This is a genomic window from Actinoplanes sp. NPDC049316 (assembly GCF_040677315.1).
Classification (GTDB): Bacteria; Actinomycetota; Actinomycetes; order Mycobacteriales; family Micromonosporaceae; genus Actinoplanes.
Window position 1 is genome coordinate 54,459 of sequence record NZ_JBFAQM010000028.1, and the last position, 57,201, is coordinate 111,659.

Here is a 57,201-nt window from a genome sequence, read left to right on the forward strand (position 1 = left end):
CCACGTCCAGAAGCTGCTCAGCGGCGCCATCGCGGACGCCGACCGGGCGATCGCCGAAGGAGCCGCGTGATGGCCGACGGATACTGGGACGGGCTGAACCTCCCCGCCATCTGGAACAAGGTCCAGCACGAGAACGCCTGCACCGGCGCCGACCGCGTCCTCAGCTGGGACTCACTCAGCCAGGAAGTACGCGACCAGCACACCCGCCTGCTCAAGGCGAAAGAGAACCTGGCAGCGGTCTGGCCCCCCGCCCACAACACGTCGGCCCAGGTCTTCCTGCGCTACATGGACGGCCTCGCCGCCTCGATGCAGCAAACCCTCACCCGAGCCGAAGATACCCGCGCCGGTCTGCGCGGCATCATCGAAGCGATCGGCGCGGCCCAGGCGAAGATCCAGCCCCTGGTCGAGGTCCGCGACAACGCGACCCACGACATCATCCCCCGCTGGGCGGACCACGCGGAGGACGAGTACGACGAAAAGGCCCGCCAGGCGATGCGCGAGGCCGAAGCAGCAATCGCCGACCACAGCACCCAGATCCAGCCACCGACGCTGTTTCGTATGGGCGGCATGATCGAAGAACCCTCCGAAGAGATCCCGATCGACGGCGGCGAGTCAACATACGCCGGCGGTGGGGGAGCGACCGGCGGGAACGGCGGGATTGTGAACGGCGGATCCGGACTGGGCGCCCTTCACGCGACACCGATCCCCGTCGAAGTGCCGCACGGCCCGCCGTCCGCCCCCGCGCCTGTCGTCATTCCCGCTGATACCGGGACCGGCGGACCGCCCGGCCGAGTGCAGGGCGGTGGCCCTGACCTGGCGGGCGTCATGCCGCTCACACCCGCACCCGGCACGCCGCCCGCGGCAGGACCGCTGTCTCCGGCGACAGGCGTGATGCCGGGCGGGGGTGCCGTGCCGGGTGGTGGAGCGCTTGGACTCGTGCCGGGAATGGCAGTGGGCGCGGGAGGCAGTGCCATGGGCGGGATGCCGGCCCCGTTCGGCGGGAGGGCGACGCCGGTATCGCGTCAGGCCGTGCCCGTGCGCACGGCGATGCCCTCCGGCGCGGTGATAGGCGGAGGCGGTGCGCCAGGACGAACCGGCCCCGCTGGGGCAACGCGCTCTGGGCGTGCCGCCGGGCCGTCCGTGGTCCAGCCGACCGCCGGAAACCGCGGACGGAATGGCGGCGCTGACGGGGAGACGGTCGATGGAACCGCGGACCAGTCTTGGGAAGTGCTGCAGGGTGTCGCACCGGTCATCGAGCCGGACACCCGGCCGGCGCGCCACGATCCTGGTCCGGGTGTCATCGGGTTGTCCCGGTGAGCCTGTGCTTGGCCCTGGGGCGCGGCGCGCTGGCAGTCGGCGTGACGCTGGCCCTCGTCGGGTCGACGGCGGCTCCGGCCGCCGCCGATTCCGTACGCGACCGTCAGTGGCATCTGTCGGCGCTCAAGGTCGATGAGGCCCACACGATCACGCGGGGAACGGGCGTGACTGTGGGACTCATCGACACCGGAGTCGACGCGAAGCATCGCGACCTCGCGGGAGCTGTCCTCAAGGGGAAGGACTTCGTCGACAGCGGGGGCGACGGGCGCAGGGACTTGGAGGGCCACGGAACGTCGATGGCAGGCCTCATAGTCGGCCGTGGGCATGACGGTGACGATGGCGTCCTGGGTATCGCACCCGGTGCCAAGGTTCTTCCTCTGAGCATCACCCTGGGCTTCTTCGGCAGCAGCGACGAGGCGGCGCAGGCAGTCGGCTATGCGGCGGATCACGGCGCCCGGGTCATCAACATGTCGATCAGTGTTGCCGACGACGCTCCGCTCCACGACGCGATCCGTGCAGCCCGGGCTCGCGACATCGTGGTGGTGGCGGGAGCGGGGAACGAGGGCGATCTTGGCGATGACTTCCCGGGAAAGTATCCGGAGGTTCTGACCGTCGGCGCGGTGGACCGCAAGGGCCGGATCGCAGACTTCTCGATTACCGGGCCGCAGGTCGACCTGACCGCTCCGGGCGTGGACATTGCCAGCCTGGACATCCGCGGCTCGGGCTACCACCTCGCGAGCGGGACCAGCGATGCGACCGCCATCGTGAGTGGGGCGGCCGCTCTGATCCGGGCGAAGTATCCCGAGCTTTCCGCCGCTGAGGTCGTGCATCGGTTGACTGCTACGGCGACCGATGCCGGGAAGCCCGGCCGGGACGACACCTACGGCTACGGGCGCCTCAACCTGCTCAAGGCGTTGACCGCCGATGTCCCCGCCGCCGCACCGAGCCCGTCGGCCGGTGGTGGTGCTCAGGCGGCGTCGCCGCGGGCGGCTGATGCGGATGCCGGGCCTCGGCGGGTCAGTCCTCTTCTGGTCGGTGGGGTGGCTGTTGCTGGGGTGCTGGTGCTCGGTGGGCTGGTCGTGGGGTTCATGGTGCTGCGGCGGCGCTCCTAGTCGATGGAGATGTTGTCGAAGGATGCTGCCGTGTTGAAGACGCGTACGCCGGTTGCTCCCGTGGTGAAGGTCGCGTCGGTCACGGTGAGCTTGAGGGTGCTGTCGGCGTACACCTTGATGGTTGTGCCTGTTGCTTCGATGCGCAGGTGATAGCGGGCGCCGCGGGTGACCGGGAAGGCGGCCGAGGCGAGTTGGCGCCAGTTCTTGTCCGCCTTGCCGAGGATGATGCGGCCCGTGGTGGTCAGGCCGGCGTAGTAGCCGCGGTAGGCGTCCGTGCCCACCGCCGGTTGGGTGGCGCGGAAGACCACGCCCGCGTCGCCCGTGCCTGCGGTGATGGTGACGTCTGCTTCGTACGTGAGGTCGGTCAAGGGTGGGCCGGCCGGGTGGCTGGGGTGACTACGGCGGGTGAAGCCGCTCGGAGGAGACGGCGGCGGTCACCTGCCGCCGGGGTCACCCTTGGCCGCGCGGGCGATGACCTCTTCCGTCGTCAGCGGGCTTTTCGGGTGGTGCGTCAGGCACAGCGGCGCCTGCATCTTCACGAACTCGGCGCCTTCGACGGCCGCGTAGAACTGGCCTCGGCCCAGGCGCCCCACGTCCGAGATCGGGCTGCCCTTGGCGCGGGCGATCTCCTGCGCGGCGTCGATCTGCGTCATGCTCGTCAGCAGGCCGAAGAACTGCGTGGCCGCGTTGCCCGGTATCTGGTTGTGCAGGCCCTTGGGCGCCTGCGTGGCGAAGACCAGGCCGAGGCCGTACTTGCGGGCCTGGGAAGCGAGGACCAGCGTGCTCTGCGTGCACGGCGTCATGGCGCCGGACGGGGCGAGCATCTGCGCCTCGTCCATCACGAACAGCCCGCCCAGCGGCCGATCCCCGGCGGGGTTGCGCTTGATCCAGGCGAACAGGGCCAGCTGGAGCTGGTTCACGAAGGTCTGTCGTTGCCGTTCGTCCGGCAGGCCGACAAAGCTGATCACCGACACGCGGGCCCGGCGGCCGGGCGGCGGGGTGAGCAGCTGACCGGGATCGACCGGTGCGCCGGTGCCGCCGAACAGCGGATCGTTGACCATGGCGGCGGTCAGGAGCTGCGCCATCTTGGCGCCCAGCTTGACGGCGTCCTCGAGCTGGCTGACGCCCTCGGGCAGGGCGTTGAGCATGCCGATGAAGCCTCGCAGATCGCTGGCGCCCGTCGCCGCGTACGCGGTCAGGGCCTCGCGCAGCACCGCCTGGCTGAGCCGGGCCTTCTCGGTCGGGCCGTCGGCGCGGGCGTGCGGCGCCAGCGCGGCCACCGCGGCATCGATGCCCGCGGCCAGCGCGTCGGGGTCGTCGGCGATCTCGGCGAACTCCGGCAGCGGTTGGAAGCTCAGCGGGCGGCCGCTCTGCCGGCGCGGCGTCCAGATGACGACGTCGGTCTCCGCCAGGTATTCCGCTGCGCGCGCGGCATCGCCGGGCAGCCAGGCGCCGGGTGGCTCGGGCCACGCGTCGCCCAGCCGCGCCAGGTCGTTGTTGGGGTCCAGCACGATGGCGGAGACCCCGCGCAGCGCGCACTCTTCCACCAGGCGGCGGATGAGCACCGTCTTGCCGGAGCCCGAGCCGGCGAAGACGGCGGTGTGCCGGCGCAGGGCCTCGAGGTCCACCGTGACGGGGGTGTCGGTGCCGATGATCGAGCCGATCGAGAGGTGGTCGGCCGCCGCGGGCCGCCGGGAGGAAGCGGTCTCTGCCGGCACCTCGGCGGGCGCCACGGGGGACACCGCCGCGGTCGATGTGCCGGCGGGCGGCGCAGGCGACCGGCCCGCGGCCGGCGCGGAGGTGGCCGCCTCGAGCGCCGAACGCAGCAACGAGATCTCCGTGGTGGGGCGGCGGGTCGCGAACCAACCGCGGAGGGCGTCCTCGCCGTACCCCGCGATGAGGTCGCGGAGGGCGGTCAGCCGCGCCACGTCCGCCGGGTCGAACGGCAGGGTGCGGCCGCCGGCCTTCGCGAAGGCGCCGACGACCTCCTTCGTGCGTGCGCCCGGCGACCACGCCGCCGTGCGGAGCAGGAAGAGGCGCCGGCCCGACACGCCCTCCGTGAGGCCGGCGGACGTGACCGCGTTGCGGATGCGGTTGAGCGCCGCGATGTGGTGTGAGGCGCACACGGCTCGGAACGACCAGTGTTCCTCGTTCTCGCCCGCGCTCTCGACGGCGCACCGCAACCGTGCGTGCAGCGCCGGCTTGCCGCCCGCCTGGGGGTCCACGCTGAAGGATTCCCCGGCCGCGCCCTGCTCCGCGATCCAGGCGGTGAGTCCCGCCTTGAGCAGACCGGGTACGACCTGGTCCTCGGTCTGCTGGTCGAGGGCCGGGCCGGGGTCGGCGGAGGCGCAGAGCTCGGCGTAGCGCGCGTCGAGCGCGGCGAAGTGGGACGGCTCGGGGGTGGGACCGGCCGGGGTGCTGTCGGCGGCCGGTTCGGTCACGGACTCCAGCAGGTGCGCCAACTCGTCGACCTGGTCACGGGCCAGGCAGCCGCGGACGTGGCGGTCCACGACCCGCAGCATCTCCCGCGGAGTGAACCGGATCGCCTCGTCGAACGCCGCCGGCAGCACGGGCCACGACGGGTACGGCGGCGTGAAGCCCACGTCGTCGAACTTGACCGCGAACCGGCGCTCGATGATCTGGCGGCCCAGCTCGGCCGACGGGATCTCCTTGAGCCGCATGGCTTCGCGGAACCGGTCCTGCACGGTGTCGGTGGCTTGCCGGCGGATCTCCTGCCAGGTCAGCGGAAGGCAGGCGACCACCGACAGCGATCTCCGGGTGCTCTCCCGCAGGGCCATGAGCCCGCCGGCTATCTGCTCCAGCAACAGGGAGACCTGCCAGTCGGACTGGTCGCGTGCCGACGTGGACTTCACCGACTGGGCGATGAGCACGTCGATCTGGTCCACCGCGATGACGGACGGGCCGGTGAGCGCGAGCAGCCGCGAGATGTCCCGCACGATCTCCTGGGCGGAGCGTTTGCCCCGGCGCATGCCCCACGCGGCTCGGTCACCCGCCTCCTCCTCGTCGTTGGAACACAGGAACGCGTAGCCGACGTCCTGGGCCCGGAGTGAGCTGCACGCCTGCAGGGCGAGGGCGCGGGCGGTGTCCTGGCATTCGATGCCGACCTGGCGGTTGTGCTTGCGGATCAGATCCGCGAAGGCGTCCAGATCGGGGCGGGTGAGCTCGTACTCGCCGATGATGGCGCGCTTCACCGGCCGGGGCGCCTCGATCACCTCGGCGAGCTGTCGCAGGAAGAAGTCGAGCTGAGTGCCACCGTCGGCGTGCGGGCGGGCGAAACCGTCCAGCATGGAGATGGCGGCGCTGTGCCAGAAGGCGCGTGCTTCCAGCAGCTCGATGAGGAAGAAGTAGCCGCCGGCGGTCTGGACGTGTTCCCGTACGGTGCCGAGCAGATGCGTCTTGCCGGTGCCGCGCTGGCCGAGCAGGGCCACGCCGATCGGGCTCTCGTCGGTCTTGCGAGCCTCCTCGACCCCGTCGATGACGAGGTCCAGGACGTGCCGGTGCAGACCCTCCACGTGGTACGGCGAGCGCTGCCAGACGTCGTCCGGGGTCGGAGCCCAGTTGAACCGCAGCGCGTTCAGGGCGCGGCGTTCCGTCTCCTCCATCATCGGCGATCCGTCATGCGCTGATGGCGATCAGATGCTTGGGTTGATTGCCGATGTCGATCGCGGCGGCGCGCTGGCGGTCGGTGAGCACTTTCTGGTTGGACTCCGGCACGAGGTGCACGTCCGGCGCGAGCTGGAGGCGCAGCAGCGCGGCGTCGACGTCCTGCCTGGTCGCTCCCGGCAACTCGGCGCGCAGCTCGTCGAGCATGATGTAGTCGCCGGACTGCGGAGCCAGCGTCGCGTACGCCTTGCGGATGCGGGTCTCGAGGTCGGTCGTCTCCACCCGCTCCGCCGTGCCGCCGGCATCCTCGCGGGCGACGGCGGTGGCGGTCGCGTCGAAGCGGAGCCGGAACACGTTCTGGGCGTCGGTCCCGGTGTGTGCCATCAGCCGTTGCACGTATTCGAGAAGCGATCGGACGACCACGCCCGCCGTGCCCGAGCGGGCCGGCGGCTCCGCGCCGAATTCCTTCTCGGCGCGGTCGTGGCCGGCCTGCGTCAGTTCCAGCGTGATCGGTTTCTCGGTGGTGACGATCAATCCCTTGTCGACCAGCTTCTTGCGCGCGTCCAGCTTGAGGCTTTTGAAGAGCGTCAAAGGCTGTGGACCGGTTCTGATCATCAGCGTCAGGAGGACATACCGCTGTACGGAGGTCAGATCATCCGGCATTCGGGTGCTCCTCTGGGCGCGGCGGCGCGCAAGTGATCATGGCTGTCGGAATGCCGGGGGTTCGGCGGCCACGATTCTTCCGAGGCGGGGGAGAACGCGCAAGATGCATCTCGGCGGCCTGCAGATTCCCGACAGTGGACCAATTGTTGATCTCCGGAACGCCTGATCGCCCGGCCGGTGAGAACCGATCTTGAAATGCATGGTTGCAATACGCCGGGACGCATTGCAGCATTGCGCTCGGCGTTTACCGCGGGTGGGCAGCGGTGCCGCCTGCGGCGAGACGAAGGGGGCGCCTGTGTCGTCCGAGGTCGTGCGATATCAGGTCGATGCGAAGACGGTCGCGCAGTTCGAGATCGAGCCGGTGCCCGGGTTCCAGCCGGCCGGCGCGGACGTCGCCGGGTGGGTCAGGGACGCGGCCGCGCCGGCGATCGAGGCGGCCCGGGAGCTCCTCGGCGCGGTCCGCGAGCTCGCTCCCGACGCCGTGCAGGTCAAGTTCGGCGTCAAGGTGACCGGCACCGCCAACTGGCTCGTGGCGAAGGCCGCGACCGAGGGCAACTTCGAGGTCACCCTGTCGTGGCAGCCCGAGATGCCGCCCGGAAGCGGCGCCGCCGTCGGCGGTTGACGCGGTGACCGCGGCGCCCGACGACCCGTGGACCGTGGCGATCCACGCCGGGGAGAAGGAGCACGGCACCCTCGGCACCGGGGTCGTCGTCGACACCAATCTCGTGCTGACCTGCGAGCACGTGGCCTGCGTCGACGGGCGGCTCCGGGACGAACTGTGGATCTCGTTCCCCCGGTCCGGGGTCCCGTACTGGGAGCGGCGCCGGGTGCGGCAGTGCCTGCACAACGGCCGGCCCGAGCAGAACATCGACCTGGTGCTGCTGGAGCTCGTCGACCCGGTGCCGGTCGCGGTCACCCCGGCTCGGCTGCGCTGCCTGCCGGAGCAGGCCATGGTCGGCCGTCCCTGGTGGACGTACGGCTTCCCGCAGCACACCGAGGGTGGCCGGTCGGCGCACGGCCGGGTGATCGAGAAAGGCGGCTGGGGACGGATCCGGCTGACTGCGGAGTCCGACCCCGGCATCGTGAAGGGCTTCAGCGGCGGGGCGCTGTGGTCGCCCGACTACCAGGCGGTCGTCGGGCTGGTCATCGAGCACGGTCAGGGCGGCGAGGCGCACGCGCTGGCGTTCGGCTACGCCAACGACAAGATGCCGGAGCTGAAGCTGGGCACGCTGGCCGGCTGGCGCCTGGAGGACGCGGACGACGATGCGCTTGCCGCGTGGGGATGGCAGCTGACCACCGACCCGGAGGCGGGGCGCCACTGGTTGCCGCGGGCCCGGGGCGTGGCCGCCGACTCGGAACGCGGTTACCGCTTCCGCGGGCGTGAGACCGCGCTGCGGCACCTCACGGCGTGGCTGGATCGGGACGCGGCCGCCGGGCATCCGCTGATCGTGACCGGGTCGCCGGGCGTCGGGAAGTCCGCGGTCCTCGGCCGGATCGTGACCACGGCCGACCCGGACGTCAACGCCGGGCTGCCGCCCGGCGACACAGCGGTACGGGCCACAGTGGGCTCGGTCTCGTGCGCCGTGCACGCCAAGGGCAAGAACGCGCTCGAGGTCGCCACCGAGATCGCCCGCGCCGTCGGGCTGGGCCTTCCGGCCGCGCCGGTCGACGTGGTCCCGGCGCTGCGTGACCACCTCGCCGGCCGGGGCGAGCGGTTCAACCTCGTGGTGGACGCGCTCGACGAGGCCGCGAGCCCGGAACAGGCGCGGGTGCTGATCCGGGACGTGCTCGTGCCGCTGGCCCGCGACGGCGTGCACGTCGGCGTCCAGGTCGTCGTCGGCACCCGGCGCAAGGACGACCTGGGCCTGCTGCCGGAGGCGTTCGGCGCCGGGGCCCGGATCATCGACCTGGACGCGCCGGAGTACTTCGCCGAGGCTGACCTGGCGGACTACGCCCAGGCGACGCTGCAGCTGCTGGGACAGGAGCGACCGGGCAACCCGTACACCGATCCCGCCGTCGCCGCGCCGGTCGCGCGCCGCATCGCAGCTCTCGCCGAGGGCAACTTCCTCGTCGCGGCGCTGGTGGCCCGGGCGCGGGCGCTGCGCGACGACCGTCCGGCCGATCCGGCCGACGTGGTGTTCGCCGGGACCGTCGGCCACGCGCTCGACACGTACCTGACCGGACTGCCGATGGCCGGCGGCGCGCCGGCCCGGCTGGTGCTGACGGCGCTGGCCTTCGCCGAGACGCCCGGTCTGCCGCTGTCGTTGTGGCGGGCGGCCACCGAGGCACTCGGCGGCCGGGTCACCGAGTCCGAGCTCAGCGCGTTCGCCCACACCTCCGCCGCCAACTTCCTGGTCGAGACAGCGGGTGCCGGGGAGCCCGCGTACCGGCTGTTCCACCAGGCGTTGAACGACGAACTGTGCGCGCAGCGCCCGCACCGGCGGGCCGACGAACAGCGTCTCGTGCGGGCCTGGATCGAGGTCGGCCACGCGACGGGATGGGCCGCGGCGCCCGAGTATCTGCTCCGGCTGCTGCCCGGGCACGCCGCCCGCTGCGGCCTGCTCGACGACCTGCTCGCCGAGGACGAGTACCTGCTGCACGTCCATCTGGACCGGCTGCTCCGGGTCGTCGACGCGGTGACCGGCGAGGCCGGGCGGGCGCGCGCGAACCTGTTGCGGCGTACGCCCATGGCGCTCGGGGCGCCGGCCGCGGAACGGGCGGCGCTCTTCTCGGTGGTGGACCGGCTCGACGGGCTGGGCAGCGGCTTCCTCGCCGTCGGGGCGCCGTACCGGGCCCGCTGGGCGCATACCCCACCGCGGCAGGAACGCACCGTTCTCGAGGCGCACTCGCAGGCCGTGTACGACGTCTGCGCGATCGAGGTCGAGGGTCGTAACCTGCTGGCCTCGGCGGGGGAGGACGGCACCGTACGGCTGTGGGATCCGCTGACGAATCAGTCCGAGCACCGCCTCGACTGCCACGACGACTCGGTCCGTGGGGTGTGCGCCGTACGGGCGGGCAGCGACACCCTGCTCGCCACCGCCAGCCACGACGGCACGATCTGTCTCTGGGACCCGATCAGCGGCAACCGGGTCCACCGGCTCGCCGGCCACGAGGATTGGGTCCGCAACATCTGCACTGTGCCGCTGCCGCACGGCGATCTGCTGGCCTCCGCGGGCGACGACTGGACCGTACGGATCTGGGATCCCGCGTCCGGCGAGGCGCGGCACGTCCTGAGCGGTCACACCGGCTGGGTGACCGCGGTGACGCACGTCCCGGCGGGCCCCGCCGGGATGCTCGCATCCACCGGGTTCGACGGCACGGTTCGCCTGTGGGATCCGCTGACCGGGCGGCTGCTGCACAAGCTCAGCGGTCACCGCGGCTGGGTGACCACGCTCTACGCGGCCCGCAGCGGCGGCCGGACCCTGCTCGCCTCGGCCGGCTACGACGGCACGGTCCGTTTGTGGGACCCCCTGACCGGCGAGGGCGTACGCCACTTCGAGACGGGAAGCGGCGCCCTGACGGACCTGTGCACCGTGGAGACCGGTAACGGTTGCCTGCTGGTGTCCACCGGGGAGGACGGCGTCATCCGGATGTGGGACCTGGCCTCCGGCGCCCAGCGTCCCCCGCTGCGGGGCCACTCCAGCTGGATCCGGGCCGTCTGCGAGCTGCCCCTGGCGGACCGCAACGTCCTGGCCACCGCCGGGGACGACGGGACCGTGCGGCTGTGGGATCCCGACGGCGGGTCGTCCGGCCCGGTCACGGGTGGACGCCCCCTGGGAGCCGTGACGGCGCTGTGTGAGGTGGTCAAGGACGACCACCGCCTGGTCGCGGCCGCCGGCAGCGACGGGACCATACGGCTCCTGGACCCTCGCGACGGCGAGGTGCGCGCTGAGCTGTCCGGCGAGTCGGGACCGGTCAACGGCCTGTGCCCGGTCGTGGACGAAGGAGTCGTGCACCTGGCAGCCGCGAACGGCGACGGAACGGTGCGGCTCTGGGAGGTCCGGTCCGGCGAACGCAGCCGCGACATGAGCGAACACTTCGACTCCGTCAACGCCGTCTGCGTCCTGGAGACGGACGACGGCGTCATCATGGCCTCGGCCGGGGACGACGCGACCGTACGCCTCTGGAAGCCGCACGACGCCAAGGTCCGGGAAGGGCTCACCGGGCACGGAGACTGGGTCACGAGCCTGACGGTGGTGGAGCGCAGCGGCCGCGAGGCGCTGGCCTCGGCGGCCAAGAACGGCACGGTGCGCCTCTGGGACAGCGACGGGGCGGCGCTCTGGGATCAGCACGGCCATCCGGACGCGGTGAATGCCCTCTGCGCCGTGACGGTGGCGGGCGAGCCGGTTCTCGTGTCGGCGGGCGCCGACGGGGTGCTCCGGCTGTGGGATCCGCGCGACGGGCGCCCGCTCGCGGAGCTGGCCGGGCACTCGGCCTCGGTGACCGGGGTCTGCACCCTGGCGTACGGGGGCCGGGACATCCTCGTCTCGACGAGCCTGGACCGGACCGTGCGGCTGTGGGATCCGGGCGGCCCCCGCCTGCTGCGCAGCATCCCGGTCTACCACCCGGCCCTCAGCTGCCGGTTCGTGGACGGAACCCTCGTGGTGGGGCTCGCGCAGGGACTGCTGGCCCTCGCCGTGTCAGGTGAAGCCGGCCGGATGTGAGGTGCTTTTCCGGTACGGATCGGGTAGGTGGTGATCACGTTGTTCCCCACCGAAGGGAGACCTGATGAGTGCCGCGGCAGAACCGGCCACCGTGCAGCAGTGCCTGCGGGCCGGAGCCGGCTTTTCGCTGGGTGACCGGAACTGGATCGCCGAGCAGTTCGCCACGCTCGACGCCCGGCTGGCCACGTTCCCGGCCGAGACCACCGAGCTGGAGGTCTCGGTGAAGGACCGGGAGGCGCGCGGGCAGAAGGTCACGCTCGAGTGCTGGATCGCGGGCCGGCAGAAGATCGTCACGACGTCCGGCGAGGAGGATCTGCACGCCGCCCTCAACGACGTCCGCGACGACCTGCGGCGGCGCCTCGACGACGCGAAGACCCGGCAGGAGCCGCGGCACAACCGCCACCTGCGGGCCGGGCTCGGCGACCTGCCGCAGGAGGAAGAACCGGTGATCTGACGCCCGCGCGGGCGGAGAAATTCTTCTCTTCTTGCCTTCGCGAGAAGATGTGGAGGCCGCCCCGCGGCGCACGTCTGGTGCCGCGCGGGCGTCCCTCCGCAGCATGGGGCGCATGAGCCTGATCCTCGCCCCCGGAACCGCCTGGACAGACATTCTCGACCGGGTCCGCACCGCCGTGCCCGAAGCCGTCGCCGGCAACCGGCTGCGCAACCTGTACGGCGGCACCTGGCACGACGGCGGGACGCCCGCTGAGCTGCGTACCCCCGTCGACGGGTCCGTGATCGCCGAGGTCTCCCGGATCGGCGCGGGCACCGCCGCCGAGGCCGTGCGGGCCGCCGCGCGGGAGCACCACGACTGGGCCGGAACGCCGCTCGGCGAGCGCAAGGCGCGGGTGGCCGTGGCGGTCGAGGCCCTGACCACGCACCGGGACCTGCTCGCCCTCGCCCTGGTCTGGGAGATCGGCAAGCCGTGGCGGCTGGCCTGCGCCGACGTGGACCGCGCCCTCGACGGCGTGCGGTGGTACCTGGAGGAGATCGACCGGCAGGCCGCCGGGCGCGAGCCCCTGCCGGGACCGGTCAGCAACATCGCCTCGTGGAACTATCCGATGAGCGTGCTGGTCCACGCCGAGCTGGTGCAGCTGCTGGCCGGCAACGCGGTGGTGGCGAAGACGCCGTCGCAGGGCGGCGCGGTCTGCCTGACGCTCGCGCACGCCCTCATGGTCCGCGCCGGGCTGCCGGTCACCCTGCTGTCCGGCAGCGGTGACGAGCTGTCCGAGGTGATCGTCCGGGCGCCGGAGATCGGGGCGGTGGCGTTCGTCGGCGGGCGGTCGAACGGCGGGAAGGTCGCCGCGGCCCTGCTCGACTCCGACAAGCGGCACTTCATCGAGCAGGAGGGCCTCAACGCGTGGGGGATCTGGGAGTTCTCCCAGTGGGACTCGCTCGCCGCCCACCTGCGCAAGGGCTTCGAGTACGGCAAGCAGCGCTGCACCGCGTACCCGAGGTTCGTCGTCCAGCGCGACCTGGTCGGCTCGTTCCTCGACGTCTACCTGCCCGTGGTGAAGTCCGTGCGCTTCGGTCACCCGCTGGCCGTGTCGGCGCCCGGCGAGCCGCTGCCGGAGCTGGACTTCGGGCCGCTCATCAGCGCCGCCAAGGCCGGCGAGCTGCGGCGCAAGGTGGACGAGGCGGTCCGCGGGGGCGCGGTGCCGCTGCATCGCGGCGCGGCCGCCGAGGGCCGGTTCCTGGAGGGTCAGAACATCGACGCGTACGTGGCCCCCACGGCGCTGCTGGCCCCGCCGGGACGCTCGCGGCTCATGCACGCCGAGCCGTTCGGACCCGTCGACACGATCATCGTGGTGGACACCGAGGACGAGCTGCTGTCGGCGATGAACGCGAGCAACGGCGCGCTCGTGGCCAGCCTCGCGGTCGACGACGAGGAGCTGGCGGCCAAGCTCGCGCAGGATGTGCACGCGTACAAGGTGGGGATCAACAAGCCGCGTTCGCGGGGCGACCGGGAGGAGACGTTCGGCGGCCGCGGGGCGTCCTGGAAGGGCGCGTTCGTCGGCGGCGACCTGCTCGTGCAGGCGGTCACGCTGGGCGAGCCGGGGGAGCGGCTGTACGGCAACTTCCCCGATTACACGAGCTACCCGTCCACGCCGTAACGTCGGACGGCGTGCCGAGGACCCTGCGAATCACCACGCGCAACGCCACCTTCCAGCAGTGGCAGGCGCTGCTCGACAACCGGACGAAACGGCACCGCGCCGGCGAGTTCCTCGTGCAGGGCGTACGCCCCATCTCGCTGGCGGTGGAGCACGGCTGGGAGATCCGCGCGCTGCTCACCGTGGACGGCCCCGCGCTGTCCCGGTGGGCGCGCGAGCTCGTCGAGACCGCCGGGGCGCCGCGGGCGGTGCTCTCCGCCGAGCTGATGCGCGAGCTGGGCGGCAAGGACGAGGAGTCGCCCGAGCTGCTGGCCGTGGTGGGCCTGCCGGCGGACGACCTCGCGCGGATCCCCGTCCGCCCGGACCTGCTCGTCGTGGTCTTCGACCGGCCCACGACCCCGGGCAACGTCGGCACGCTGGTGCGCTCGGCGGACGCGTTCGGGGCGGCCGGGGTGATCGTCACCGGGCACGCGGCTGATCCGTACGACCCGCGGGCCGTCCGCGCCAGCACCGGCTCGCTGTTCGCCCTGCCCGTCGTACGAGTGCCGAGCCATCGGGAGGTGCTCGAGTGGACGGGCGGGCTCGGCGTACCCGTGCAGATAGTCGGCACCGACGAGCGCGGGCCGGTCGACATCGCCGAGCACGACCTGACCGGGCCGACCGTCCTCGCGGTCGGCAACGAGACGCACGGCCTGAGCGCCGCCTGGCGTGACGCCTGCGACCGGATGGTCCGCATCCCGATCACCGGCGCGGCCAGCTCGCTGAACGCCGCGTCGGCGGCGACCGTGGCGCTGTACGAGGCGGCCCGTCAACGCCGGTCCCGATAATCCCTCACCCGCACGCCGCGCACGCCGAAGGTAAGGACGTGCGTGGAATCTCTCTCAGCGTCGGCAAGCGTCTCGGCCTATCCTACTTCCTGCTCACCCTCCTGATCGTCGTCGCCGCCGGCGCGGGCTGGTGGGGGCTGCGGCAGCAGAGCGACACTCAGCGCCGGCTGGCCGCCCTCGAGCAGGTACGCGACGACATCCAGCTCGCCAAGTACTACGCCGCCGACGTCACCGGATGGCAGGGGCTCGTGGTCGCGGACGCGGGAGCGTTCGGGTACGCGTACGCGACGGGCCCCGACGGCTACAACCGCCAGGGCGAACTGAAGAGCAAGCAGGCGATCTACGACAGCCTCGCGGCGGCGCACACGCAGGACATGACCGCCTCGGAGCGGGCCACGTTCGCGCAGCTCAAGCCCGCCTGGGACGACTTCTTCCGGTGGGACGACAAGATCATGCAGTGGCTGGCGAGCGACGACACCGCCGGCCGCGCCAAGGCCATGACCAGCATCAACGGCGGTGAGGCGGCCGACTCGTACGGCAAGGTCCTCGACATCACCGAGGCGCTGGACAAGTCCGTGAACGCGCGGGCCGAGCAGGTCCGCGCCGACGCCGCCCGGGTCCGCGACACCAGCGTGCAGGTGCTCGGCGGCGCCCTCCTGCTGGCGCTGGTCCTGGCCTTCGTCATGGGCACATGGGTCACCCGGTCGGTGGTCCGGCCGCTGACCGTGGTGGTCGCCGCGCTGGGCCGCCTGGCCCGCCGCGACCTCACCGCCCGCGCCGACCTGTCCCGCCGCGACGAGCTGGGCCGCCTCGGCGACGCGCTGAACACCACCGCCGAATCGTTGCGGGAGACCGTCGCCGTGATCGCGACGCACGCGGGCACGATCTCCTCCGCCTCGGAGGACCTGTCCCACGTGTCCGCCCGGGTCGCAGACTCCAGCGGGCACATCGAGACCCAGGCGACGGCGGTCGCCCGGGCGGCCCAGGACGTGTCCGGCAACGTGCGCACGCTCGAGGCGGGCAGCCACGAGATGGGCCTGGCGATCGACGAGATCAGCCGCAGCGCCGGGGAGGCCGCCCGGGTCGCCGTCGAGGCGGTGGGCGTGGTCGAGCAGACCAACGTCAGCGTGAGCAAGCTGGGCGACTCGTCCGCCGAGATCGGCGCGGTGGTCCGGATGATCACGTCGATCGCGGAGCAGACCAACCTGCTCGCGCTCAACGCCACCATCGAGGCCGCGCGGGCCGGCGAGATGGGCAAGGGGTTCGCTGTGGTGGCCGGCGAGGTGAAGGACCTGGCCCAGGAGACCGCCAAGGCGACCGACGACATCGCCCGGCTCGTGCAGGCCATTCAGGCCGACACCGGCGACGCGGTGGGCGCGATCGCCCGGATCGGGCAGGTGGTGAGCCGGATCAGCGACTACCAGACGATGATCGCGGCGGCGGTCGAGGAGCAGACCGCCACGACCGGCGAGATGGCCCGCAACGTCACCGAGGCGGCGGAGAGCAGCCGGGACATCGCGGCCAACATCGGCGGCGTCTCGACGGCGGTCGGCGAGACCACGGCCATCGTCCGGCAGGCCCGCGAGTCGGCGGAGGACCTCGCGCGAACGAGCAGCGAGCTGCAGAAGCTGGTGGCCGGCTTCGCCGTCTGACGCGATCCAGCTAACACTCCCTCAGCCCGGGCGGTGATCCGGCCGAGGAGATTGTCGTGCGTCTTTCCAATCTCAGCGTCGGCAAGCGGCTCGGCGCGTCCTTCCTGGTCCTGGTCGTCCTCATCGTGGTGGCGGCCGCCGCCGGCTGGTGGGGCATGCGCCAGCAGAGCGGGTCCCAGAGCCGGGTGGCGGTCCTGGAGCGGCTCCGCAGCCAGATCCAGGACGTCGAGTACTACGCGGCCGACGTCTCCGGATGGCAGTCGCTGTGGGTCAACGACGTCGCCGCGTACGGCTTCGCGTACCTCAGCGGGCCCGACGAGTTCAACCGCGAGGGCCTGCTCGACTCCAAGAAGTCGGTGTACGAGCTGCTCGCGAAGATCGACACCAAGGGCCTGACCCCCGCCGAGCGCACGACGTTCGCCAAGCTCAAGCCAGCCTGGGACGACTTCTTCGCCTGGGACGACAAGATGCTGTCCTGGCTGCAGGCGGACGACAGCCGGGCCACGCTGCGCCGGGTCATGGACAGCATCAACGACGGGCCGGCGTCCGACTCGTGGGCCGCCGTGCTGGATGTCACCAGCGAGCTCTACAAGTCGGTCCAGGCGCGCGCCGCGAAGCAGACCGAAGCGGCGGCTGACGTCCGCAGGACCAGCGAGCAGGTGCTCGGCGGCACGCTGGTGCTGGCCCTGGTCCTCGCGATGCTGCTGGCGCTCTGGGCGACCCGGTCGGTCGTGCGCCCGCTGAACGTCGTGGTCGCCGCGCTGGGCCGCCTGGCGCGGCGGGATCTGACCGCGCGTACCGACCTGCATCGCGGCGACGAGCTGGGCCGGCTCGGCGACGCCCTGAACACGACCGCGGAGTCGCTGCGGGAGACCGTCGCCGCGATCGCCGGGCACGCCGGCACGATCGCCACCGCCTCCGGCGACCTGTCGCGGATCTCCGCGCGCGTCGCGGACTCGAGCGAGGACGTGGACTCGCAGGCCGCCGCGGTCGCCCAGGCGGCCGGCGATGTCTCGGGCAACGTCCGCACGCTGGAGGCGGGCAGCCGGGAGATGGGCTCGGCCATCGACGAGATCAGCCGCAACGCCGGCGAGGCGGCCCGGGTCGCGGCCGAGGCGGTCACCGTCGTCGACCGGACCACCGTCAGCGTCGGCAGGCTGGGCGAGTCCTCCGCCGAGATCGGCGCGGTGGTCCGGATGATCACGTCGATCGCCGAGCAGACCAACCTGCTGGCCCTGAACGCGACCATCGAGGCGGCGCGGGCCGGCGAGATGGGCAAGGGCTTCGCGGTGGTGGCGGGCGAGGTCAAGGACCTGGCCCAGGAGACGGCGAAGGCGACCGAGACCATCGGCCGCCTGGTGCAGACGATCCAGTCGGACACCGGCGACGCGGTCGGCGCGATCGCGGAGATCGGCAGCGTGGTCAGCCGGATCAGCGACTTCCAGACGCTGATCGCCGCGGCGGTCGAGGAGCAGACCGCGACCACCGGCGAGATGGGCCGCAACGTGGCGGAGGCGGCGCAGAGCAGCCGGGACATCGCCGCCAACATCACCGGTGTCTCCACCGCGGTCGGCGGGACCACCACTGTCGTGCGTGAGGCGCAGGCCTCGGCCGAGGAACTCGCCCGCACGAGCAGCGAACTCGAGAAGCTGGTCGCCGGATTCACCGTCTGACCCGTACGGTCGCAGCATGGTGCCCACGCTGCGCTCGATCGTGGACCCGGCCTGGCTGGCGTCGACGGTGGCGCGGGAGTACGGGCTGGAGGTCTCCGGCTGCGTGCTCCTGCGCTCCCTCGTCAACGACGTCTACCGGGTCGACACCCCGGCGGGCCCGCGCGTCCTGAAGCTCTACCGCACCGGCTACAGCGCGGCCGGCCGGGAGGTCGCGCTCGCCGCGCACGTCGGTTCCGGCGTCGCGCAGGGCGTCCCGCTGGCCGACGGCAGCCCGGCGGGCACGATCGAGGCGCCCGAGGGCGCGCGCGCCTTCACGCTGTGGGAGTGGGTGCCCGGCGCGAAACCGGCGAAGCCGCGCACCGACGAGCTTTACCACCGCTTCGGCATCGCCACGGCGGCGTTCCACGAGGCGGCTTCCGGCTTCGAGGCTCCGTCCGCGGTGGACCCTGCAACGCTGCTGGACGACGTCCTGGCCAGCCTCCCGGACCCCGAGGACCGCCGGCTCACCGCCGCCCTGACCGCCGAGGCCGCGAGCCGGGTCGCCGGGGCCGGGCTCGAGCGCGGGATCTGCCACGGCGACGTCACCCTGGACAACGTCCACGCCGACGGCGACCGCCTGGTCTTCTTCGACCTCGACTGCGCCGCCGAGAACTGGCTCGCCGCGGATCTCAGCCCGGTCGCGGCCACCCCGCAGTGGCCGGCCTTCCTGGCCGGTTACCGTACGGTCCGGGAGCTGCCCGATACGGCGGTCGGGGCGCTGCCGTGGCTCGACGTCCTGCTCCGCATCGGCTACCTGCACTTCCACCTGTACGCCAAGCCGGCCATGCGGGGCACCGAGTCGCTCACCGAGGGCTGGGTCGACCAGAACCTGGGCCAGCTGCGGGCCGCGGCCGGGTGGCTGCTCCCCGAGTGGGAGACGTGAGCGCGGATGGGGCTGCTGGAACGCGACGACGCGCTGGCCGACCTGACGAGGCTGCAGGCGGAGAGCGCGGGCGGCGGCCGGATCGCGCTCGTCGCCGGTGAGGCCGGCGCCGGCAAGTCCAGCCTGGCCGCCGAGTTCGCGCGGTCGGTGCGGCAGCGGGCGCGGGTGCTCTGGGGCGCATGCGACCCCCTGCTGACCCCGCGGGCGCTCGGGCCGCTGCACGACATCGCGAAACAGGCGGGTGGCGCGCTGCGTGACCGCATCGGGGACGACGACCGCGGGGCCATCTTCGACGCGGTCCTGGACGCCCTCGACGGTCCCCGGCAGTCCCGGCGCCCGGTGGTCGTCATGGAGGACCTGCACTGGGCCGACGAGGCCACCCTGGACCTCGTCGCGTTCCTCGGCCGCCGGCTTCCGCTGTGCCGGGCGCTGCTGCTGCTCACGTACCGCGACGACGAGATCGGGCCGGACCACCCGCTGCGCGGCGTGCTCGCCGGGCTGCCCCGCGGACCGGTCCGCCGGCTGACCCTGCCGCCGCTGTCGGCCGGGGCCGTCGCGGAGCTCGCGCGCCGGGCCGGCCGGCCCTCCGCCCCGGTGTACGCACAGACCGGCGGAAACCCGCTGCTGGTCACCGAGGTGCTGGCGGCCGGCGGCTCCGAGGTGCCGGCGACCGTACGCGACCTCGTGCTGTCCCGCCTGCGCGCGCTGTCACCCGCCGCCCGCGACGCCGCCGCGCTGGTGTCCGTCGTGCCCGCGCACGCCGAACCGGCCCTGCTCGCCGGGCACGCCGCGGGTGTCGACGAGTGCCTGGCCGGCGGGGTGCTCACCGCCACGGCGGGCGGGGTGGCGTACCGGCACGAGCTGCTGCGCCGCGCGGTCGAGGAGTCGCTGTCACCCGTACGGCGGGCCGCCCTGCACGCCGGCATCGTGGCCCTGCTCGACGGCGACCCCGGCGTCGACCCGGCCCGGCTCGTGCACCACGCCCACCACGCCGGCCTCGCCGCGGCCGTGCTGCGCTGGGCTCCCGTGGCCGCCCGGCGCGCCGCCGCGGTGGGCGCCAACCGGCAGGCCGTCGCGCACTACGAGACCGCGCTGCGGCATGCCGCCGGGGTGCCGGACGAGCAGCGGGCCGGGCTGCTGGAGGCATACGCGACGGTGGCGTACCTGGCCGGGCTGAACGAGGAGGCCCTGCGCGCACGGCAGGAGGCGCTGGCGATCCGGGAGGCGGCCGGCGACACCGCGCTGATCGGCGAGAACCTGCGCTGGGTGTCGCGGCTGTCCTGGTGGACCGGGCGTACGGAGCAGGCCCGGGCGGCCGGGACGCGGGCGGTCGGCGTGCTGGAGCCGCTCGGCCCGGGGCCGCAGCTCGCGATGGCGTACAGCAACCTGTCCCAGCTGCGGATGCTCGCCAACGACGAGACCGCGGTCGCGTGGGGCGAGCGGGCGATCGCGCTGGCCCGGCGCTTCGGCGACCTGGACACCGAGGTCCACGCCCTGGTCAACGTCGGCTCCGCCCGGCTGCAGCTGGGTGACCCGGCGGGCGGGGAGGAGCTGGAACGGGCGCACCGGATCGCGGCCGCGGCCGGGCTCGACGACCACGCCGTCCGGGCCCTGGTGAACCGGGCCGGCATCGCCGTGGAGTGGTACGAGCTCGACATCGCCGAGCAGGTGCTGGACCGGGTGCTCGCGTTCGCCGAAGCCCGCGACCTCGGCGGGTACGCCCGGCACCTGCTCGGATACCGGGCCACGGCACGGCTGGCCCGCGGCGACTGGCCGGGCGCCGAGGCCGACGCGTCGCAGGGGCTCGCGGGGCCGCCGCAGCGCGGGCCGTTCCGCTGCCCGGCCCAGGTGACGCTCGGGCTGCTGCGGTCGCGCCGGGGTGCGCCGGGCGCGGACGAGATGCTGGGGGAGGCGGCGGTGTCCGCGTACGAGGCCGGCGAGCTGCAGTTCGTGGGTCCGGTCGCGGCCGCGCTCGCCGAGCACCACTGGACGGCCGGCGATCCGGGCCGGGCGCTGGAGGAGGTGCGCCGCGGTCTGCCGCTCGCCGTACGGGTCGGGCATCCGTGGCTGGCCGGGCGGCTCGCGTACTGGCAGTGGCGGTGCGGCGGGCCGGCCGTCGTCGACGGGATCGCGGAGCCGTACCGGCTGCTCATCCAGGGGGACGTGCCCGGTGCGGCCGCGGAGTGGGAGCGGCGCGGATGTGCGTACGCGGCGGCGGAAGCGCTGGCGTGCGGCGACGACGAGGAAGCCGGCCGGGCGCTGCAGGTGTTCGACCGGCTCGGCGCGACGGCCACGGCCCGGCGGGTCCGGGCGGAGCTGCGGCGTCGCGGCGCCCCGGTGCCCCGCGGCCCGCGCCCGGCGACCGCGGCGGATCCGGCCGGCCTGACCGCCCGGCAGCGTGAGGTGCTGGGGCTGCTCGCCGAGGGTCTCAGCGACGCCGAGATCGCCGGGCGGCTGTCGTTGTCGGCCAAGACCGTCGGGCATCACGTGTCGGCGGTGCTGGCGAAGCTCGGCGTACCGTCGCGGGGACAGGCCGCCGCGATCGCCCGGCGTCGATCGCCGAACATGGGGAATGCTCCCCACGCGTGAGCCCGCCGGCGGTTCCTACCGTCACCGCCATGACGACTTCTCCCACGCTGGACGGCATCAAGGCACGCCAGCAGAAGACCTGGGCCAGCGGCGACTACGGCGCGGTGGCGGCCCTCATCCAACCCATCTCCGAGCAGCTGGTGCAGGCCGCGGACATCTCCGCCGGCTCGCGGGTCATCGACGTCGCCACGGGTACGGGCAACGCCGCGATCGCCGCCGCCCGCTGCCTGTGCGAGGTGGTCGGCGTCGACTACGTACCCGGCCTGCTGGAGCGCGCCCGCGCCCGGGCCGCCGCCGAGCACCTGCCGGTCCGGTTCGTCGAGGCCGACGCCGAGGACCTGCCCTGCGACGACGGCGAGTGGGACGCGGTGCTGTCGGTCGTCGGCGTCATGTTCGCGCCGGACCAGGAGCGGGCGGCCGCCCAGCTGACCCGGGTGTGCCGGCCCGGCGGGACGATCGCGCTGGCCAACTGGACGCCGGACGGGTTCATCGGCGACCTGTTCCGCACGGTCGGCCGCCGGGTGCCGCCGCCGCCGGGCATCCGCGCTCCCGTCGAGTGGGGAACCGAGCCGCGGCTGCGCGAGCTGTTCGGCGACCGGGTGACGGACCTGCGGGTGAACCGGCGCGAGTTCGTGTTCCGCTTCGCCTCGCCCGAGGCGTTCGCCGACTACTTCCGGGCCTGCTACGGGCCGACGCTCAAGGCCTTCGAGGCGCTGGGTGAGGCCGACGGCAAGCTGCTGTACGCCGACCTCGTCGACCTCGTCCGGCGCCACGACGTCGCCCGCGACGGCACGACGAAGATCCCGTCCGCGTACGTGGAGGTGCTCGCCACCCGTACCGGATCCTGACTCACGCGGCCTGGGTCAGGCCGTTGAGGATGGTGGTCAGCCGGCCGGCGCTCGCGGTGCCGAGCTTCTCCAGCTCCATCCGCAGCACCGGCGCGGCGAGCTTCGCGAGCCCGTGCACCTCCAGGTCCACGCGGTAGGTGACCTCGCTGCCGGCCGGCGCGGGCCGTACGGTGACCGTCTCGGTGGAGCCCGCGCCCTCACTGTGCCCGGCGAAGACCAGCCGGTCGCTCCCGGCCTCCACCAGGGTGTACGTCAGCTCGGCGCGTACCCCGAGGATCCGTGACTCGCCGTGCCAGCTCGCGCCCACGGCGACCGGGCCCCCGCCGACCCGGGTGGCGCGCCGGCCCGCGGGATCCCAATCGGCGCTGTTGCCGAGATCGCGCAGGTACGCCAGCACGGCCGGAACCGCCGCCGCGACGGTGAAGGTGCGCGAGACCGTGATCATCGTCATCCCTCCGGCGCGGCCGACCGCCTCCACGATAAGGCCCGGCCGGGCCCGGCGATGTCGCCTTCCGGCGGAACCTTCCCGGTCACGGCACCCGGAAGGTCCGGACGTAGCGCCGCTGCCAGGGCGTCTCCACCGCGTGCCGGTCGTAACCCGCGCGGACGAAGGCGACCGCCTCGCCCGGCGGCACGCCGTCGAGGACCGCCAGGCAGGCCAGGGCCGTGCCGGTGCGCCCGCGGCCGCCGTGGCAGGCCACCTCCACGCGCTCGGTGCCGGCCCGTTCCCAGGCCTCGCGCAGCAGCGCCGCCGCGAGCGTCCGGTCGGTGGGCAGCCGGAAGTCGGGCCAGCGCAGCCAGCGGCTCTCCCAGGCGGTCGGCGGTGGCGGCGCACCCAGCAGGTAGACGCCGAAGCCGGGGCCGGGCCCCGGCGGCACCGGCCGGCGCAGGCCCCGGCCGCGGACCAGGCGGCCGGACGGCAGCGCGAGCACACCCGGATCTCCGTGGTCCCACCCCATGCGCGCCATTGTGCTCGCGGGGACGCCGGGCCGTCCGCTAGGCTCGCGCCGTGTTCAGCATCAGCCGCGAGCGACGCCGGATCATCACCCTCCGGTCGAGCTGACACGCGTCCTCCACCGGCGGGCCTCCGCCGGTGTCGCAGGAACCCCTCGTGGCCCCGGGCCGGCCCGCCCCGTCCCGTCGATGGGGTCCGACATGAATCTCGAAGCACTGCTCTCCGCGCGGCTCGGCGCCGCGCTGGCCGAGGTCGCGCAGGCGGCCGTCGATCCGGCCGTACGGCGCTCGCAGTTCGCCGACTTCCAGTCCGGGGCGGTGCTGCCGCTGGCCCGCAGCCTGGGCCGCCCGCCCCGGGACATCGCGGCGGACGTCGCCGGCCGCGCCGACCTGGCGGGCGTGGCCACGGCCGAGGTGTCCGGGCCCGGCTTCCTCAACCTCACCGTCGCCGACGAGGTGCTCGCCGCCGCGGCGGACCGGCTGGCGTCCGACGCCCGGCTCGGCGTGGCCCCGGTCGCGCGGCCGCAGACCGTCGTCGTCGACTACTCCGGGCCGAACGTCGCCAAGGAGCTCACCGTGGGGCATCTGCGCTCCACCGTGATCGGCGACGCGCTGGCCCGGACGCTCGAGTGGCTCGGGCACCGGGTGGTGCGGGTCAACCACCTCGGTGACTGGGGCACGTCGTTCGGCATGCTCATCGAGCACCTGCTGGACCGGGGCGTGACCGGGGCCGGGCAGGCCGGCGATCTCACGGCGTTCTACCAGGCGGCCCGGGCCAGGTTCGACACCGACGACGACTTCCGCACCCGGTCGCGGCTGCGGGTCGTGCGGCTGCAGGCAGGCGACGAGGAGACACTGCGGCTGTGGCGCGGGCTCGTCGCGAGGTCGCAGCGGTACCTGCTGGACACGTACGAGCGGCTCGGGGTGACCCTCACCGAGGGTGACTTCGCGGGGGAGAGCTTCTATCAGGACAAGCTCGCGTCGGTTGTGGACGAGCTGCAGGCCAAGGGCCTGCTGGTGGAGAGTGACGGCGCGCTGTGCGCGTTCCCGGCCGGCTTCACCGGCCGCGACGGCGGCCCGCTCCCGCTGATCGTGCGCAAGAGCGACGGCGGATTCGGGTACGCGGCCACGGACCTGGCCGCCCTGCGCCACCGGGTCCGCGACCTCGGCGCGACCCGGCTGCTCTACGTCGTCGGCGCACCCCAGCGGACCCACTTCCGGATGGTGTACGCGGTGGCCGCGGCGGCCGGCTGGCTGAGCGACGGGGCGAGCGCGGAACACGTCGGTTTCGGCTCGGTGCTGGGCGCCGACGGCAAGATGTTCCGCAGCCGGGCCGGCGACTCGGTGAAGCTCACCGACCTGCTCGACGAGGCCGTGGCGCGGGCTGCCACCCTCGCGCCGGGCCCGGAGGTCGCCGCGGCGGTGGGCATCGGCGCGATCAAGTACGCCGACCTGGCCAACGACCGCATGTCCGACTACGTCTTCGACTGGGACCGGATGCTGGCCCTGACCGGCAACACCGGCCCCTACCTGCAGTACGCGTACGCCCGGATCCGCTCGATCCTCGACCGGGCCGGCGAGTTCACCCCGGCGGTCACGATCGGCCACCGGCTGGAACGGGCGCTGACGCTGGAACTGCTGGCGTTCGAACCGGCCGTGCTGGCGGTGGGGGAGTCGCTGGAGCCGCACCGGCTGACCACGTACCTGTCCGGGCTGGCGGGGGTGTTCAGCGCCTTCTACGAGCAGTGCCCGGTGCTCTCCGCGCCGGACGGCGTACGCGAGAGCAGGTTGTCGCTCTGCCTGCTCACCGGGCGGACCCTGCGGCGCGGGCTGGACCTGCTCGGTATCGCCACCCCCGCACGGCTGTAGCGGGTCAGGAGGGCCGGCCCTCCTCCTTGACGACCCCGAGCAGGGGTGGGTTCGTGCCGGCCGGGTCCCACGTCGGCCCGGCCGCACGGGTCCACTCCAGCCGGCCGAAACCCGGCCAGATGCGCTGGGTGAGGGCCCGGCCGGCGTGCACCCGGTCGGCGGCCCGGCGGCGGCGCTCGGCCAGGACCGCGCTGAGGAACATCCACGGCGGCACGCCCGGCGGCACCGGCCGGGCGATCCGCTCGCTCACCTCGCCGGACAGGCTCTGCGCGAACCGGGCGTTCATCGGCTGCCGGATCTCCGCGGCCCGGGCCAGGTAGTGGCGTACCGCGAGGGCCAGGTCGTCGTCGAGGTTCGTCAGGTCCAGCGTCTGCGCCCAGCCCGCCAGCTGCGGTGGCATCGCCGGCACCCAGCCCCACGGCGCCGGGGACCGCTCGTGGATCACGAACGTGCCCGCGGCCAGGTCGCCGAGGCGCCGGCCCTGCGGCGAGAACAGCATCGTGGTCAGCGCGACCGCCCAGGTGAACGGCGGGAACAGCAGGCCGGGCCACTCCACGGCCAGCCCGATGAGGCTGCGCACCAGCGCGTGGCGTACCCGGATCGGGCCGCCGTCCTCGCGGACCACCCGCAGGCCCATCGCCCGCTTGCCGAGGCTGCGCCCGTTCGTGACGGTCTCCACGATCGTGGGGTAGCCGACGAACACGAGCAGCACCGACACGGTGGCGAGCGCGTCGATCAGCGCGTCGTCGGCGGCGGCGCCCAGCAGCGCCGACGACACCGCGCCGGTCAGCAGGAACAGCACGATGCCCAGCAGCACCTGCACGACCATGTCGAGCAGCAGCGCCAGCCCGCGCGAACCCACCCGGGCATTTCGGACGTCGACCTCCACGGCCTCGCCGTTGACGAGCTGCTCACCCCGCCCGCCGGCGATCGGCGCCACCACAGTCATCGGGTTAGTTAACCCGATCGCGGCCCGCTACGCTGCGCCGGTGGACCTGGACGCGTACGTCAGCGAGCGCCGCGGGGAGTGGAACCGCCTCGACGCGCTGACCCGCCGCCGCAAGCTCACCGCGGCCGAGGCCGACGAGCTGGTCCTGCTCTACCAGCGGGCGGCCACCCACCTGTCGGTCGTACGCAGCCACTCGCCGGACCCGATCCTGCTGGCGTCGCTGTCCCAGCTGGTCATCGCGGGCCGCTCGGCGGTCACCGGCGGCCGCCGCTACTCGTGGCGCCCGGTCGTGCGGTTCTTCACCACGAGCCTGCCCGGCGAGCTGTACCGGGCCCGCCGGTGGTGGCTCACGGTGATGGTCGTCAACGTCGTGCTGGCCGGGATCCTCATGGTCTACTTCGCGGCCAACCCGGACATCATCGAGTCGTTCGCCCCGTCGTCGACCATCGACCAGTACGCCGACCAGGACTTCGTCGGCTACTACAGCGAGTTCCAGGCGCAGAACTTCGCGGCGAGCGTGTGGACCCACAACGCGATGCTGGCCGGCCAGTGCCTCGCCTCCGGGGTGCTCATCGTCCCGGCCCTGTGGATCCTCGGCCAGAACACGTTCCAGCTCGGCCTCACCGGTGCTCTCATGTCGTACGCCGGCCACGGCGACACCTTCTTCCGCTACATCCTCCCGCACGGCTTCCTCGAGCTGACCTCGATCTTCGTGGCGGCCGGGGTGGGCCTGCGGATCGGCTGGGCCTGGATCGCACCGGGCCCGCACCGCACTCGCGGCCGCGCCCTCGCCGAACGCGCCCGCGCGGGCATGCTGGTGGCGCTCGGCCTGGTCGCGATGCTGCTGGTCTCGGGCATCCTGGAGGCGTACGTGACGCCGTCGGGCTGGCCGGACCCGGTCCGCATCGGCATCGGCTTCGTGGTCTGGCTCGCCTTCATGGCGTACGCCCTGGGCGTCGGAGCGGCGGCCCACCGCCGCGGCGAGACGGCCGACCTCGACCCCGACCACACCGAGGCGAACGTCCCCACGGCGTAGCGGGTCAGAGCCGGCCGGCCGCCTTGAGCACCAGGTAGACGTCGGAGACCTTCGAGGCGAACGTCTCCCGCGGCTCGTCCACCACGATCACGTTCTGCTGCTCCAGCAGCGCCTTCACCCGCTCCCGCTCGGCCAGGGCGAGCTCCGCGGCCGCCGCCAGGTGCACGTCCTCGGCCGTCGCGCCGGTCTCCGGCAGGTGGGCGAGGCGGGCCGTCTCCGGGTCGCGGACGCTGGCCAGCACCACGCGGTGCCGGGTGGTCAGGCGGCGCAGGATCGGCAGGAGGCCCTCCACGATGGGGGCCGCGTCCAGGGCCGAGAAGATCACGACGAGGGCGCGCTTGTGGTCGCGGCGCAGCAGCTCGCCGGCCGCCAGGCCGAAGTCGGTCTCCACGAGCGCCGGTTCCAGCGACGCGAGCGAACTGATCAGGCGGGGCAGCTTCGTGCGGTGGCCGCCGCCCTCCACCTTCTTGCGGACGGCCGAGTCCAGCGCGAGCAGGTCGACGCGGTCGTCGGCCTTGGCCGCCAGCACAGCCAGCAGCAGCGCCGCGTCGATCGCGGCGTCCAGGCGGGGCTCGTCGCCGATGCGGGCGGCCGACGTACGCCCGGTGTCGAGCACGCACACCACGCGGCGGTCCCGCTCCGGGCGCCACGTGCGGACCATGACGTCGTGCGTACGCGCGGACGCCCGCCAGTCGATCGAGCGGACGTCGTCGCCGACCACGTACTCGCGGAGCACGTCGAACTCGGTGCCCTGGCCGCGTCCGCGGGTCACCACGGCCCCGTCGAAGACGCGCAGCTTCGCCAGCTTCTCCGGCAGCAGCCGCCGCGACGGGAAGCGGGGCAGCACGCGCAGCGTCCACGCCGGGGTCACCGCCTCGTTCCACTTCTGCGGGCGCTGCCGGTACGCGAGCCCGAGCGGCCCGTACGAGCGCAGCGTGACCCGGACCGCGGGCCGGTCGCCGTGCCGGGTCGGGGTGAGCGTGGTGGTGATCCGGTGCTCCTGGCCGGCGAGCAGGTTGATCCGGTGCTCGGTGCCGTCCGCGCCGGCCGACGGCACCCAGCGGTCGCGCAGGCGCAGCCACAGCGGCCGGCCCGACGTGTTGGCGACGGTCAGCGTCGTGGTCGCCGTACCGCCGAGCCAGACCGTCTCGTCGCCCTCGCGGCGCAGCGTGACCCCGGTCAGCGGGGCCGCGACCAGGGCGTCGAGCAGCGCCGCGCCGCCGGCGATCGCCAGCACGATCGCCGTCAGCAGCCAGGGCGAGGGCAACAGCGCCGGCAACGGCACGCCCAGCGCCAGCAGCAGCGCGAAGCGCCTGGTGACCACGGCCGGCTCAGCGGGGTGCGGGTACGGCGCCGAGCACGCTCCGCAGCACCGAGTCGGTGGAGACGCCGTCCAGCTCCGCCTCGGCGCGCAGGCGTACCCGGTGGCGCAGGACGGGGATCGCGAAGGCCTTCACGTCGTCGGGCAGCACGTACTCCCGGCCGCTGAGCCACGCCCGGGCCTTGGCGACCGCCAGCAGCGCCGTCGTGCCGCGCGGCGAGGCGCCCAGCTCGAGCGCCGGTGACATCCGGGTGGCGCGGCACAGGTCCACGATGTACTCGAGCACCGGCTCGGCGACGGCCACCGCGCGGACCGCCACCCGCCCGGCGGCCAGGTCGGCGGCGGAGGCCACCGGCCCCACCCCGGCGGCCTTGAGGTCGCGCGGGTCGAAGCCGTGGTGGTGGGCCCGGAGCACACCGAGCTCCTCCTCGCGCTCCGGCAGCGGCACGGCCAGCTTGAGCAGGAACCGGTCCAGCTGCGCCTCCGGCAGCGGGTACGTGCCCTCGTACTCGATCGGGTTCTGCGTGGCGACCACGATGAACGGCTCGGGCAGCCGGCGCGACTCGCCGTCCGTGCTGACCGTGCGCTCCTCCATCGCCTCCAGCAGCGCCGCCTGGGTCTTCGGCGGCGTGCGGTTGATCTCGTCGGCCAGCAGGAGGTTGGTGAAGATCGGCCCGGGCCGGAAGTTGAACGCGGCCGAGCGGGCGTCGTAGATCAGCGAACCGGTCACGTCGCCGGGCATCAGGTCCGGGGTGAACTGCACGCGTTTGGTGTCGACGTCCAGCGCGGTCGCCATGGCCCGCACGAGCAGCGTCTTGGCGACGCCGGGCACGCCCTCCAGCAGCACGTGCCCGCCGCAGAGCAGCGCGATCACCACCCCGCCGACCACCGCGTCCTGGCCGATGACCGCCTTGGCGACCTCGGTCCGCAGCCGCTGCAGGGCGTCGCGGGCCGCGGTGGTCTCCACGGATACCGAAGACGTCACGTCAGATTCCCCTCGTCCGGTGCCTGTCGCCAGTTCTGCTGCCCGGTCACGTACCGGACCAGGGCCTGCACGGCCGTCGCCGCGCGGACCAGTTCGCCGTCGCTGTCCTCGACGCTGCCGGCGAGGACGTGCCGGACGTCGTCCACGGGCTGGCCGGTGTCCGCCGCGACCCGCTCGGCGAGCTCGTCGACCGGCGTGTCCGCGGGCAGGTCGTAATGCTCGGCCAGGCGGGCCTGCGCCGCCGACCGTACGGTGGCCAGCGACGTGCTGCGCGCGCGGGCCCGCCGGTAGAGCCCGCCCAGCCCGCGTACGGTCTCCGCGGCCCGCACCCGCACCGGCAGCGGTTCGGCGACCGGGGCGCCGAGCCGGCGGGCGGACGCCATCGCCAGGGCGATCGCCGCCGCGACCAGCAGGGCCAGCGTCGCCCACACCGCCGGCGGGAACGCGCGGGCCAGCGGGCTGTCGCTGAGCGCGGTGCCGTCCCCGCCGGTCCGCCCCTCGCCACCCTCGCGCGGCTGGGCGGTGGACGGGTCGCGTGGCTCGCCGCCCTCGTTGCTGCCGTCCCCGTCGCCGTAGCCGCCGTCGGACCCCTCCGGGTCGTCCCGCTCGTACGGATCCGCGGTGGGCTCCGTACGCGGCGGCCGTTCCCGCTCGTGCAGGTCCAGCCAGAGCACCCGCTCGCTGCGGCTCAGCAGCGACACCGCGAACGCGTGGTTGGCGTGCTCGCCGGCCCGGTCGTTGCGGAACGGGTCCACCGCCCCGACCAGCGTCACGTCGGCGAGGCCACCCACCTGGAACTCCGCGACGCCGTCCTCGAAGCACTGCACCGCGTCGTACGCGCCCGCGTCGTAACGCCACCGCAGTGTGGCCGCCGGACCGGCCGCGGAGAACGGCGCCGAGCAGCCCGGCTGCGGGGCGGACGCCGTCCAGCGCGGGCCGGCGACCGGGACGTCCAGCCCGGCGGCGTCCAGCTGGCCGCCGCGCGGCGCGACCAGCACGACCCGGACGCCCTCGGGCAGCCGCACGAGCCGATCCAGGTACGCCGGATGCACCAGCTCGGGCGCGGCGACGAAGACGGTCGCCGCGCCGTTGGCGGCCACGGCGGCCAGCACGTCCTCGGTGCTCCTGCGGACGTCGACGGTGATCCCCCGGCGGGTGAGCTCGTCGGCGAGCAGGCGCGCGCCCTCGCCCTCGTCGCTGGTGGGGGAGAGGAACGCGGCGTCGGTCGGGTCGGGCTGCTGCAGGGCGTGCGCGATCCCGGTCGTCGTGGCCAGAGCGGCGACGACCGCGAACGGCAGGGCGAAGCGCAGCCAGCGGCGGTTCCTCACGGCGTACCGCTCCTCATCCGGGCGCGGACCTCGCCGGTCAGGGCGCGCATGTGGTCGTCGAGGGCGCGGTGCGCGGGGCGGTCGCCGTACCAGATGTCGGAGAACAGCTCGGTCGCGCCGCCCAGCGGGGCCGCCACCGCGGGCCGCTGCGCGGCGGCCGTCGCCGCGACCTCCGCGGCGGTCGTGCCGGGCAGCGGCGCGACCAGCCCGGCGGCGGTGAGGTCGCCGACGACGTCCCGCAGCCGCTGCCGGATCGCCTCGGCGTAGCGGCCCTCGGCGGCCAGCCGGTCGGCGAGCAGCGTGCCGTCGGCCAGCACGACGGTGGGCTGGAACTCCGGATCGACCACGGTCTTCGCCGCGCGCGCGGGCTTCGGCGTCTTCTTGCGGCGGCGCCACCGCGGCAGCCGCCACCGGGGCCGGCGCAGCCGCCAGCGCGGCATCCGCCGCGGCACCCACGCCGGGTACCAGTACCACAGCGCGCCGATGATCCCGGCGGCCACGATGAGCAGGAACAGCAGCAGGGACGGCGGGATCACGTCGAACACCGACGCCGCGAACTCGTCCCAGGCGCGGGTCACGGCGCGTACACCAGCGGTGCGGCGTCGTCCTCGCCCCGGCTGCGGGCCCGGCTGATCGCGATGTCCAGGCCCTCCGTGCGGATCCGCGTCTCCAGCAGCAGCACGGCGTCGACGCAGCCCAGCGCGGCGTACGCGATCGTGTTGGCGAACGCCCACGCCAGCGGGGTCAGCCAGGTCAGCCAGCCCGGCCGGTCCCCGGAGACGACGGAGAACACGGCCACCCACCCGGCGCCCAGCGCGATCCGCACGGCGAACCACGTCAGGTACGCGGCCAGCCGCGTCCACGCCCCGCGCATCCCGTTGCGCGCCGCCAGCCGCGCGGCCCGCCCGAAACTGCCCGTCCGGTCGATCACCAGCACGGCCCCCACCAGGCCGAACATCCCGTACGCGAGGAGCCACCCGACGAACCCGGCGAACGCGGCCACCCCGCACAGCCCCGCGAACACGATCGCCGCGGGCAGGACCAGCACCGGCCGCGCCCGCCCCCACAGGGCCCGGTTCGCCAGCGGCCGGCCCAGCAACGCCGGACCGGCGGCCGCGGCGGCCAGCGCCCCCAGCACGCAGATGATGAACGCCTCGGCGGCGAACCCGGTGGCCACGACCAGCCACCACAGGCCGAAGCTGCCCTTCGCCGGCCCGTACACCGGCGGGCTGGCCGACGCGAGCTCGCGCAGCGGCATCAGCGCTGCCTGCTCCAGCACGGCCAGCACGCCGGCGGTGACGAGAAGAGGAAGAGCCCGCGCGCGCAGCAGCGTCATGGCGGCGTCCAGCAGCTCACCGAGCGTCATGGGACGCAGCGGCAGGTCCGGCTGCGCAGGCATGGCGGCGATCCTAGGCGATCCGGGCATCCGGAGGGGTCACGGCCTGCCCGGACGCATCGGCGGTTATCGTGCGTCGATGGGCCCCCACAAGGTGCCCTCCTCCTTTGAAAGGTTCTCCCATGGTGAATCCTTCGGTCTCGCGGCGCAGCATCCTGGCCGCTGCCGCCGCCGGCGCCGCCGCTCCGGTCGTGCTCTCCGGGGCAGCCGAGGCGCACGGCGGCCACGGGCCGCAGACATACGACCTCACCGTGCTCGGCACCTCCGACACGCACGGCAACGTCTACAACTGGGACTACTACAAGGACCTCGAGTACGACGACAGCGCGCACAACGACGTCGGCGTGGCGAAGCTGGCCGCGCTGGTCAACCAGATCCGCGCCGAGCGCAAGGGCAGGGCCACGCTGGTGCTGGACGCCGGCGACACGATCCAGGGCACGCCGCTGGCCACGTACTACGCCAAGCAGGAGCCGATCACCCAGACCGGCGAGCGGCACCCGATGGCGCGCGCCATGAACGTGCTGCACTACGACGCCGTGACGCTGGGCAACCACGAGTTCAACTACGGTCTGCCGCTGCTCAACCTGTGGATCCGCCAGCTGGGCTTCCCGGCGCTGGCCGCGAACGCCGTGGACACGAAGACCGGGCGGCCCGCCTTCACGCCGTACGTGATCAAGAAGGTCTCCCTCGGGCGCCACGCGCCGACGCTGCGCGTCGGGATCCTGGGTCTCACCAACCCGGGCGTGGCGATCTGGGACCGGGCCAACGTCGAGGGCAAGCTCGTCTTCAAGGACATGATCGAGACCGCCGCGAAGTGGGTGCCGATCATGCGCGCCCGCGGCGCGGACCTCGTGCTGATCTCCGCGCACGGCGGTGACAGCGGTACGAGCAGCTACGGCCCCGAACTCCCCAACGAGAACCCGAGCGCGCTCATCGCCGAGAAGGTCCCCGGCATCGACGCGATCCTGTTCGGCCACGCGCACAACAACGTCCCGCAGCGGTTCGTGACGAACGTGGAGACCGGCGCGCAGGTGCTGCTCTCCGAGCCGTCGAAGTGGGGCCAGCGCCTCACCCGCATGGACTTCACGCTGGTTCGCGAGCACGGCCGCTGGCGGATCACGGCCAAGAAGGCGGACACGCTCAACACGAACACCGTCACCGAGGACCCGAAGGTGCTCGCCGCGGTCAAGAGCCAGCACGCCAAGACCGTCGCGTACGTGAACCAGGTCGTCGCCCGCTCCACGCAGGAGCTGTCCGCCGCGGAGTCCCGGTACAAGGACACGCCGATCCTGGACTACATCAACAAGGTGCAGACCGACACGGTCACCGCGGCGCTGGCGGGCACGCCGTACGCGGGCCTGCCCGTGCTGTCGATCGCGGCGCCGTTCAGCCGGACCGCGGTCTTCCCGCAGGGCGACGTGAAGATCAAGGATGTGGCGGGCCTCTACATCTACGACAACACGCTGGAGGCCGTGGTCCTCACGGGCGCCGAGGTCAAGGCCTACCTCGAGTACTCGGCCAAGTACTTCGTGACGCTGCCGGTGGGCGCGACCCCCGACCCGGCGACCATCAGCGACCCGGCCGTGCCGGACTACAACTACGACGTGTTCTCCGGCGTCGACTACGACATCGACATCAGCAAGCCGGTCGGCTCCCGCATCACCCGCCTCGAGATCGCCGGCGCGGCGGTCGACCCGGCCGCCCAGTTCGTCGTGGCGGTGAACAACTACCGGCGCAGCGGCGGCGGCAACTTCCCCGGCATCGTCAAGGCGCAGGTCTACAACGCGCAGCAGGAGATCCGGCAGCTGCTGATCGACTGGGCGCAGGCCAAGGGCGAGATCAACCCGGCCGACTTCTTCGTGCCGAACTGGCGGCTGGTGCGCGAGGGCGTGCCGGTCTTCTGAGCGTCGCGCGGGAGGGGTGCATCCCCCGATGCACCCCTCCCGGGTCCATCACCGGCCGGTCAGCGGCTTCCACCCGCCGTCCTTGTCGGCCGTCACCATCACCTGACCCGTACGCCCGTCGCCGAGCGTCAGCTGGCACAGGTAGTCCCGCGTACCGTCGTCCCGCCGGTCACCCGCGGCCCGGCACTGCGCGTCCGTCGCGCTGACGTTCGCCTTCGCCAGCTGCCCGTCGCCGACGACGTTCTTCTCGAGCGCCTCGACGATCCGCCCCTCCCGGTACTCCGCGGCGGCCGGCGCACCCACCGCGACGCCGCTCACGATCCAGAAGAACGAGCCGGCCACGAGCGTCACCACGAACGTGACCCAGTAGGGCGCCGCGCTGTTGCGCCCCCGCCGGGCCTGGTCGGCCCGCCGGGCCGCGGAGATCGCCCCGAAGATCCCGAACATGAACGTGAAGACCGCCACCGGCCAGAGCGCCGGCGCCTGCGCCTGCGGCGCATTCTGCATTTCCTCCGGGTACGGGACCAGCAGCCCACCGACCTGAGGGGCGACCACCGGCGCGGGCACCTCGGGCGCGAAGCTCTCGGGCGTGGGGCTCTGCGTCGCCCACGGCGGTGCCATCGGGTACGCGGCCGGCGGGGGATAGGTGGCGGCCGCCGTTGCCTGCGGTGCGTACCCGGCATGTCCCGCCTGAGTCGCCTGCCCGGCCGGCGCTGCATGACCGGCCGGGGCTGCGTAGTCGGGCGTCGTCGCATAGCTCGGTGGCGTCGGGTAGGCCGGTGGATCCCGGTAACCGTTCTGCTCCTGGTATCCGGGTTCTCCCAGGTAGCCGGCCGGCGGGTACTGGACCGGCCCGGCGGCCGCCGGATGACCGGGATACGCGGCCGCCGAACGGTACGGTTCGTGATGCTCGGCCGGCGGGTACTGCGCATGCCCCGCGGCGAACTGCGGGAACTCCGCGCCCACGGGGCCGTACGGGATCTGCGTGGTCATGCGGGGGGCCTTTCCGGTAGCGACTCGGGTGCAGCGCCGTGTCAGGCCCCCTGCATCGACCACGACCCCGCGGACATGAGCAAAGTCGGATCGCCGGCGGCGGGGGTTCCGAGGCCTTGACCGCAACCTGAGGAAACGTCGCCGGAAAGTCATTTCGAGGTGACACCGAGTGGTGACTCCGTGGCCTCGTCCCAGAGGATCAGGAGCCGGCCGGGGTCACCGCGACCTGCATCTCGGTGATCCATCGGCGCTGGTCCTCGGGGCAGTCGAGGTAGATCTCCCGGGCGTACCCCTTCCCCACCGTGCGGTAGCCCCCGGCGTCGATCCAGTTCGCCAGCAGCTGGCCGGTGCGGAACGCCTCCGACATCGGCCCGTGATGCACCAGCGTCGCGGCGTGCTCCACGGGAGGCAGCTCGACCACGTCGAAGCCCGCATCCGGCGGCACGTCGCCGGCGATCGGGAACGCCGCATGCACGGTGATCGCCTCGTCGCTTCCCCCTCGCGGGTCGGGCAGGTAATACGCCAGGGGCGATCCGGTGATGGTGACGCCCTTGCTCTCCAGGCGTTCGAGCAGCTGCGGGTACAACGGCGTCAGCGCGACGGTGATGTCCGGCCCGTCATAACTGACGGCGGGCGCGGAAAGCTCCGCCACGCGCAGCGACGGAATGCTCTTGAGGATGACGTCCCCGGTGTCCATGTGCCCCTCGGTTTCGATCATTCGGAGACGCGCGTCCACCAGGGCCAGCCGCGCGGTGTCGGCGGCCATCTCCTCGGCCAGCTGGGCCCGCCGCAGCCGCAACATCCCCCGAAGCTCCCCGACGTCGACCTTCTCGTCGAGCATGGTCCGCACCTGCTGCAACGAGAAACCGAGATCCTTCAGGGCAAGCACCCGGTTGAGCACCGGCAACTGCTCGACGGCGTAGAACCGGTACCCGCTGGCGGCGTCGACCCGAGCGGGCCGCAGCAAGCCGATGGCGTCGTAGTGCCGCAACATCCGCACGGACACGCGACCCAGGGCGGCGAAGTCTCCGATACTGAACATGGTCACCCCACGATCGGGCCTGACACGGTGTGAGGGTCAAGCCTGCGAAGAACAAACTAACCGCGAGCCCGCGACGGGCGCGGTGACGGCGCGGGTGGCGGCGCGGTGGCGGCGCGGGTGGCGGCGCGGTGGCGGCGCGGGTGGCGGCGCGGTGGCGGCGCGGTGGCGGCGCGGGTGGCGGCCGGTGGGAGCGGCTTGTCGGCCGCTGCATCGAGGCGGCTTCCCGCAGCTGTGCGGCTTGCGGAGCGCGGCGTGCCTCCTTTATGCAGAATGCATTCGGGCGCCGCTTGCTGCGGGACTTCGCGCCCCGCTCGGGCGCCACTTCGCGCCCCGCTCGGGCGCCACTCCGCGCTTTGCTCGGGCGCCACTCCGCGCTTTGCTCGGGCGCCACTCCGCGCTTTGCTCGGGCGCCACTCCGCGCTTTGCTCGGTGCGAAACACCGCGCCCCGCTGCGCGCGGGACTCCGCGGCTTCGCGTCAGCTGGTGCCGCTGCCGGCGCCCCCGCTGTCGCCGCCGCCGTCGCCGCCGCCGGTGCCCTCGGTCGGCTGCGTGGTCGTCGGCGTGGTGGTCGGTTCCGTCGGCGTGGTGGTCGGTTCCGTCGGCCGTGTGGTCGTCGGCTTCGTCGTCGGGGTGGCCGGGGTCGACGTGGGCGCCGAGGACGGCGGCGTGCGGCTCGGCTTCGTCGTCGCCGTCTGCTGCGGGGTTGCGCCGTTGGGGCGCTGCGGGGCTCGGGTCTGCGTGGGCTCGGTGGGGACGAGCGGTTCGTCGGACTGGTCGGGGGCCTGCGTGTCGCTCGGTGCGACGCCCGTTCCCGAGCCGGGGTTGTCGTCGCCGCTGTTGGCGCTGGACATCCAGATCGCCACGCCCAGGCCGCCGGCCAGCAGGAACAGCGCGATCACCGTGAAGAGGACGGCGAGCTGGCCCTTCGACTGCTTCGGGCGGGCCGGGGCGAGCGGCGGCGCCGCCTCGAGCAGGTTGCGCTGCACGGGCATGGTGCGGCCGGGCGCCCCGGGGCTCATCGGGCGGGTGAGGGCGGTGCCGGTGAGTGACTGCGCTCTCATCCGGGCGCCGGTCGCACCCGCGGCGCCCAGAGCGGCGCCACCGACGGCCGCGCCGCCGAGCGTCGTGCCGGTCGTCGAGGGACGCACCAGCGCCGTGCGGGTCATGGAGGTGCCGGTCTGGGCACGCCAGTCCAGCGCGCCGGACGCGGCCAACGCGGCCTCGGCGAACTCGGCGGCGCTGGCGAACCGGTCCGCCGGGTTCTTCGCCATCGCCCGGCTGATCAGCTCACGCACCTCGGGCGGCGCCAGGTTCTCCGGGAGCGGCTCCGGCTCGTCTTCGAGGTGGCGCAGCGCCACCTGCAGCGCGTTGTCGCCGTCGAACGGTGGAACCCCGGCGATGCAGTGGTACGCCACGGCGCCCAGCGCGTAGATGTCCGTGGCGGGGGAGACGTTGCCCTTCGCCACCTGCTCGGGAGCCATGTACAGCGCGGTGCCCACGATGGCGTTCAGCCCCGTGACGCTGGTGACCTGGGCGGAGCGCGCCACGCCGAAGTCGACCAGGATCACCGCGCCGTTCGGCTTGACGATGAGGTTGCCGGGCTTGACGTCACGGTGGACGGTGCCGTTCTCATGCGCGGCGTGCAACGCGTCGGCGGCCTGCGCCACGATCGACATCGTTTCGGCGACGCTGAGCCGGCCCTGCTCCTTCAACCGCGCGGAGAGCGGCTCGCCGTCGACGAAGGCCATGACCAGATACGCGCACTGGTCCTCGTCCTCGGCGTTCCCGGCGCTGTAGTCGTACACCTCGACGACGCCGGGGTGCCGGAACGCGGCCATCATCCGCGCCTCGCCGTAGAACCGGGCCGCGAACTCGGGGTCGGTGAGCATGGCCGTACGCAGCACCTTGACGGCGACCGTCCGGCCGAGCACCACGTCGGTGCCCCGCCACACGTCACCCATGCCACCGGTGGCGATACGTTCGTCCAACCGGTAGCGGTTGTCCAGGAGACTTCCCGAACTGAGCACCAGCGGACCTATCTACTCGGGTGTCGCCACGACCGGATCATGAGGGCCCGGCCACCGGTCGAGCCGCGCACAACGATACAGATTCCCCGCCTCCATGGGCGAGGTCGGTGGGTTGCGGATCGGGCACGCTGGAAGACTCCCACCGACCGGGCGAACGGCCCCGGAAACGCGCGCCCCTCGTCGACCGGGAACAGGTCGTCGAGCCGGCTGGGCAATCCACAGAGCGCCCCCTCCGCGGAGGTGACTCGCTGAGCCCGGACCGCCACGCAGCGGGACGGCCCGGGCCGCGAAGACCACTTGGCTGAGACCGCGTGACTGGTGACGCGGCACCCGGCCGCGATGGAGCCGGAGAACCCCGCGGCCCTCAAGGGCGGGCCAGAGAATGCCGCGGCAGTCACCGGCGGGCCGGAGAACCCCGCGACCGTCACCGGCGGGCCGGAGAACCCCGCGACCGTCACCGGCGGGCCGGAGAACCCCACGGCTGTCACCGGCGGGCCGGAGAATGCAGCGGCCGTTACCGGCGGGTGAGCGGTGGGACCGTCCGTCCGGCCGCGGAATCCGCGATCAGCTGGGCGAACCGGCGCTCCCGCGTCTCGGCCCGCTTCGCGCTCACCACCCAGTGCGCGGCGGCGCGGCGGTAGGAGGGGGACTGCTCGGTGAACCACTGCCATGCCTTCTCCTCCCTCCGGAACCGGGCGAGCTGCCCGTCGTCGAGAACGGCGTCCGCCGGCTGCTCGTACGAATAGGTGGCGACCTTGTCGGGTTTCCGCTTCTCGAAGGCCTCCAAACCGGCCGGGTGCATCAGCCCCGCCGCGGTCAGTTCGGCGATCTTGGCGACGTTGACGGCGCTCCACACGCTGCCCGGGCGGCGCGGCGTGAAGCGGACGTGGTAGCGGTCCTCGTCGATGCGCCGCGCGATGCTGTCGATCCACCCGAAGCAGAGCGCCTGGGCGATGGCCTCGGTGTGCTGCACGGTCGGCCGGCCGGTGTGCTTCTTGTAATAGCCGACGAGGAGTTCGGGCTCGTCGGCGTGGTGTTTTTCGAACCAGGTCCGCAGGTCGGCCTCGGACGCGAAGAACACGGGTTCCATGCCGAGGACCCTAGGCCGCGGGTATGACAGAACCGGATGGCCCAGACGCGGGCGGCGACAGAACCGGATCGGCCCAGACGCGGGCGGCGACAGAACCGGATCGGCCCGGGCGCGGGCGGCGACAGAACCGGATCGGCCCGGGCGCGGGCGGCGACAGAGCCGGGAGCGCCGCCGCCGGGCGGCAAAGGGCTCCGCCCGGCGGCGACAGTGAGCAGGCAAGGGCCTGCGCGGCTCACGACCGATCCCGGGCAGGTCACCCGGCCCGCCCGGATCAGCTCTCGTACGTCGGCGTGGCGACGATCGCGGTCTCCGCCAGCTGCAGTTCCTCGTTCTCGGCCTGACGCTCGGCGGCGGCGCGCGCGGTCGAGGCCGCGACCCAGCCCAGCGCGACGCCTATGAGGCTCGCGCCGATGATGACGCCCCACGGCAGGCCCGGCTTGCGGCCCGCGAGGGCGTTGGCCGCCAGGTTGGCGCGGGCCCAGGCCTCGTCGGTCACGGCGTTGACCCGGGCGCCGGCCTTGCCGGCCAGCTTGTTGCTCTTGCGCGACGCCTTGCCCGCCAGCTTCTGGCTCCGGTGGGTCGCCTTGCCGGCCAGCTCGGCGACCTTGGCGCCGGCCACGCCCGCGGTCTGCTTGCCGGCGTCCTTCGCGCTCTCGCCGGCCGATGCCATTGCCGACGACAGGTAGTCCCAGGCCTCCGCGGCGGTGCGTTCGGCCCTGCTCTTGCGGGAGAACATCGTCTTTTTACCTCCTGCGATCGCCGGGTGCGGCGCTCGGTCACTGGTCGGGGAGGTGCCCAAGGCGCCGGAATCGCAAACGTAACCCGAACGGCGCCGGCCGGGGCGGTGAATCCCGTCCGAACGGCCCTGGCGTACGGAGGGACAAAACTCGCTATCCGGACTCAATTCCCACCGAACTGTCGGATGTGGACAGCATCACGTCGGGTTAAACGGTGGACATCCCTAGGTAGGCTTGCTCCGGTTCATACGTGGCACACAGCCACCTGCCAGGTTCGAGCACTACTGTCCGGTGCAGTTTCACCGGACCCGACGGGGGTAGTCAACGCCGCCCCCGGCGAGGGCCCGCACGGCAGTTCAGCGGCCCTCGTTCCGAGGAGATACGCCCGGGCGCACCCGGGCGGGTGGAGGTTAGGCGTGACGCTGTCGATAACGACGTCGACGAAGGCCACCGGCGTGGTGGAGGTCGCCCCGATGGGCGAGATCGACGTCGAGAACGCGTACGAGATCAAGGACGCCGTCGCGGAGCAGCTCGCCGCCGGCGCGCCGCAGCGCATCGAGCTCGACATGCACGGCGTCAGCTTCATCGACTCCGTCGGCATCTCCGCCCTCGTCGCCGCCTTCCAGCTCGCCAGCGTCAGCGGCGTGAAGCTCGTCGTGACCCGTCCGAGCCGCTTCGCGCACCGCCAGCTGTGGGTCACCGGCCTGCTGGGCCTCTTCGGCGCTCCGGAGCCCTGCACCGACTGCGGTGACCCGGCTCACCGCACGCTCGTCCCCGGCTTCTGAGGGCACCGCAAAACCGACATCCACCGGTACGCGGGACCGCCGCGGGTGCTCGCCGCCTGACCGCGAGTGATCGTTGCGTTAAGCCTGTCTGAGGCGACTTGTTCCCGGGCCGACCGTTACGGAATAGTGCCTGATCGTGGCGCGACTTCCGATGGGTACGGCCATCCTGCGGCGCTACGTCCTGATCGGCGCCATCGGTCAGGGCGGGGTCTCCACCGTCTACCGGGCGGTCGACACCGTCCGCGGTCGCAAACTCGCCGTGAAGATCCTCGCTCCCACGCTCGCCGGCGACCCCGGCGCGCGGGACGACGTCCGCCGCGAGGCCCTGATCACGGACCGGCTGCGGCACCCCAGCGTCCCCCGCGTCTTCGAGTACGGCGATGCGCCCCTGCCCGACGGCACGGTCGTCCCGTACGTGGTGCTGGAGCTCCTCGACGGCGTGCCCCTGACCGACCTCCTCGTCCAGGGGCGCCTCGACTGGCCGGAAGCGGTCCGCATCGCCGCGACCACCGCCGACGTCCTCGCCGTGGCCCACCGCCGCGGGGTCGTGCACCGGGATCTGTGCGCCCGCAACATCATGATCGCGGCGGACGGCGTGAAGATCATCGACTTCGGCCTGGCGACGGCCGCGCGCCCCGGCTCCGAAGCCGCGGAGCCCACCCCCGGGGCCGCGACGAGGCCGTACTTCCGGCCGGTCGCACCGGGGCGCGACCGCCGCGAGCCGCCGTCGCACCCGAAGACGGCCTTCGCGCGGCCCGCCGACGACGTCTACACCCTCGGCGTTCTCCTGTACGAGATGCTGACGGGCCGGTCGCCGTACCCGCCGGCGGTGGCGGCCACGATCGTCGCCGCGGGGCGTGCCGCGCACCTGGCGCCGACGCCGGTCCTGGCGATCCCGGGGTTGCCGCCACAGCTGCGCGACCTGGTCCGGGCCTGCATGGCGAAACGGCCCGAGGACCGGCCGGCCAGCGTCGACGTCGCCCTCGGCCTGTGGCACCTGCTGGACGACGCCCGGCCGCTGGAACCCTCGGTGAACTGAACCATCCGGACGCCGGAGATCAGATGGCCGGCGTCTGCACGACGATGTTCTCGAGGTTGATCTTCACGTCGGCAGCCTCGCCCGGGGCGCGGATCGGCGTGACGGACGCGTACCCCTCCGCCAGGGCGGCCAGGTCCGTGCCCGGCTCCAGCGGCTCGTCGGCCGCCTGCACCGCCGTCCGGACGAAGCCCTCGCCGGCCTCCGCGATGCTCATCTGGACCTGGCCGAAGCGGGCGAGCCGGGCCCGGCGCAGGCCACGGATGCCGTCGACGTGCAGGTCGGGCACGTTGAGGTTGAGGACGGTGCCGGGCGGCGTGTGGGTCAGCGTGGGCAGGAGCTTCACCGCCAGGTCCGCCGCGCTGGTCCAGTGGCGCTGCTCGTCGTCCGCCTTGTCCAGGTCGGCGATGGCCTGGCCGCCGCTGCCGGCCGTGCCGTTGGCGGGGGACAGCACGTCCAGCGACACCGCCATGCCGTGCAGCCCGGCGTGGGAGGCGGTCAGCGTGGCGCCGACCGTACCCGAGTGGATCACCGCGGCCCCCGCGTTGGCGCCGCGGTTGATGCCCGAGAGCACGAGCGTCGGTACGCGGCCGAAGGCCTCGCGCAGGGCGAGGATCACGATGAACGCGGGGGAGGCGGCGACGGCGTACGCCGGGATGTTCCTGGCGCCCGGCAGCTCGCGCGGCTGCACGTGGATCCGGCCGTTCTTCTCGACCGCCGTCATGGCGGCGCTGGTGCCGCTGGCCTCGGTCAGCGGAGCGGCCACGACGACGTCGAAGCCCTGTCGCGCGGCCGCCCGCGCCAGCCACCTGATCCCGGGCGCGTCGATCCCGTCGTCGTTGGTGATCAGAATCCTGGAAGCCTTCATCATGCGGGTACCTTCGCGTCGGCGGGGGTCAGCCGTACCCGCTCGGTCAGGACCTGGACCGCGTCGATGCGGCCCGTCCCGAGGCCGTGGCGGGTGACGTTGAGGGCGCCGGCGGCGGCACCTGTACGCACAGCGTCACACAGCGTTCCGCCCTGGGCCAGCACCGCCGCGACTCCCGCGGTCATCGAGTCCCCGGCGCCGCGCGACTCGGCGGCGACCATGCGGGGCATGTCGACCTCGTACACCGTGTCGTCGATCAGGGCGAGCGCCCCGTCGTGGGCGCGGGAGACCAGCGCCGTCTCGGCGCCGTCGTCGTGCAGCTTGTAGAGGGCCTTGGTGAGCGACTTGGTGGAGCCGTCGCGCACCATGCCGTCGCGGATGAGCTCCTCGTGGCTGACCTTGACCACGTGCGGGCGGGCCTCGAGCGCCGCGGTCAGGTGGGCGGCGGAGAGGTCGACGATGACCTTGCAGCCGTTCGCGCCCAGGTCGGTGGCGAGGCGCCGGTAGACCGACGGCGGCACCACCGACGGGTGGGCCGGGCCGCTGAGCACGGCGATGCCCGCGCGCAGACCCTCGGCGAGGGCGAGGCTGTACAGCTCGTCCATCTCGTGGCGGGACAGCGGCTGGCCCGGGTCCTCGGCCAGCTCCTGGCGCTTGCCGCTGCGCCGGTCATGCACGTACCAGCCCGTACCCGTGTCGCGCTTTATGGTCTTGAGCGTGACGCCGTGGAACTTGAGCAGCGGCTCCAGCACGCGTCCGACCTCACCCCCGGCGGCGGCGCAGAGGGTGACCTGCGCGCCCAGCAGGGTGATCATCCGGGCCTGCCAGACGCCCTGGCCGCCCGGGTGCACGTGCAGCTCGGCCTTGTCGTGCTGCTGCTCGATGGTCACGGTGAGCTGGGGCGCAGGCACGAAGACCATGACCCCTTTGTTACCCATGGGGACAGTTTTACGCCTTTGGCCCCAGGTGCGGGACTGATCTGTGGATTTACGGCTTGCGCCCGAGCACGACGCCGTTGGCGCCGGGTGCGTCGAAGCGGACCGTACGGATGTCCGCGAAGCCCGCGCCCGTCAGCCACTCCGCGTACTCGGCGTCCGAGTAGTTCCGCCCGCCCTCGGTCTCGACGAGCATGTTCATGCCCATCAGCGCGGCCGGCGCCGGGCCGGTACGGTCGGCGTCGAGCAGCAACTCCGAGATGATCACGAGGCCGCCGGCCGGCAGCGCCGCGTACGCCTTGGCCAGCAGCTCACGGTTGGTCGCCGCGTCCCAGTCGTGCAGGATCATGCTGAGCAGCACGACGTCGTGGCCGCCGGGCAGGGCGTCGCGCAGGAAGTCGCCGGGCGCGGTGGCGACCCGCTCGCTCAGCCCCGCCGCGGCGATCTTGCCGACGGCCAGCTCGCACACGTGCGGCAGGTCCAGCACGGTCGCGGACAGACCGGGGAAACGGCCGCAGAGCTCGATCGGGTACGCCCCCGAGCCGCCGCCCACGTCGAGGAGCCGCCGGTACGCGCCCAGATCCACCGCCTCGCCCAGCGCCCGCGCGGTGAAGATCGACGTGGAGTGCATCGCCTCCCAGAACGTCGCGAGCAGCTGCGGGTCCGCGGTGGCGAACATGGAGTCCTGGCTCGCCGGGTCCCAGGTCAGCGGCTTGTCCGCACGCAGCGCCTCCCCGACGCGGTGCCACGGCAGGTACGTGCGCCGATCGCAGTAACTGACCTGCCCGCCGAAGTAATACGGTCGTCCGCGCACCAGGAACTCCTCGGCGAGCGGCGAGTTCCGGTAGCCCTCACCGGCACGTTCCAGCAGGCCCAGCGAGGCGCAGGCGGTCAGGAGCAGATCGGCGGGCCGCTCCGGAAGGCCGAGTTCGTGCTCCGCGTCGGCCACGGTCAGGGTGCGTCCGCCCGCCAGCCTGCTGAAGAGGTCCAGCTCGACGGCGGCGGCGAACGTCTTGAAGCTCCAGAAACCGGTCACGAGGTCCATGAGGGGCGTGGGAGTCATCATGGCGCAGATGATCCCAAAATGACCCCGCCCTGGCGAGGGCCGGCCGCTACCGGGGTGCCGCCCCGGTCAGCTCCTGGACGGCGGGCACGAGGTCCGGCCGGTTGCGCAGCAGGTCCTCGAGGCGTACGCGCCACCGGCTGGCCTCGATGTCCACGGTGAAGCGGTCGTCGTCGCTGCTCTCGACGGACGCGGCGAGCAGGCGCTGGCGGGTGTTGGCGAGCTCGCCGTACAGGCCGGTGCCGAGCCGGCTGAGCACCCGGCCGGCGAAGGCGTCGTAGCCCGGTCCGCCGGCCGCCCGGACGAACGCGCGGGCAGCGTCCCAGGCGACGCGGGGCTGATGGATGACCGACTGACTCATGGTGTCCCTCCGCTGTTGGTCAGTGACCAAGTGTAGGGAAGTGAGGGGGATTCGGGACTCGGTTCACCAGCCCGCGGGCGTACAGGATCGGCGGCCGGCGGCGACCGGCTCCGCCTGCAGCGTCGCGTGGTCGATGTGGAAGTCATCGTGCAGCGCCTCGCGGGCGGACGCAAGGACTGCGCCGAGGTCGGCGTCCGGGACCAGGCTGAGATGCGCCGACGCCACGTCCATGCCCGAGGTGAGGGTCCAGACGTGCAGGTCGTGCACGTCGCACACGCCGGGGACGGCGGCCAGCCGGTCGCGCACCCGCGTCATGTCGAGGTGGGCCGGGGCGGCCTGCACCAGGATGCGCACGGCGGAGCGGGCCAGCGCGAACGTCCGGGGCAGGATCATCAACGCGACGATCACGGCCACGATCGGGTCCGCGTACGCCCACCCGGTGGTGGCGATGACCACCGCGGCGATGATCACGCCCGCCGAGCCCAGCAGGTCACCGACCACCTCGAGGTACGCCCCCCGTACGTTGAGGCTCTCCTTGGCGCCGGAGCGCAGCAGCGCGAAGGCGGCCAGATTGATCAACAGACCGCCGACGGCGACGATCAGCATCGACCCGGCCGGCACGTGCGGCGGGTCGGAGAACCGCCGCACGGCCTCGATCAGCACGTAGACGGCGACGCCGGTGAGCAGCAGGGCGTTGCCGAGCGCGGCGAGCACCTCGAGCCGGTAGAGGCCGAAGGTGCGCTGCGAGTCGGTGCCGGCGCGGCCGGCGGCGTGGATCGCCGCGAGCGCCATCGCGATGCCGAGGACGTCGGTGAACATGTGCCCGGCGTCGGAGAGCAGCGCCAGCGACCCGCTGAGCAGCGCGGCCGCCGCCTCGACCAGCATGAACGCGGCCAGCAGCCCGGCCGCCCACCACAGTCGGGAGCGATGGCGCTCACCCGCGCGCAGCGCCTGCCCGCCGTGGTCGTGCCCGGCTCCCATGAGCCCACCTTCCGTCTCCGCGTCGCGTCCCGGCAAACATATGCGGGTATTGCTATATGTGCAACTTGAACCCGATGGCCATCGCCGGGGTATCCACTCCACGACAAACCGCCTCGCCTGGAGGGAACCACCCCATGTCCAGACGCACTATCGCGATTGTTGCCCTGACCGCGCTCGCGGTCACCGCCGCCGCGCCGTCCGCCGCGGCGGCCCCCGCCCACAGCGGCTCATGGCCGGCGGTGATCCAGCTCCCCGACGGTTTCCAGCCGGAGGGCATCGCCATCGGCAAGCTGCCGTACGCCTACTTCGGCTCCCGCGCCGACGGCGACATCTACCGCGTGAGCCTGCGCACCGGCCGCGGCCAGGTGATCAGCCAAGGTCCCGGCACGCCGTCGCTCGGCATGAAGCTCGACCACCACGGTCGGCTCTTCGTCGCCGGCGGCAGCGGCGGCGACGCCCGCGTCCTCGACGCCGCCACCGGACGGGTACTGCGCACGTACCGGCTGCAGACCGTGCCGTCGTTCATCAACGACGTGGTGCTCACCGGCGGGGCCGCCTGGTTCACCGACTCGACCAACCCGGTGCTGTTCAAGCTCCCGCTGGGCCGGCCCGGCGCGCTGCCCCCGGAGGCGGTGGCGGTGCCGCTCACGGGCGACATCGTCTACGCCACCGGCGTCAACGCCAACGGCATCACGGCCACCCCGGACGGGCGCGGCCTGATCGTCGTGCAGTCCGGCACCGGCAAGCTTTTCCGTACGTCGTACAGCGGCGTGACCAGGGAGATCGACCTGGGCGGCGAGTCGGTGCCCAACGGCGACGGCCTGTGGCTGCGCGGCACCACCCTGTACGTCGTCCAGAACCGGCTCAACGTCATCGCGAAGATCCAGCTCGACCGGCGCGCCACCCGCGGAACCGTGCTCGGCCGCACGACGAGCCCGGCCTTCGACGTGCCCACCACCATCGCCGAGTACGGCAAGCGCTTCTACCTGCCGAACGCCCGCTTCACCACCACACCGACGCCGACGACCCCGTACACCGCGGTCGCCGTGTCACGCCCCTGAGAGCGGTTCTCACCCCATCCAACCACCCCACCGCCACCCACAAGCGGACTAAAGGTCCTGCCAGGGCCGGGTGCCGGCGGTGGTGAGCCGCTGCGTCGCGCGGGACAGCGCGACGTACAGCGTCCGCACGCCGCTGGCATCCGTGGCGATCTCCACCGGCTCCAGCAGCACCACCGCGTCGTACTCCATGCCCTTGGCCTCCAGGGCCGTCACGACCTGCACCCGCTCGGGCAGCCCGGCCATCCAGGCGGCCATCTCGTCACGGCGCGGCACCGGCGTGATCACGCCGATCGTGCCGTCCACGTCGGCGAGGTGCTTCTCCACCGCCTGCCGGGCCGCCTCGGGCAGCTCCGCGGCCGGCACGACCAGGTCCACCGGCTCCACGCCCGTGCTGCGCACCGCGCGGGGCAGCGGCAGGTCCGGCATGATCGTGCGGATCACCCCGGCCGCCACCGCGAAGATCTCCGACGAGTTGCGGTAGTTGGTGGTCAGCGCGTACGTGTTGCGCTTGCGCGAGCCCAGCGCCTTGTCGCGTGCCCGGTCCAGCTCCCCGACATCGCCCGACCAGGCCGTCTGCGCCGGGTCGCCGACGATCGTCCACGACGCGTACGCGCCCCGCCGGCCGATCATGCGCCACTGCATGGGCGACACGTCCTGCGCCTCGTCCACCACCACGTGCGCGTAGTCGCGGTAGTCGTCGTCGCGCCGCACCGCCTGCGCGCGGGCGGCCGCCTGGCGGTCCGCGTACGTGCTGACCTCCTGCACCCCGTCGCGCACGTGGAACGGGTTCTTCGTCTTCTGCTGCGCCTTGCGCGGCCGGCCCATCAACTCGTCCAGCTCGTCGAGCAGCGCCACGTCGGCGATCGTCGGGCCGTGCTCCGCCAGGCCGTCGAACGAGCCCTGCAGCAGCGCGATCTCGTCCTTCGACAACAGCCCGTTCGCGTACGCCCGCAGCCGGGCCGGCTCCGCCAGCCACCGCAGCACCCGCATCGGCGTGAACCGGGGCCACCAGGCCCGCAGGAAGTCCCGGAAGTCGGCGCGGTCGGCCAGCTCCGACTCGAACTCCGGCTTCTCGGGCAGGTTGCGGACCACCCCGCGGGCCTGCGCCCAGAGCGCGTCGAAGATCCGGTCGAAGCCGGTGCCGCGGACCTCGTTGCGGCGCGCGCCGCGCGGCAGCGCCTTGCGCCGTACGCGATCCAGCTCGGCGGCGTCCAGCCGCAGCAGCGTCCCCCGGTACAGCAGGCGCAGCTCGGTCGGACCGCCCGGCACCGCGTCGTGCGAGGCGCGCTCGAGCACCCGGCGCATCCGCAGCGACCCCTTGATCGCGGCCACGTCCGTCGGGTCGACCCGCTTGGCGTCGTACCCGGGCACCAGCGAACCCAGCGACCGCAGCGTCGCGGTGTCCTCGCCGAGCGACGGCAGCACGGTCGCGATGTAGTCCACGAACACCCCGGACGGCCCGACCACCAGGATGCCGCCACCCGCGAACCGGCTCCGGTCCGAATACAACAGGTACGCGGCGCGGTGCAGCGCGACGGCGGTCTTGCCCGTACCCGGTCCGCCGGTCACGATCGTCACGCCGGACGCGGGGGAGCGGATCGCCTCGTCCTGCTCGCGCTGGATCGTGGCGACGATGTCGCGCATGCCGCGCCCGGTCGCCTTGGAGAGGCTGGCCAGCAGGGCGCCGTCGCCCACCACCCGCATGTCCGGCGGCGCGGCCTCCGGATCCAGCAGGTCGTCCTCGATGTTCGTGACGTGCTCGCGCGCCGACTGGATCATCCGGCGCCGCACGACCCCGAGCGGCTCGGCGGGTGTGGCCCGGTAGAATGCGGCCGCGGCCGGGGCCCGCCAGTCCACGACCAGCGACTGCGAGTCCTCGTCACGGATGCCCATGCGGCCCACGTAGTGCACCGCGCCGGTCTTCAGGTCCAGGCGGCCGAAGACGAGTCCCTCGTGCTCGGTGTCCAGCGCGTGCCGCCGCCGCGCCGCGTGGAACACCATCGCGTCGCGCTCCACGAGAGCGCCGAACGTCCCCACGCCGGCGAGCTTGTAGCCCTCCTTCTCGGCCCGGGACGCCTCCCGGCGAAGCTCGGCCAGGCGGGCGTACACCCGGTCGACGTGCTTCTGCTCGGCAGCGATCTCCTGCTGCAGGACATGGGCGTCGCTCAAGTCGGTCAGTGCTCCCCGCTTGTGGATCAGCTGGCTGCCGCCGCCGCGTACCGTGCGAAGGGGGCAATCGAACTTACTCCTATCGGCCCGGTCGAGTCGACGGCGGCACGCCTGCCGGCGCTCTTGCGACGCCTGGTCGCGTCATCGCGGCTCAGGCTGCTCGCTCACGCCGCCTTGTCGTAGCCGTCACGGCGGGCGCGGCTCAGCCGGCGGCGGCGCTGCACGGCGGTGCTCTCCGCCGCCTTCTCCACGACCCCGCTCAGCGCCGCGGTGACCAGCTCCGGGCGCTCCATCATCAGCATGTGCCCGGCGCCCTCGCACACCGTCAGCTCCGTGCCGGGCAGGGCCTCCGCGATCGACTCCGCGCAGGGCGGCGGGGTCAGCCGGTCCCGGTCGCCGACCAGCGCCGCGGCGGGTACGTCACCCAGCGTCGCGAGCGTGTCGAGGCGGTGCTGGCTGCCCACCGAGTTCCGGAAACCGCCGATCGACCGCAGCGAGGCCCGGCCCACCCCGGACATGATCACCTCGAGGTCGTACTCGTCGCACTCGTCGCCGAAGAGCAGCCACCGCACCCCCGGCCGCAGCGCCGGCAGGACCACGCGGTGCGGCCGCCGCGCGCCCAGCCGGGCCAGGACGCCGGCGCCGGTCTGCTCCGCGAGCCGCAGGATCGGCGTCAACGTGGTGGGCAGGCCGTAATGGGTGTGCGTTGCGCCCTCCGCGGTCGTGGAGACGAACACCAGGCCGGCGACCCGCTGCGCGAAGTGCTCCGGGTGCGAGTCGGCGTACTCCATGATCGTCATGCCGCCCAGCGAATGCCCCGCCAGAACGACGGGGCCCGAAGGAGCGTACGCGTCCAGCACCGCGGCCAGATCAGCCCCGAGCTGTCCCACCGTCGCCGAGCGCAGCCGCGTGGCACCGGAAAGCCCGTGCCCGCGCGCGTCGTACGCGACCACCCGCACGTCCGCACCCGCGAAGGCTCTCATCTGGTGATGCCACGTACGGCGGTCCAGACACCATCCGTGCAGCAGGACGACGGTCACGGGCGCATCGGCCGGACCGGATGTCTCGACGTGCAGCCGAACGCCGTCGGTGAGAGTGAGCTCAGAGCGCTCCGACATGGGCACCTCCGTGTTTCGCACGGCCCCGTTGTACCCACGGGTAATCAGCATCACTCTCGATCGCCGGAAAAGCCACTGTCCGGATGCATCTTCCACCGAGTGGCCGAGTCGCCCCGGCCGTGCGTACGGCCCCCGGAACGTGATGTCGCTCGCACAGCATGTGCTGCGGCTCCGGGTCATAGAGAATCGGAGCCATGACGGGTCCGACACCTGCCTCGCTGCCCACGGCCACCGTGCCGTCCGCCCCTGACGCCGTGCCGGCCTCCCCAGAGCCGGCCTCCCCAGAGCCGGCCTCCCCGATGCCGGCCTCCCCAGCCGCGGCCGGGCTCGCTGCCGCCGCCGTCCAGGAGCGGATCACGCGGCCCGCCGACGCCCTCGCCGAGCTCATGGCCGGCAACCGCCGCTTCGTCGACGGCCGGCCGGAACACGGCCACGACGTCTCCGCCGCGGCCGCCGCCTCCGGCGGTCAGCTGCCCCACGCCGTCGTCGTGGGCTGCATCGACTCCCGAGTGCCGCTCGAAGCCATCTTCGACCAGACCTTCGGCTCCATCTGCGTCGTCCGCTCCGGCGGCCACGTCGTGGACCGCGCGGTGCTGGGCTCGGTCGGCTTCGCGGTCGGGGCGCTCAACGTCCCCCTGATCATGGTCCTCGGCCACGTCCGCTGCGGCGCGGTCGACGCGACCGTGCAGGCGTTGCGCGCCGGCGACCGCCCGGACGGCGACCTCGGCTACCTGGTCGACGAGATCGCCCCCGCGGTCCACAGCGTGGGCCTCGACGACCCGGACGTCGCGGCCAAGGCCATGCGCGCCCACGTCACCCGCACCGTACGCCGCATGCGCGAGGTCGCGGGCGTGCCGGAGGCGGTGGCGGCGGGCAAGGTGAGCATCGCCGGCGCGGTGTACGACCTCGACACGGGTGCGGTCGAGCTCCTGACCTGATCCTGCTCCCGGCTGTCTCGCCGCGCAGCCGGGCTGTCCAGCCGGCCGTCCGGCCCCGCTGCCATGGTCCCGAGCCGGCCGCTGGGGTGCGAGGCGCCGGTCTTGGTCCCGAGCCGGCTGTCTTGGTCCGGCCCGGCTCGTCTTGGGTTCCGGGCCGGCTGTCTTGGTCCCGCGGCGGTTGTGCGGGGGTGCGGGGTGGCTGGCTTCGGTTCCGGGCCGGTTGACTCGGACCGGGCCAGGTTTTCCGGCGCCGGCACGGCTTCGGGCCGGGCCGGTTGTTCCGGTTCCGGCTTCGGGCCGGGCTTCCCGGTTTGGCGACGTCTGCGGTGGGCCGGATCCGCTCCGCCGGCGCTGATCAACTTGTCGTGATCTTCAGTGCATGCAAAAAGGCGCTCCCGGGTACGAAACCCTGGGAGCGCCTTCTGTGTGCTGCGTAGGCTCAGCCCTCGAAGACACCCGCGTCGACGAGACGCTTCTCGGTGCTGCCCCAGCCGTGCTGCGGGAAGGCCTGGTCGAGGCCCTGGAGCTCGGCGCGGATCTTGGCGCCGTGGCCCGCGGCGGCGAGGATGCGGATCTCCTCGACGAAGGCGTCCGAGTCGGTCTTCAGGTGGTTGGTCTTGCCGTTGGTCAGGTTGCGCACGTACGCGAACCGGCCGTTCGCCAGCGGGATGAGGTACTTGAACTCACCGAGCACGCTGAGGGCGCCACCCTGGCCTGCCTGGCCGGCGCGGACGGATGCGCGGGCGGTCTTCGAGGTGTTGCTCGCCACGGCGGTACTCCTTGGAAAAGAACGGGTGTCGGCATAAAACGCCGGAGCAATCCTACACGAGCCCAACAGGGCCGCACCGCGGGAGCGGCCTGGTCCGTTAGGTCAGGTGTGCCACTACGGCCATTCACATGTCGATATTGCGGTTTCTCTGGCGCACCATCCGTACCACCCGGCATCATGGAGCACGATCAACCGCGGTCGAGGTCGTAGGGGAAGACGCACCTCGGTCTCCGGGAGGTCACCGTGCCAACGTGTGGCGTCGTATACGTCCACTCGACCCCACTCGCCGTGTGCCAGCACGTCGAGTGGGCGATCGCGCGCGTCCTGACCGCGCCGGTCACCCTGCACTGGACTGCGCAGCCGGTCGATCCCGGCATGCGGCGGTCGGAGTGCAGCTGGACCGGGAGGCCGGGCACCGGCGCCGAGCTGGCTGCTGCCCTCAGGCAGTGGCCCATGATCCGTTTCGAGGTCACCGAGGAGCCCAGCCCCGGCGTCGACGGGGAACGCTTCATGCACGTCCCCGGCCGAGGCCTGTTCCGCGGCACGATGGGCGCCTCCGGCGACATCCAGCTCGGCGAGGACCGCCTCCGCTCCATCATGGCGGCCGCCCGCGCCCCCGAGGCGCTCTCGCACGCCCTGGAGAAGGCGCTGGGCACGGCCTGGGACGCCGAGCTCGAGCCGTACCGCTACGCCGGCGACGGCGCCCCGGTCACCCTCCTGACCCGCGTCGGCTGACCCACCGGGCGGTCCGGCCCCGGACCGAGGCGACCGGGCCCGCCTGACCGCCGGCCGTCCCGCTCTCTCCCGGTGCCGCCCGCCGCGCCCGGCTGCCCGCTCGCCCACGGTCGCGCCCGCCGGCCGGCCTTTCCCGGTCGCGCCCGCCGGCCGGTCTTTCGCGGTCGCGCCCGCCGGCCGGTCTTTCCCGGTCGCGCCCGCCGGCCGGTCTTTCGCGGTCGCGCCCGCCGGCCGGTTTTTCGCGGTCGCGCCCGCCGGCCGGTCTTTCGCGGGCGCCGCCCCCGGCCCCGGCTGCCTGTTTCCCTTGGTCGCGTCCGCCGGCCATTTTTCGGTGCCGTTCGCTCGGCGGGACGGCTCATCCCCTCTGGTCCGCAAGGCTGGCGCATCGCCGCCGGCCGGCCGCGGTCACCCCGGCCCCGCGTACGGCGTGAGTTATCCACAGGGCCGGTTTGTCGATGTTCGGGCGTAGCTGATCCAATGGCCCCCGTGAATAGGGCGCTCTCCGTTGCTGTGGCCGTACCCCTGGCTCTGATCCTGGCCGGGTGCGGCGGTGACGCGCCGTCGCCACCTCGCGCCTCCGCCACGGTCGCGCCTTCTCCGAGCCTTCCGCCCGGCTCAGCGAGCGTCGCGCCGCTGCCCACCGGCGACCCTGCGACCCGGGCGCGAGAGACCGTGCGGACGCTCAGTGACGCCGCCCTCGCGGGGCAGGTGCTCATGCCTTATGCGTACGGTGACAATGCCGACCGGGTGGACAGCGCCGCCGCGGCCGGGAACCAGAAGCTGGCCGGGGTCGGCACGCCCGCCGAGATGATCACGAAGTTCGGGCTCGGCGGGGTGATCCTGGTCGGGTTCGCGCCCGGCGACCCGACCGGCGCGACCAATCCCGCCACGAATGTGGAGAACCCGCAGCAGGTGCGCGCGCTCACCGACGGGCTGCAGGCGGCGGCTCGGCAGCTGCCCGGGGGTGCGCCGCTGCTGATCGGTACGGATCAGGAGTTCGGCGTGGTGACCCGGGTGCGCACCGGGGTGACCCAGCTGCCGTCCGCGATGGCCCTCGGCGCCGCCGGTCAGCCCGCGCTCACCGAGCGTGCCTGGAATGCCGCGGGGCGTGAGCTCGCGGCGATGGGCATCAACCTCGACTTCGCACCGGTCGCCGACACACTGGGACCGCAGGGCAGTTCCGTCATCGGCTCCCGGTCGTACGGCGCCGATCCGGCTGCGAACGCCGCGCAGGTGCGGGCCGCCGTGCGCGGGATGCAGGGCGCCGGGGTTTCCGCGGCGCTCAAGCATTTTCCGGGGCACGGGCACACGACCGGCGACAGCCATGACGGCCTGCCGATCGTGCGGCAGAGCATGGCGCAGTGGGAACGCGAGGACCAGCCACCGTTCGCCGCGGGCCTCGGCGCCGGCGCGGCTGTGGTCATGTCCGGCCACCTCGACGTGGAGGCGCTGGACAAGGGTGTGGCCGCCACGTTCTCGCACAAGATCATGACTGACGTGCTGCGGGGGAAGCTCAAGTTCACCGGCGTCGCGGTCACGGACGCCATGAACATGGCTCCGGCGATGAAGTGGCCGGCCGGGGAAGCCGCCGTACGCGCGCTCAACGCCGGCAACGACATGCTCCTCATGCCGCCGGACATCACCGCGGCCCGCGACGGCATCATCGCCGCGCTGCAGAACGGCACCCTCAAACGGGAGCGGCTGGTCGAGGCGGTCACCCGGATCCTCACCCTGAAGTTCCGTTCGGAGCGTGCCCAGCCCGATCTGTCCGTGCTGGAGTCGCCCGAGCACCGCAAGGCCGTCCTCGCCGCCGACGCCGCCGCGGTGACGGTCCTCAAGGGCCGCTGCTCCGGCCCGCTCGTCACCGGCCCGGTCACGGTCACCGCCTCCGGCGGCCGGGAGACCGCGCGCACCGGGCTGGTCGAGGCGTTGCAGCAGGCAGGAGTGCCGGTCCAGGCCGCGGGCGGCACGGTCGTGCACCTCGTCGGGTACGGGGACCACACCACGGACCTGAGCCCCGACGCGGCGGTGACGGTGAGCATGGACACGCCGTACCTGCTGGCCGCGGCGAAGTCGCCGACGCTGCTGGCCACGTATTCGTCGAGCCGCCTGTCGCTGGACGCGCTGGCAGCCGTGCTCGCGGGCAAGGCGAAGGCGCCGGGGCGATCGCCGGTGCAGGTCGGCAAGCTGCCACGCAGCGCCTGCACCAAGGCGAAGTAGCGCGGTCGGCTGCCGGAGCGCCGCTGGCCGTTGGCGGCTGCGGGTGGTGGCGCCGGGCGGGGTCGGCTGGGAGGGCAGCTGATCAGAGTGGGATGTTGCCGTGCGTGCCTCGCGCGGCCGGGGCCGCTGCCAGGGCCTCCGCCACGCGGCGGCGGGTCTCTTCGGGTTTGATGACGGCGTCCACGACGCCGATCTCCACGGCCCGGTGCACGCCGCCCGCGGTCCTGGTCTGCTCCTCGACCAGCGTCTCGCGCAGCGCCTCCCGTTCGTCGTGCGGGGCGGCCGCCAGTGTCCTGCGGTGCAGGATCGTCACGGCCGCGCTCGCCCCCATGACCGCGATCTCGGCGGTGGGCCAGGCGAAGACCGCCGTCGCGCCCAGGGCGCGGGAGTTCATCGCGACGTACGCGCCGCCGTACGCCTTGCGGGTCACCAGCGTCACCCTCGGCACCACCGATTCGGCGAAGGCGTGCAGCAGTTTGGCGCCGCGGCGGACCACACCGTCCCATTCCTGGCCGAGGCCGGGCAGATAGCCGGGCACGTCGACCAGCACGATCAGCGGTACGCCGAGCGCGTCGCACATCCGCACGAAGCGGGCCGCCTTCTCGGCGCCGGCCGCGTCCAGGCAGCCGCCGAGGCGCAGCGGGTTGTTGGCGACGACGCCGACCGTACGGCCCGCGAACCGGCCCAGGGTGGTGACCACGTTCGGGGCCCACCTGCCGTGCAGTTCCACGCCGGGCTCGTCGAGGAGCGCCTGGACCACGGGCTTCACGTCGTACGCGCGGGCGGGCCGGTCCGGCAGGGTGGCGCCCAGGTCGCGGTCGTGGGCGTCGGCGGGGGTGAGCCGGCCCTGCCGCCCGAGGAGGACGGTCAGTTCGCGTGCTTTCCCGTACGCGTCGCTGTCGTCCTTGGTGGTGATGTGCACGACGCCGGAGCGGCGGCCGTGCGGTTCCGGACCGCCGAGCCGTTCCATGTCGACGTGTTCACCCGTGACGCTGCGGACCACCTCCGGGCCGGTCACGAAGATGCGCCCGCCCTTGCTCATGATGACGATGTCCGTGAGCGCGGGCCCGTACGCCGCCCCGCCCGCGGCCGGTCCGAGCACCACCGAGATCTGCGGCACGCGTCCCGAGGCCCGGACCATCGCCGCGAACACCTGGCCGACGCCGTCCAGCGCGACCACGCCCTCGGCGAGGCGGGCGCCGCCCGAGTGCCACAGGCCGACGACGGGCACCCGTTCCCGGACGGCGGTGTCGATGGCGTCGACGATGTGCCGGCAGCCCTCGACCCCCATCGCGCCGCCCATGCGGGTGCCGTCGGAGGCGTACGCGATCGCCGGGGTGCCGTCGACATCGCCCCGCGCGTACAGCACGCCCGAGTCGTCCTTGGGGGCGAGCAGGCGCAGCGTGCCCCGGTCGAAGAGCGCGCGCAGGCGCGCCTCCGGGTCGCGGTGGTCGGCGGCGGCCGGGCCGGAAGTCGGGGAGGTCGTGGTCACGGCGCGCTCCAAGCAGGGTGAGGGCGCGGCGCCCGAAGACCGAGCCGAGTGGTGACGCCCGACAGAACCGAGCCGGGATGACGCTCGGCGAAGCCGGGCCGGAGGGGGTGACGTCCGACAAGGCCGGACCGAAGGGGTCAAGCCCGGCGGAGCCGGGCGGGAGGGGTGGCGGCGGTCCGCCGAGGGGAACAACCGAAGCGGCTGCGGACCACCCGAGGGTGGGCCGCAGCCGGACCGGGATGTCAGGCGCGGGTGAAGACCAGCGCCACGTTATGGCCGCCGAAGCCGAAGGAGTTGTTCATCGCCGCGGCGATCTCCAGCGGGCGGGCCTTGTGGGCGGCCACCTCGAGGTCGAGGCGGTCGTCCGGGTCGTCCAGGTTGATCGTCGGGGGCACGACGCCGTCGCGGATGGCGAGGATCGTGGCGATGGACTCGAGGGCGCCGGCCGCGCCGAGGAGGTGGCCGGACATCGACTTGGTCGACGTGAGCAGCGGGTGGTCGCCCACCGCGGCGCGGATGCCCTTGATCTCGCCCATGTCGCCGACCGGGGTGGAGGTGGCGTGCGCGTTGACGTGGACGATGTCCGTGCCGGTCAGGCCGGCGTCGCGGATGGCCCGGCTCATCGCGCGGATGCCGCCGCGGCATTCCGGGTCCGGCTGGACGATGTCGTAGCCGTCCGAGGTGATGCCGGCGCCGGCGAGGCGGGCGTACACGGTGGCGCCGCGCGCGGCGGCGTGATCGGCGCGTTCGAGCACGAGCGCGCCCGCGCCCTCGCCGAGGACGAAGCCGTCGCGGCCCTTGTCCCACGGCCGGGAGGCCTTCTCCGGCTCGTCGTTGCGGGTGGACATGGCCCGCATCGAGGCGAAGCCGGCGATCGGCAGCGGGTGCACGACCGCCTCGGTGCCGCCCGCGACGACCACGTCGGCGCGGCCGGACCGGATGATGTCGAGGCCCAGCGAGAGGGCCTCGGCCCCGGTGGCGCACGCGCTGGCCATGGAGTGCACGCCGGCCTGCGCGCCGAGGTCGATGCCGACCCAGGC

The 57,201-nt window shown here is 73.2% G+C and carries 49 protein-coding genes (2 of these 49 running past the window's edge); 23 read left to right on the forward strand and 26 right to left on the reverse strand.

All coding sequences use genetic code 11. The features are described from left to right. The 3 genes in view from AB0K03_RS31980 to mycP are tightly spaced (each overlapping or abutting the next) and all read left to right on the forward strand, a layout consistent with a single transcriptional unit that may run on beyond the window. Positions 1–70, forward strand: partial view of a hypothetical protein gene (locus tag AB0K03_RS31980; RefSeq protein ID WP_364692588.1) — the end only. 311 nt of this gene lie to the left of the window's left edge; only the last 70 of its 381 coding nucleotides appear in the window; its start codon lies off the left edge, out of view; it ends in the stop codon at positions 68–70. Further along, on the forward strand, positions 70–1,317 hold the full coding sequence (locus AB0K03_RS31985; protein WP_364692591.1) for a hypothetical protein: 1,248 nt from the start codon (positions 70–72) through the stop codon (positions 1,315–1,317). The genes AB0K03_RS31980 and AB0K03_RS31985 overlap by 1 nt, the downstream gene beginning before the upstream one ends. Next, entirely contained in the window at positions 1,314–2,429 is a 1,116-nt protein-coding gene (mycP, locus tag AB0K03_RS31990; protein ID WP_364692593.1) for a type VII secretion-associated serine protease mycosin, read from the forward strand. The genes AB0K03_RS31985 and mycP overlap by 4 nt, the downstream gene beginning before the upstream one ends. Here the strand turns inward: mycP and AB0K03_RS31995 are convergent. From AB0K03_RS31995 to AB0K03_RS32005, 3 genes are all read right to left on the reverse strand, one after another. Continuing rightward, a complete protein-coding gene (locus AB0K03_RS31995; RefSeq protein WP_364692596.1) occupies positions 2,426–2,797 on the reverse strand; it encodes a family 16 glycoside hydrolase in 372 nt (123 codons plus the stop codon). The genes mycP and AB0K03_RS31995 overlap by 4 nt on opposite strands. A 66-nt stretch (positions 2,798–2,863) precedes the next feature. Continuing rightward, on the reverse strand, positions 2,864–6,055 hold the full coding sequence (locus AB0K03_RS32000; protein ID WP_364692599.1) for a helicase HerA domain-containing protein: 3,192 nt from the start codon (positions 6,053–6,055) through the stop codon (positions 2,864–2,866). A 10-nt stretch (positions 6,056–6,065) separates the two neighbouring features. After that, complete coding sequence (locus AB0K03_RS32005; RefSeq protein WP_364692601.1) at positions 6,066–6,716, reverse strand: hypothetical protein; 651 nt, start codon at positions 6,714–6,716, stop codon at positions 6,066–6,068. Positions 6,717–7,011: 295 nt separating this feature from the next. Between AB0K03_RS32005 and AB0K03_RS32010 the strand changes: the two genes are divergently transcribed. The 10 genes from AB0K03_RS32010 (at position 7,012) to AB0K03_RS32055 (ending at position 21,999) form a co-directional block, all read left to right on the forward strand. Beyond that, positions 7,012–7,338 carry a CU044_2847 family protein gene (locus tag AB0K03_RS32010; protein ID WP_364692603.1) on the forward strand — a complete coding sequence of 109 codons (327 nt, stop codon included), beginning with the start codon at positions 7,012–7,014 and terminating at the stop codon, positions 7,336–7,338. Positions 7,339–7,342: 4 nt separating this feature from the next. Then, positions 7,343–11,380, forward strand: coding sequence for a trypsin-like peptidase domain-containing protein (locus AB0K03_RS32015; RefSeq protein WP_364692606.1), 4,038 nt, complete (start codon positions 7,343–7,345; stop codon positions 11,378–11,380). 64 nt (positions 11,381–11,444) lie between these two features. Next, the gene (locus AB0K03_RS32020; RefSeq protein WP_364692609.1) at positions 11,445–11,834 is read left to right on the forward strand and encodes an HPF/RaiA family ribosome-associated protein; all 390 of its coding nucleotides are present in this window, start codon (positions 11,445–11,447) and stop codon (positions 11,832–11,834) included. 112 nt (positions 11,835–11,946) lie between these two features. Beyond that, on the forward strand, positions 11,947–13,491 hold the full coding sequence (locus AB0K03_RS32025) for an aldehyde dehydrogenase family protein (RefSeq protein WP_364692612.1): 1,545 nt from the start codon (positions 11,947–11,949) through the stop codon (positions 13,489–13,491). Between the two features lie 11 nt (positions 13,492–13,502). Then, positions 13,503–14,315 (forward strand): TrmH family RNA methyltransferase, encoded by an 813-nt coding sequence (locus tag AB0K03_RS32030; RefSeq protein ID WP_364692615.1) that lies wholly within the window; start codon positions 13,503–13,505, stop codon positions 14,313–14,315. Between the two features lie 38 nt (positions 14,316–14,353). Beyond that, positions 14,354–15,967, forward strand: a complete 1,614-nt coding sequence (locus tag AB0K03_RS32035) for a methyl-accepting chemotaxis protein (protein ID WP_364692618.1) — start codon at positions 14,354–14,356, stop codon at positions 15,965–15,967. A 56-nt stretch (positions 15,968–16,023) separates the two neighbouring features. Beyond that, the gene (locus AB0K03_RS32040) at positions 16,024–17,640 is read left to right on the forward strand and encodes a methyl-accepting chemotaxis protein (RefSeq protein ID WP_364692621.1); all 1,617 of its coding nucleotides are present in this window, start codon (positions 16,024–16,026) and stop codon (positions 17,638–17,640) included. 16 nt (positions 17,641–17,656) lie between these two features. Beyond that, complete coding sequence (locus AB0K03_RS32045) at positions 17,657–18,562, forward strand: phosphotransferase (RefSeq protein ID WP_364692624.1); 906 nt, start codon at positions 17,657–17,659, stop codon at positions 18,560–18,562. Positions 18,563–18,568: 6 nt separating this feature from the next. Continuing rightward, the gene (locus AB0K03_RS32050) at positions 18,569–21,151 is read left to right on the forward strand and encodes an AAA family ATPase (protein ID WP_364692627.1); all 2,583 of its coding nucleotides are present in this window, start codon (positions 18,569–18,571) and stop codon (positions 21,149–21,151) included. A gap of 29 nt (positions 21,152–21,180) precedes the next feature. Further along, positions 21,181–21,999, forward strand: coding sequence for a methyltransferase domain-containing protein (locus tag AB0K03_RS32055; RefSeq protein ID WP_364692630.1), 819 nt, complete (start codon positions 21,181–21,183; stop codon positions 21,997–21,999). A 1-nt stretch (position 22,000) separates the two neighbouring features. Here AB0K03_RS32055 and AB0K03_RS32060 read toward each other — a convergent pair whose 3' ends face one another. Together AB0K03_RS32060 and AB0K03_RS32065 are read right to left on the reverse strand one after the other, a co-directional pair. Continuing rightward, the gene (locus AB0K03_RS32060) at positions 22,001–22,444 is read right to left on the reverse strand and encodes an SRPBCC family protein (RefSeq protein WP_364692633.1); all 444 of its coding nucleotides are present in this window, start codon (positions 22,442–22,444) and stop codon (positions 22,001–22,003) included. A gap of 85 nt (positions 22,445–22,529) precedes the next feature. Continuing rightward, positions 22,530–22,958, reverse strand: a complete 429-nt coding sequence (locus AB0K03_RS32065; RefSeq protein ID WP_364692636.1) for a protein-tyrosine phosphatase family protein — start codon at positions 22,956–22,958, stop codon at positions 22,530–22,532. A 196-nt stretch (positions 22,959–23,154) separates the two neighbouring features. On the opposite strand from AB0K03_RS32065, the gene argS reads away from it, so the two are divergent. Then, positions 23,155–24,822: an arginine--tRNA ligase gene (argS, locus tag AB0K03_RS32070; protein WP_364692639.1), complete on the forward strand. Its 1,668-nt coding sequence runs from the start codon at positions 23,155–23,157 to the stop codon at positions 24,820–24,822. Positions 24,823–24,826: 4 nt separating this feature from the next. On the opposite strand, the gene AB0K03_RS32075 is transcribed toward argS, so the two are convergent. Beyond that, a complete protein-coding gene (locus AB0K03_RS32075) occupies positions 24,827–25,771 on the reverse strand; it encodes an RDD family protein (protein ID WP_364692642.1) in 945 nt (314 codons plus the stop codon). Between the two features lie 40 nt (positions 25,772–25,811). Between AB0K03_RS32075 and AB0K03_RS32080 the strand changes: the two genes are divergently transcribed. Further along, complete coding sequence (locus AB0K03_RS32080; protein WP_364692645.1) at positions 25,812–26,807, forward strand: stage II sporulation protein M; 996 nt, start codon at positions 25,812–25,814, stop codon at positions 26,805–26,807. A gap of 4 nt (positions 26,808–26,811) precedes the next feature. Here AB0K03_RS32080 and AB0K03_RS32085 read toward each other — a convergent pair whose 3' ends face one another. Genes AB0K03_RS32085 through AB0K03_RS32105 form a run of 5 tightly spaced genes read right to left on the reverse strand, consistent with a single transcriptional unit; the run spans position 26,812 to position 31,840 of the window. Further along, entirely contained in the window at positions 26,812–28,131 is a 1,320-nt protein-coding gene (locus AB0K03_RS32085; protein ID WP_364692648.1) for a DUF58 domain-containing protein, read from the reverse strand. A 7-nt stretch (positions 28,132–28,138) separates the two neighbouring features. Continuing rightward, positions 28,139–29,113, reverse strand: a complete 975-nt coding sequence (locus AB0K03_RS32090) for a MoxR family ATPase (protein WP_364692651.1) — start codon at positions 29,111–29,113, stop codon at positions 28,139–28,141. Then, positions 29,110–30,441: a DUF4350 domain-containing protein gene (locus tag AB0K03_RS32095; RefSeq protein ID WP_364692654.1), complete on the reverse strand. Its 1,332-nt coding sequence runs from the start codon at positions 30,439–30,441 to the stop codon at positions 29,110–29,112. The genes AB0K03_RS32090 and AB0K03_RS32095 overlap by 4 nt, the downstream gene beginning before the upstream one ends. Further along, positions 30,438–31,019, reverse strand: coding sequence for a DUF4129 domain-containing protein (locus AB0K03_RS32100; protein WP_364692656.1), 582 nt, complete (start codon positions 31,017–31,019; stop codon positions 30,438–30,440). The genes AB0K03_RS32095 and AB0K03_RS32100 overlap by 4 nt, the downstream gene beginning before the upstream one ends. Next, positions 31,016–31,840 carry a hypothetical protein gene (locus tag AB0K03_RS32105; protein WP_364692659.1) on the reverse strand — a complete coding sequence of 275 codons (825 nt, stop codon included), beginning with the start codon at positions 31,838–31,840 and terminating at the stop codon, positions 31,016–31,018. Before AB0K03_RS32105 ends, AB0K03_RS32100 begins: the two co-directional genes overlap by 4 nt. Positions 31,841–31,959: 119 nt before the next feature. On the opposite strand from AB0K03_RS32105, the gene AB0K03_RS32110 reads away from it, so the two are divergent. Then, positions 31,960–33,741 (forward strand): 5'-nucleotidase C-terminal domain-containing protein, encoded by a 1,782-nt coding sequence (locus AB0K03_RS32110; protein WP_364692662.1) that lies wholly within the window; start codon positions 31,960–31,962, stop codon positions 33,739–33,741. 48 nt (positions 33,742–33,789) lie between these two features. Here the strand turns inward: AB0K03_RS32110 and AB0K03_RS32115 are convergent, their stop codons facing one another. The 3 genes from AB0K03_RS32115 to AB0K03_RS32125 all read right to left on the reverse strand — a co-directional run bounded on the left by AB0K03_RS32115 (position 33,790) and on the right by AB0K03_RS32125 (position 37,803). Beyond that, positions 33,790–34,734, reverse strand: coding sequence for a hypothetical protein (locus tag AB0K03_RS32115; protein ID WP_364692664.1), 945 nt, complete (start codon positions 34,732–34,734; stop codon positions 33,790–33,792). Positions 34,735–34,933: 199 nt separating this feature from the next. Continuing rightward, positions 34,934–35,776 carry a MerR family transcriptional regulator gene (locus tag AB0K03_RS32120; protein WP_364692667.1) on the reverse strand — a complete coding sequence of 281 codons (843 nt, stop codon included), beginning with the start codon at positions 35,774–35,776 and terminating at the stop codon, positions 34,934–34,936. 476 nt (positions 35,777–36,252) lie between these two features. Continuing rightward, a complete protein-coding gene (locus tag AB0K03_RS32125; RefSeq protein WP_364692669.1) occupies positions 36,253–37,803 on the reverse strand; it encodes a serine/threonine-protein kinase in 1,551 nt (516 codons plus the stop codon). Between the two features lie 318 nt (positions 37,804–38,121). Here AB0K03_RS32125 and AB0K03_RS32130 point away from each other — a divergent pair, with 318 nt between their 5' ends. Next, complete coding sequence (locus tag AB0K03_RS32130) at positions 38,122–38,331, forward strand: hypothetical protein (RefSeq protein WP_364692672.1); 210 nt, start codon at positions 38,122–38,124, stop codon at positions 38,329–38,331. Here the strand turns inward: AB0K03_RS32130 and AB0K03_RS32135 are convergent. After that, on the reverse strand, positions 38,318–38,893 hold the full coding sequence (locus AB0K03_RS32135) for a YdeI/OmpD-associated family protein (RefSeq protein WP_364692675.1): 576 nt from the start codon (positions 38,891–38,893) through the stop codon (positions 38,318–38,320). The two genes, AB0K03_RS32130 and AB0K03_RS32135, sit on opposite strands and share 14 nt — an antisense overlap. A gap of 271 nt (positions 38,894–39,164) precedes the next feature. After that, positions 39,165–39,629, reverse strand: coding sequence for a hypothetical protein (locus tag AB0K03_RS32140; RefSeq protein ID WP_364692678.1), 465 nt, complete (start codon positions 39,627–39,629; stop codon positions 39,165–39,167). A gap of 417 nt (positions 39,630–40,046) precedes the next feature. Here AB0K03_RS32140 and AB0K03_RS32145 point away from each other — a divergent pair, with 417 nt between their 5' ends. Further along, a complete protein-coding gene (locus AB0K03_RS32145; RefSeq protein ID WP_364692681.1) occupies positions 40,047–40,415 on the forward strand; it encodes an STAS domain-containing protein in 369 nt (122 codons plus the stop codon). A 136-nt stretch (positions 40,416–40,551) separates the two neighbouring features. After that, complete coding sequence (locus AB0K03_RS32150) at positions 40,552–41,454, forward strand: serine/threonine-protein kinase (protein ID WP_364692684.1); 903 nt, start codon at positions 40,552–40,554, stop codon at positions 41,452–41,454. Between the two features lie 19 nt (positions 41,455–41,473). On the opposite strand, the gene AB0K03_RS32155 is transcribed toward AB0K03_RS32150, so the two are convergent. The 5 genes from AB0K03_RS32155 to AB0K03_RS32175 all read right to left on the reverse strand — a co-directional run bounded on the left by AB0K03_RS32155 (position 41,474) and on the right by AB0K03_RS32175 (position 45,659). Next, positions 41,474–42,322, reverse strand: coding sequence for a 5'/3'-nucleotidase SurE (locus AB0K03_RS32155; RefSeq protein WP_364692687.1), 849 nt, complete (start codon positions 42,320–42,322; stop codon positions 41,474–41,476). Beyond that, positions 42,319–43,257 (reverse strand): PfkB family carbohydrate kinase, encoded by a 939-nt coding sequence (locus AB0K03_RS32160; RefSeq protein WP_364692690.1) that lies wholly within the window; start codon positions 43,255–43,257, stop codon positions 42,319–42,321. Before AB0K03_RS32160 ends, AB0K03_RS32155 begins: the two co-directional genes overlap by 4 nt. A gap of 49 nt (positions 43,258–43,306) precedes the next feature. Continuing rightward, entirely contained in the window at positions 43,307–44,320 is a 1,014-nt protein-coding gene (locus AB0K03_RS32165) for a methyltransferase (protein WP_364692692.1), read from the reverse strand. Between the two features lie 46 nt (positions 44,321–44,366). Further along, complete coding sequence (locus AB0K03_RS32170; protein ID WP_364692695.1) at positions 44,367–44,678, reverse strand: hypothetical protein; 312 nt, start codon at positions 44,676–44,678, stop codon at positions 44,367–44,369. 63 nt (positions 44,679–44,741) lie between these two features. Beyond that, the gene (locus tag AB0K03_RS32175; protein WP_364692698.1) at positions 44,742–45,659 is read right to left on the reverse strand and encodes a cation diffusion facilitator family transporter; all 918 of its coding nucleotides are present in this window, start codon (positions 45,657–45,659) and stop codon (positions 44,742–44,744) included. Positions 45,660–45,793: 134 nt separating this feature from the next. Here AB0K03_RS32175 and AB0K03_RS32180 point away from each other — a divergent pair, with 134 nt between their 5' ends. Continuing rightward, positions 45,794–46,720, forward strand: coding sequence for a superoxide dismutase (locus AB0K03_RS32180; protein WP_364692701.1), 927 nt, complete (start codon positions 45,794–45,796; stop codon positions 46,718–46,720). Positions 46,721–46,768: 48 nt separating this feature from the next. Here AB0K03_RS32180 and AB0K03_RS32185 read toward each other — a convergent pair whose 3' ends face one another. Together AB0K03_RS32185 and AB0K03_RS32190 are read right to left on the reverse strand one after the other, a co-directional pair. Beyond that, positions 46,769–48,889 (reverse strand): AAA family ATPase, encoded by a 2,121-nt coding sequence (locus AB0K03_RS32185; protein ID WP_364692704.1) that lies wholly within the window; start codon positions 48,887–48,889, stop codon positions 46,769–46,771. A 164-nt stretch (positions 48,890–49,053) separates the two neighbouring features. Beyond that, a complete protein-coding gene (locus AB0K03_RS32190) occupies positions 49,054–50,007 on the reverse strand; it encodes an alpha/beta hydrolase (RefSeq protein WP_364692707.1) in 954 nt (317 codons plus the stop codon). A 386-nt stretch (positions 50,008–50,393) separates the two neighbouring features. Between AB0K03_RS32190 and AB0K03_RS32195 the strand changes: the two genes are divergently transcribed. After that, on the forward strand, positions 50,394–50,945 hold the full coding sequence (locus AB0K03_RS32195) for a carbonic anhydrase (RefSeq protein ID WP_364692780.1): 552 nt from the start codon (positions 50,394–50,396) through the stop codon (positions 50,943–50,945). A gap of 439 nt (positions 50,946–51,384) precedes the next feature. On the opposite strand, the gene AB0K03_RS32200 is transcribed toward AB0K03_RS32195, so the two are convergent. Next, on the reverse strand, positions 51,385–51,714 hold the full coding sequence (locus tag AB0K03_RS32200) for a hypothetical protein (protein ID WP_364692710.1): 330 nt from the start codon (positions 51,712–51,714) through the stop codon (positions 51,385–51,387). 243 nt (positions 51,715–51,957) lie between these two features. Here AB0K03_RS32200 and AB0K03_RS32205 point away from each other — a divergent pair, with 243 nt between their 5' ends. Next, positions 51,958–52,449, forward strand: a complete 492-nt coding sequence (locus AB0K03_RS32205; protein ID WP_199513790.1) for a DUF3145 domain-containing protein — start codon at positions 51,958–51,960, stop codon at positions 52,447–52,449. Positions 52,450–52,926: 477 nt separating this feature from the next. Then, the gene (locus AB0K03_RS32210; RefSeq protein WP_364692713.1) at positions 52,927–54,669 is read left to right on the forward strand and encodes a glycoside hydrolase family 3 N-terminal domain-containing protein; all 1,743 of its coding nucleotides are present in this window, start codon (positions 52,927–52,929) and stop codon (positions 54,667–54,669) included. A gap of 82 nt (positions 54,670–54,751) precedes the next feature. Here AB0K03_RS32210 and AB0K03_RS32215 read toward each other — a convergent pair whose 3' ends face one another. Together AB0K03_RS32215 and fabF are read right to left on the reverse strand one after the other, a co-directional pair. Continuing rightward, positions 54,752–56,161: a carboxyl transferase domain-containing protein gene (locus tag AB0K03_RS32215; protein WP_364692716.1), complete on the reverse strand. Its 1,410-nt coding sequence runs from the start codon at positions 56,159–56,161 to the stop codon at positions 54,752–54,754. A 242-nt stretch (positions 56,162–56,403) separates the two neighbouring features. Next, positions 56,404–57,201, reverse strand: the 3' portion of a protein-coding gene (gene fabF / locus AB0K03_RS32220) for a beta-ketoacyl-ACP synthase II (RefSeq protein ID WP_364692719.1). The gene runs 429 nt beyond the window's last position; only the last 798 of its 1,227 coding nucleotides appear in the window; the start codon falls outside the window, past its right edge — the gene reads right to left on this strand; the stop codon is at positions 56,404–56,406.

What these genes read in the sequence shown, in the direction of transcription:
- AB0K03_RS32135 (WP_364692675.1), bottom strand. Translation starts at nt 38,893, where the DNA reads ATGGAACCCGTGTTCTTCGCGTCCGAGGCCGACCTGCGGACCTGGTTC.
- AB0K03_RS32155 (WP_364692687.1), bottom strand. Translation starts at nt 42,322, where the DNA reads ATGATGAAGGCTTCCAGGATTCTGATCACCAACGACGACGGGATCGAC.
- AB0K03_RS32190 (WP_364692707.1), bottom strand. Translation starts at nt 50,007, where the DNA reads ATGTCGGAGCGCTCTGAGCTCACTCTCACCGACGGCGTTCGGCTGCAC.
- AB0K03_RS32025 (WP_364692612.1), top strand. Translation starts at nt 11,947, where the DNA reads ATGAGCCTGATCCTCGCCCCCGGAACCGCCTGGACAGACATTCTCGAC.
- AB0K03_RS32050 (WP_364692627.1), top strand. Translation starts at nt 18,569, where the DNA reads ATGGGGCTGCTGGAACGCGACGACGCGCTGGCCGACCTGACGAGGCTG.
- AB0K03_RS32170 (WP_364692695.1), bottom strand. Translation starts at nt 44,678, where the DNA reads ATGAGTCAGTCGGTCATCCATCAGCCCCGCGTCGCCTGGGACGCTGCC.
- AB0K03_RS32020 (WP_364692609.1), top strand. Translation starts at nt 11,445, where the DNA reads ATGAGTGCCGCGGCAGAACCGGCCACCGTGCAGCAGTGCCTGCGGGCC.
- AB0K03_RS32120 (WP_364692667.1), bottom strand. Translation starts at nt 35,776, where the DNA reads ATGTTCAGTATCGGAGACTTCGCCGCCCTGGGTCGCGTGTCCGTGCGG.
- AB0K03_RS32175 (WP_364692698.1), bottom strand. Translation starts at nt 45,659, where the DNA reads ATGGGAGCCGGGCACGACCACGGCGGGCAGGCGCTGCGCGCGGGTGAG.
- AB0K03_RS32075 (WP_364692642.1), bottom strand. Translation starts at nt 25,771, where the DNA reads ATGACTGTGGTGGCGCCGATCGCCGGCGGGCGGGGTGAGCAGCTCGTC.
- AB0K03_RS32210 (WP_364692713.1), top strand. Translation starts at nt 52,927, where the DNA reads ATGGCCCCCGTGAATAGGGCGCTCTCCGTTGCTGTGGCCGTACCCCTG.
- AB0K03_RS32180 (WP_364692701.1), top strand. Translation starts at nt 45,794, where the DNA reads ATGTCCAGACGCACTATCGCGATTGTTGCCCTGACCGCGCTCGCGGTC.
- AB0K03_RS32000 (WP_364692599.1), bottom strand. Translation starts at nt 6,055, where the DNA reads ATGATGGAGGAGACGGAACGCCGCGCCCTGAACGCGCTGCGGTTCAAC.
- AB0K03_RS32115 (WP_364692664.1), bottom strand. Translation starts at nt 34,734, where the DNA reads ATGACCACGCAGATCCCGTACGGCCCCGTGGGCGCGGAGTTCCCGCAG.
- AB0K03_RS32065 (WP_364692636.1), bottom strand. Translation starts at nt 22,958, where the DNA reads ATGGGGTGGGACCACGGAGATCCGGGTGTGCTCGCGCTGCCGTCCGGC.
- AB0K03_RS32060 (WP_364692633.1), bottom strand. Translation starts at nt 22,444, where the DNA reads ATGATCACGGTCTCGCGCACCTTCACCGTCGCGGCGGCGGTTCCGGCC.
- AB0K03_RS32165 (WP_364692692.1), bottom strand. Translation starts at nt 44,320, where the DNA reads ATGATGACTCCCACGCCCCTCATGGACCTCGTGACCGGTTTCTGGAGC.
- AB0K03_RS31985 (WP_364692591.1), top strand. Translation starts at nt 70, where the DNA reads ATGGCCGACGGATACTGGGACGGGCTGAACCTCCCCGCCATCTGGAAC.
- AB0K03_RS32110 (WP_364692662.1), top strand. Translation starts at nt 31,960, where the DNA reads ATGGTGAATCCTTCGGTCTCGCGGCGCAGCATCCTGGCCGCTGCCGCC.
- AB0K03_RS32005 (WP_364692601.1), bottom strand. Translation starts at nt 6,716, where the DNA reads ATGCCGGATGATCTGACCTCCGTACAGCGGTATGTCCTCCTGACGCTG.
- AB0K03_RS32195 (WP_364692780.1), top strand. Translation starts at nt 50,394, where the DNA reads ATGGCCGGCAACCGCCGCTTCGTCGACGGCCGGCCGGAACACGGCCAC.
- argS (WP_364692639.1), top strand. Translation starts at nt 23,155, where the DNA reads ATGAATCTCGAAGCACTGCTCTCCGCGCGGCTCGGCGCCGCGCTGGCC.
- AB0K03_RS32045 (WP_364692624.1), top strand. Translation starts at nt 17,657, where the DNA reads ATGGTGCCCACGCTGCGCTCGATCGTGGACCCGGCCTGGCTGGCGTCG.
- AB0K03_RS32105 (WP_364692659.1), bottom strand. Translation starts at nt 31,840, where the DNA reads ATGCCTGCGCAGCCGGACCTGCCGCTGCGTCCCATGACGCTCGGTGAG.
- AB0K03_RS32055 (WP_364692630.1), top strand. Translation starts at nt 21,181, where the DNA reads ATGACGACTTCTCCCACGCTGGACGGCATCAAGGCACGCCAGCAGAAG.
- AB0K03_RS32140 (WP_364692678.1), bottom strand. Translation starts at nt 39,629, where the DNA reads ATGTTCTCCCGCAAGAGCAGGGCCGAACGCACCGCCGCGGAGGCCTGG.
- AB0K03_RS32160 (WP_364692690.1), bottom strand. Translation starts at nt 43,257, where the DNA reads ATGGGTAACAAAGGGGTCATGGTCTTCGTGCCTGCGCCCCAGCTCACC.